This window comes from Sediminibacterium sp. GW821-FHT12F12 (assembly GCF_058806635.1).
In genome coordinates this window covers 1-57,671 of sequence record NZ_JBXAPW010000003.1, presented here as the reverse complement: position 1 = coordinate 57,671, position 57,671 = coordinate 1, and the positions used below count along the sequence as shown (strand labels likewise).

Here is a 57,671-nt window from a genome sequence, read left to right as displayed (position 1 = left end):
GAAGCAGTGCTGGATAGCTATATCAAAACCAAAGGCATCGAAAAAACCATCACCCAGATCATCTTTCCCTTTCTGGAAAGAATCGGTATCCTTTGGCTCACTAATCATATCAACCCTGCCCAGGAGCACCTGGTCACTAATATTATCCGCCAGAAACTGATTGTAGGGATTGACTCTATAAGGCCAACTTTACAAACCGGAAAAACAGTATTACTGTTTCTGCCCGAAGGAGAACACCATGAGCTGGGGTTATTGTTTGTGAATTATCTCCTGAAAACCCGTGGAGTACAGGTATTGTACCTGGGTGCCAATGTACCGCTGAAAGATGTGGAGTATGTAGCCACATTGAAGAACCCAGATTTCCTGTATGCACACCTTACCTCGGTGGCCAATAATTTCAATTTTGAGAAATTTCTGGTAGGGGCGCATAACCGTATGCCAGACCGTAAAATCATTGTTTCCGGTGTACTTACCCAGACCTATAAAAAGCGGGTACCACCTAATTTCAGTTTCAAGAAAACCCTGACAGAAGTGCTGGAGTATATCTCCTCTATATAAGCGCTTACCCGCAATCGGAACCCCGGTTGAGGCCACTTTGTAAAAAATCATTGATAATCAATTAATTAACCAGTAGGTAAAGATAAATTTGTAAGCCAACTTATTTTGTTTAACTTTACTATATCAAAAATTAAACAGTTTATATGTCTACTGTCGACTTTAACAAGATGCTGTTATCCAATGCGGAGTTTTTAAAACCATTTGCGGTAACACTTACACACGATACCGAAGCGGCGAAGGATCTGTTTCAGGAGACATTATACCGTGCCCTGGCCAACCAGGACAAATACAATGTAGGAACCAATATCAAAGCATGGTTGTACACCATCATGCGTAATATTTTTATCAATAATTATCGCCGTAAGGCCAAGCAGTCAACTATTTTCGACAGCACCCCCAACGAGTACCTGCTGAACCTGAACCAGGGAGCGGTGGCCAACGAAGCCATTGCGGGCATTAATCTGAAAGAAGTGCAGGCTGCCATTCATAACCTGCCGGAGATTTTCCGCAATCCCTTCCTTTTATATTTCGATGGGTTTAAATACCATGAGATCGCCGATATGCTGGGAGAGCCTTTGGGAACCATCAAAAGCCGGATTCACTTTGCGCGCAAGCTGTTAAAAGCGCAGATTCAGCGCTATTAAATTTAATTGCACTAATTTTCTTCTTACACCACTTACTTGAGCAGGAGCGTTATCATTATCGGGAGCGGTTTCGCGGGCCTTTCGGCTGCCTCTTTCATGGCCAAAGCTGGCTGGAAAGTGACTGTATTGGAGAAACACGCCATTCCCGGTGGCCGTGCCCGTTACCTGAAAGCGGAAGGTTTTACATTCGATATGGGCCCCAGCTGGTACTGGATGCCCGATGTGTTTGAACGTTATTTTGCCTGCTTCGGGAAAAAAATTTCCGACTATTATCAGTTAACGAGACTGGATCCTTCTTACCGTGTATATTATCCGGATGGTCCGATGGATATACCGGCTGATCTCACCAGACTGAAACAACTTTTCGAATCCATCGAACCCGGTGCCGGCGAACAGTTGGATAAATTTCTTACCGAAGCGGCGTATAAATATGAAGTAGGGATCAGAAAACTGGTGTTTAAACCGGGACAGTCGCTGACAGAATTTCTGGACCTTGACCTGGCCAAAGGTTTACTGAAGCTGGATGTGTTCCGCTCCATGAAAGTGCATGTGGCCAAATATTTCAGACATCCCAAATTGGTGGAGCTGATGGAGTTCCCGGTTTTGTTCCTCGGTGCATTGCCCGAGAAAACACCGGCCTTATACAGCCTGATGAACTATGCTGATATCAAGGGCGGTACCTGGTTTCCGAAGGGTGGGATGTACCGGATTGTGCAGGGAATGTATGACCTGGCTGTTGAACTGGGGGTACAATTCCGCTTTGAACAGGAAGTAATGGAAATCGTGATCGAAAACGGGGCAGCCCGCACCATCAAAGCCGCCAACCCGCAGGGAGCTATTGCGGAATATAAGGCAGATGTAGTGATTGGTGGTGCAGACTACCACCATATCGAAACCCGGCTATTGCCCAAAGCGTATCGTTCTTATGCTGATCAATACTGGGATAGCCGCGTAATGGCACCGGGGTGTATCCTGTATTATGTGGGACTGAATAAAAAAATCAAAGGGATCCAGCATCACACCCTCTTTTTTGATACTTCTTTTGCGGTGCATGGCGATGAAATTTATAATACCAAAGTATGGCCCACGAATCCTTTGTTTTATGTGAGTGCCACATCGGTTACTGATCCGTCGGCTGCCCCGGAAGGTTGTGAAAACCTGTTCCTGTTGATACCGGTAGCTGCCGGATTGGAAAATGATACGGAAGCGTTAAGAGATAAATATTTCGATCAGATCGTTTCCCGGATGGAAAAACATTTCGGACAGTCCATCAAAGAGGCCATTATCTATAAAAAATCCTTTGCACACAGCGATTTTATCAGCGAATACCATGCTTTTAAAGGAAATGCCTACGGTTTAGCGAACACTTTGCTGCAAACAGCTGTTTTAAAACCGTCGTGCCGGAGTAAGAAAGTAAAAAATCTGTTCTTTACCGGACAGCTAACGGTTCCGGGCCCCGGTGTACCCCCCAGCCTGATCAGCGGCGAAGTGGTGGCGGGAGAAGTGGTAAAAGCGTTTAGGGAGAATTGACGGATTAGCGGATGACGGATTAACGAATTCAATCCGTCATCAGTCATTCGCAAATCCGCTAATTCTAGAACAGAAAGCTGACGTGTGCGACGCAACAAAAGCTGAATAGCGAATAAAAGTTGATTCAATAAAAAATATCTCAAATAACAACACCATGATGAACCTGTTTCATGAAGTGAGCCAGGACTGCAGCAGGATAACTACCGAGAAATACAGTACCAGTTTTTCTTCGGCTATCAAGCTATTGCATAAGGATCTGCGTGTGCCGATCTTTAATGTGTATGGTTTTGTGCGCTTTGCGGATGAGATTGTAGATACTTTTCACGAACATGATAAAACCCTGTTGCTGCAGGAGTTTAAGCAGGCGACCTACGAAGCCATTGACCGTGGCGTAAGCATGAATCCGATACTGCATAGTTTTCAGTTAACGGTGAACCAGTTCGGGATCGACCGGCAATTGGTTGATGCGTTTCTTTACAGTATGGAGCTGGATCTCGAGAAAAGGCAGTACGACAGAGCCGGTTATGAACAGTATATTTACGGCAGCGCCGAAGTGGTGGGGTTGATGTGCCTGTATATTTTCTGCAATGGCAACAAGGAGTCATACGAAACACTGATGCCGTATGCCCGCAGTCTGGGTGCCGCTTTCCAGAAAGTAAATTTTCTGCGCGATCTGAAAGCGGATGTAGAAGGGTTGGACCGTATGTATTTTCCGGGTTGCGATTTTTCGAATTTCACCGCCAGGGATAAATCTATGATTGAAGCGGATATACAGCGCGATTTTGATCATGCGTATGAAGGCATTCTGCAACTGCCGGTAAAAGCCAGGTTTGGGGTGTATGTGGCGTATAAGTATTATGTATCGCTGTTCAGGAAGATCAAAAAAATGCATCCGCAAAGTATCCTGGAGAACAGGATCCGTATACCTGACTATGGCAAAATGATGATCCTGGCAAAAGCAGGTATCAGAAGTCAGTTAAACCTGTTGTAAATTATATCTTCGTTTTATTTGCATTACATGGAACAAGTGATCTTAGTAGATGAACATGATGTGTTAACCGGAACCATGGAAAAAATGGCGGCACATGAAAAAGCTGTTTTACACAGGGCTTTCAGTGTTTTTATTTTTAATGCCCGGGGCGAAATGTTGTTGCAGCAGCGTGCCAAAGAAAAATACCATAGCGGCGGTTTGTGGACGAACAGCTGCTGTAGTCACCCACGTCCCGGCGAAGAAACCCGGTCAGCCGCCATCCGCCGCCTGCGGGAAGAACTGGGTTTTGAAGCACCCCTGGAAAAGATCTTCGATTTTGTGTACAAGGCAGATTTTGATAATGGGCTTACCGAATATGAATTTGACCATGTATTTGTAGGATACTACGATGGCGAGATCAATCCCGATAAAAAAGAAGTAGGCGATTATGTGTATCTGTCGATGCAGCAGATAGCAGATGCCCTGCAAACCGAACCGGCTACATACACAGCCTGGTTTCATATCGCCTTCCCCAAAGTAATGAACTGGTGGAAACAGCTGCAGCCTGCCTCGTGAAAAAGTTTTACCTTCTCTCTATTGTATGAACACAGGTAACAAAGCTATTGTGATAGGAGCCGGTGTAGCCGGTCTGGCCAGCGCTATAAGACTGGCAGTACAGGGAATGGAGGTAACCGTGTATGAAAAAAACAGTTATCCGGGTGGTAAGCTGAGTCATTTTACTATCGGCGATTATCAGTTTGATGCGGGTCCCAGTTTATTTACCCAGCCACAGAACATAGAGGAATTATTTGCTTTGGCCGGTGAACCAATAGCAGATTATTTCAGTTACCATAAGATGCCGGTGTCCTGTCATTATTTTTATGAAGATGGCACCATGGTGAAAGCCTATGCCGATCGTGATCTGTTTGACAGGGAACTGGTAGAAAAATTAGGCGAAACGCCCGGAACACTGGCTGCTTATCTTAACCGGTCAGAAAGGATCTATCGCGACATCGGATCTGTTTTTCTGCAGTATTCGCTGCATAAAACCGCTACACTTTTTAAAGCCAGTATTCTGCGGGCCCTGAAAGCTACCCGCTGGCCCTACCTGTTCCGAACCATGCACCAGCTGAACAGCGGCTATTTCAGAAATGCCAAAACGGTGCAGCTGTTTAACCGTTATGCCACATATAATGGAAGCAACCCATACCAGGCACCGGGTATGCTGAGCCTGATCTCCCATCTGGAACATAATGAAGGAAGTTTTTATCCCAAAGGAGGCATGATCAGCATTACCAACGCGCTGTACCGACTGGCACTGAAAAAAGGTGTTCATTTTTGTTTTAACATGCCTGTTCAGCGCATCATACATACCGAAGGGAAAGTGTGTGGGGTGGTAGTGAACGATGAGAACCAGCTGGCAGATACGGTAGTGAGTAATATGGATGTGTACTTTACGTACCGCCATTTAATGAACGACAATAGTAAGGCCCAACAGGTATTGCAACAGGAGCGTAGCAGCAGTGCCCTGATTTTTTACTGGGGCGTCCGCAAAGAATTTCCGCAGCTGGATCTGCACAATATTTTTTTTACACTGGATTACCAGGCTGAGTTCGATCATTTGTTCCGGGTAAAGAAAATGTATCACGATCCCACTGTTTATATCAATATCACCAGTAAATGTGAGCCGGGTGTGCAAGCACCACAGGGTTGCGAGAACTGGTTTGTGATGGTGAATGCACCCGCCAATATCGGTCAGGATTGGGAGAATTACCGGGCTTTATACCGGGATGCTATTATCAAAAAACTGAGCCGACTGTTGCAGACAGACATAACGCCTTTGATAGAAGCAGAAGAAGTGCTGGATCCGGTACTCATAGAATCCAGAACGGCTTCCTACATGGGATCATTATATGGAAGCAGTTCCAATTCAAAAATGGCTGCTTTTTTACGGCACCCCAATTTTACCAAGGCGGTGAAGGGGTTATATTTTGTAGGAGGCAGTGTGCATCCCGGCGGAGGCATACCTTTGTGTTTGCTGAGCGCGAAGATTATGAGTGAGATAGCAGCTACAGACAGGAAATGAGATTTGAAAAACAACATATCGCCACTTTTCTCGCTATCCTCTTTCACCTTAGTGGATTGATCGGTATTCTTTTTACGCCTTACAAAGACTGGTTCATTCAAAATACCCCGCTGAATCTCGGGTTGATGGCTTTGCTGCTGATCTGGACCCAGGAAGAAAAAAATATTTCCTTTTTCCTTTTTTTTGCCCTGGCTTTTTTGGTGGGAATGGGATCAGAGATGATCGGCGTGCATACGGGTCATTTGTTCGGTAATTATCGATACGGAAAGGTACTGGGTCCCAAATTCAATGAAGTGCCCTGGTTAATCGGGCTGAACTGGTTTGTCGTGATCTTCTGCAGCAGCGCGGTGATGCAACAGGTGCACGATTGGTTCCGGAACAAGATGGAGAAAGACGGGTTTGATCTTTCTCCGCGGGTAGCAGCGTTATCGTTGGTGATAGATGGAGCTCTGCTGGCAACATTCTTCGACTGGCTGATGGAGCCAGTTGCTATTCAACTGGGTTTCTGGCAATGGGCGGGGTCGGAAATTCCCCTGTTTAATTACACTTGCTGGTTTTTGATCAGCCTGGCTTTGTTAATCGCCTTACGCTGGTTCCGCTTCCCCAAAGCCAACCATTTCGCTGTACATTTGTTAATTATACAGACATTATTTTTCCTGGCACTCAGAACGCTATTATGAATATACTGCTGTACATCCTCATAACATTGGCCACTTTCTGTATCATGGAAGGTATTACCTGGTTAACCCATCGGTATGTGATGCATGGATTTCTGTGGTACCTGCATGAAGACCATCACCAGAAAGGGCCCGGTTTCTTTGAGAAAAACGATGCTTTTTTTGTCATTTTTGCCATACCCAGCTGGTTATGTATTATGCTGGGTAGTATGAACCAGGTATACTGGGTGGTAAGTATCGGTGCCGGCATAGCGCTATATGGTTTTGCTTATTTTCTCGTGCATGAGATCATTATTCACCAACGCTTTAAGCTATTCACCCGCAGTAATAACCGCTATATCAAAGCTATCCGCTGGGCGCACAAAATGCATCACAAACACCTGGATAAAGAAGAAGGAGAAAGCTTCGGGATGCTGATTGTTGCGAGAAAATACTGGCAGAAAGTGAAGCAGGATGAAGCTTTGCAGGGGAGGGGGTGAGTAGATAGAGTATATGAAGTACATAAAGTATATAGGGTATATAAAGTATATAGGGAAGCCCTGTAAAAGATGATGGCATATACATTCACTATTCACAATTGACAATTCACTACCACTATATCATCACAGGTGCAGGTTGCGCAGGATCCAGTCTGCTGATGCGGATGATGAAGGAGTCTTTTTTTCAGGATAAAAAAATCCTGGTGATTGATCAGTCACCCAAAACAGCCAACGACCGTACATGGTGTTTCTGGGAAAAAGAAGCAGGGTTATTTGAGCCGATCGTTCATCATCGCTGGCAAATCCTTCAGTTTTATTCCGGTAATTTTTCCAAAGAATTTTCTATCAGTCCCTATCAGTACAAAATGATCCGGGGTATTGATTTGTATGCCTTGGTTGAAAAAACGGCTGCAGCTCATGTCAATATTGAGTGGCGCCAGGAAAAAGTAACGGCATTAACAACCGAAAAAGAACTCGCACTGGTTACAACTGATAAGGGATCGTATACAGCAGAGTATGTATTCAACAGCATTCATTTCGGCGATATCATGCAACATCCTTTGGGTGCACAAAAGGGTAGCAGGGATGTGTACCTGCTGCAGCATTTTAAAGGCTGGGTGATTGAAACAACGGAACCAGTGTTCGATGCTGCAAAAGCCACCTTCATGGATTTTCGGGTGAGCCAGGAACAGGGCACTACTTTTTTTTATGTGCTTCCCACATCTCCAACTACGGCACTGGTAGAGTATACCTTATTCACAGAAAAGCTCCTGCCTCCCGAAGCGTATGACGAGGCATTGAAAGGTTATATCGAATCTTATTTGCAGCTGAAAAACTATACTATTCAGCATGAAGAGTTTGGCGTGATCCCCATGACTAACCATCGCTTCCCTTCACAGCAGGGCAGGGTGGTGTATACGGGTATTGCTGGTGGCCAGGCCAAGGGTAGTAGTGGATACGCTTTCCGCTTTATTCAGAAAAGGGCAGACGCCATCGTTCGGTCACTGGCAGCAAGCGGACAGATTGACCTGCACCACAGTTTGACGAACAGCAAATTTGCTTTGTACGATAGTGTATTACTGCAGGTGCTTGCCAAGCGTAAAATGCCCGGTTCCGAGATCTTTGCAGCTATTTTCCGGCACAACCCGCCACAACGGGTGCTTCGGTTCCTTGATAATGAGAGCAGCCTTCTGGAAGACCTGCAGATCATGCGCAGCGTACCCACAGCTGTTTTTTTGCCTGCCGCTTTGCAGGAGTTGACTGGTAAGGGTAGTACTTTTACGGGATGAAAAAGATACTTACGCTAACACTAAACCCGGCGCTCGATAAAAACCTAACGGTATCCAAACTGGTTCCGGAAAAGAAACTGCAGTGTACAAGTGTTACCGTAGAACCCGGTGGTGGCGGTATTAATGTATCCCGGGCCATTTATAAACTTGGCGGAATGTCAGAAGCGGTTTACCTGGCAGGCGGATTTACCGGCAGTGAATTTTCTGCGCTGCTCTCCAAAGAAAAGATCCAGTCTGTGGCATTACCCATACAGGGAGCTACCCGCGAAAACTTTATGGTGGTAGATGATGCTACGCATCTTCAATATCGGTTTGGTATGCCGGGGCCTGCGGTTGATGAAGCCGAATGGCAGCAGGCGCTGAACTATATTCAACAGCAAACCGCACTTGATTTTATTGTGGCCAGCGGCAGCCTGCCGCCAGGGGTGCCGGAAAACTTTTTCGCCAGACTGGCTATCATAGCCAAACAAGTAAATGCCAAACTAGTGGTAGACACTTCGGGTAAAGCATTACAGGAAGCAGTAAAAGTGGGTGTTTTTCTGATCAAACCCAACCTGGGCGAATTGAGTAATTTATATGGAAAGGAGACATTGACACAGGAAGAACTGCCTGTTGCTGCCAGATCAGTTATTAACCAGGGCGGCTGCGAAATGATGGTTATCTCTATGGGTGCCGCTGGCGCCATGCTGGTAACCAAAGAAGCACAGTATATCATAAAACCACCCCCTGTTACGGTAAAAAGTACGGTGGGTGCCGGTGATAGCATGGTTGGTGCTATGGTATTGGCTTTGTCGGAAGGCTTTCTGCTGGAGGATGTTTTACGATATGGTGTGGCTGCCGGAACAGCTGCTACCATGAATTATGGCACGGAACTCTGTAAAAAAGAAGATACAGAACGATTATTTTTAAAAATGAAGCAGGAATAGTCCGGTTCTGTTATTTTTGCAGCCTTGGAATAGAAATTGGCCTTGTAGTACAATGGATAGTATGCGAGTTTCCGAAGCTCTTGATCCAGGTTCGATTCCTGGCGAGGCCACTGATGATCAATCCCTCTTTCTGTAAGAGGGATTTTTTTTAATATAATACAGGATTTAACGGAGTGTTGATCAGTTTGCCAATTTCCGCACCCGGACACCAGGCTTCCCAATCAGCCACCTGATTATCGTTTTTGGGTTCCATCAGTGTCATTTCTTTGTCCATATAAATGATGGTCATCACTTTACGCATCTGGTCGGTTGTATTGGGTCCGGCACGGTGAAATACCCAGCCCATGTGATAGCTGATCTCTCCCAGATCAAAAGGCTCTACTATTTTTTCAAAATCCCTGATGGTCAGTTTCTGTTGTATCACCATCTCACTATCGTCACTGATTTTTAAGGTTCTGCCTTCTTCCAGGCACTGACTCTTAGCGCTGAACTCTAGTGGACCCATGTTGAGCCCGATTTTCTGCAGGGGAATCCAAACAGTTACGGTCTTATCTGTACTAAGTGGCCAATAATATTGGTCTGCATGCCAGGGCGTAAAACCGCCACCGGGTTCTTTAAACAGGGCTTGGTCGTGGTACATGCGTACACCTGCTACCTGCATCAGGTCGGCGGCAATGCCGGCCAGGCGTTTACTGAATACGATCTCTTTTACTGCTGCAGACTTTGTCCAGAGATTCATCACCTGCAGAAAAGCTTTGCCATAGGTGTCCCGCGCTTCCAGGGCGATACGTTCTGTATGTTGCCGGGCTACTTCGGATGTGATGACTTCGTTGATATATTGGAGCAGCGCAGGCGAAAGCACCTGCTTCAGTTTGATAAATCCATTGAGCTGAAAAAAATCAACCTGCTCTTTTGTAAGGGAGAATGGCTCGTGTAATTCCTGTAATAGTTCGGTGGTCATGGCTGGTATCAATTGCGGCTTACTGATAAGAATACAGCATAGCCATACTTTCATTGGCCATTTTACGGTTGTATTCGAAAGTGAGTTTTTTATGGTTCACAATGTCTACGATGGTGCCAATGAGACAGAGTCCGCCGGTAAAAAGATATAAAAGGCCCATCCCATTCTGTCCTACCATAAAACGCTGGATCCCGCCCACACAAACAAAACCAAGTACGCAACCCAACAGGATCTGATCGGTGGTACGGCGTTTGCCATTGTATACGGCAATAAAATTAACGAGTTGGTCTTCTGTAAGTTCTTTGGTCAGGGCCTGCAGGTACACCAGTTCCTCTCCTTCAATGGAAGAGATCATGTTCATTAGGTTGGGTCTCATGGTTGGCTTTTTTGAGGTGGATGAGTTGCCGGGTCCGCATAAATATAACCAATACAGCGAAAATTCCTATAGGGTGCTGCTGAAAAGATTGTACGGGATGCAGGTGTAAAGCATAATAGATTGCATGCCCCAGGCCACAACCGGGGCATGGCCCCCCACCCAGCAGGCTGAACAGGCAAAGCGAACTTTCGGTTTTTTCTACAGGCAAAAAGAACAATACAATCAGGGCCGTTACCCAAAACAATAGTTCCAGGTGTTGATATAACTTTTGGAATAGGATACGGATAAAACGGATCATGTTTTGACACTTATTTGTATACTATTGAAATGCTCAGATTGATTGCAGGATAACAAAATCTATTTTCCGAAGGCGCCGATATTACTGCTGAATATTTTAACGGCAATCGCTAACAGAATTACCCCGAAAAATTTTCTGACAGCCAATAAACCCGCAGGCCCCAATAACCGCTCAATTACTTTCAGCGATTTTAATACGATATATACAATAACAAGGTTGATCAGGATACCCGACAGAATATACGTTTCTTCAAAATTCGCTTTCAGCGACATGATAGTGGTTAACGTACCACTTCCAGCAATAATCGGAAAAGCGATGGGTACCACGGTGCCGGATTGTGCATTGGTATCGCCTTTGAAGATCTCATGACCTAAAACCATTTCCAGTCCCAATAAAAAGATCACAACTGAACCACCCACCGCAAAGGAACGCACATCCAGTCCAAGGATACTCAGAAAGGGTTTGCCGGCAAAAAGGAACAATATCATCAATGCGCCCGATACCAATGTTGCCTGGATAGACCGGATAGCCCCCATTTTATCTTTGAGCGAGATCAGTAACGGAATAGACCCCACAATATCAATCACCGCAAACAGGGTAAACGTTACTGTGAGCAGCTGGTCTAAGTGAAAAGTCATGAGCAGGGGGTTTTGATAAAGATAAGAATTTGTTTCGGGAGGAGGAATCGTGAGACGTGAATCGTCAATCGTGAGTAGTGAGTAGTCAGTAGTCAGTATGTTTTCCTCCTTGGCTCTCCCCACTCACTACTCACTACTCACGTCTCACGCTTCACGCTTCACGCGTAGGTCTATGCCATTCCTTTCCCGCCAGCGAAACATTGTAAAGGAATTCGTGTTGGAGCTGGTCGTCCACTTTTGCAATTTTTACTACGCAGCCGTAATGACAACTGAAAACATCAAACGATTCTTTGATAGGGGTATTGGTAATATGCGCCAGGATACTTCTTAATACACCACCATGTGCCACAATAACAGCAGGTTGCTCCTGCTCACTGATCTCTTTGAACCGGTTAATCACCCGCTCATGCATGATGGCATAACTTTCTCCCTCGGGTACCACCACATTCACGAAATCATCCAGCCAGGGTTGCATTTCTGTTTTCGGAATGCCATTCCAGGATTGCATCTCCCATCGACCGCAGTTCAGCTCCATCAGGTCGTTGTGGAGGTTTAGGTCATGTTGGGGGAAAAGCGATTCGGCCAGCTTGCGGCAGCGTTGCAGCGGACTGCTATACACTTTGCCGATAGTAGCCGGAAGCCAGGGTTTGATATTATTCACTTCCTCTTCAAAAGTTTCGGTCACATCCAGGTCGGTTTGTCCGTAACAGATGCCTTTTTCAACGGCAGGGGTGGTATGCCTGATCAGGTATATCTCCATGCTGCGAATTACAGTAATTATTATGAAACGGAGAAGAAAAGCCACAGATTCACAGGTAACGGGTAAAAATCTGTGAATCTGTGGCTGGTAATCAGAACCGGAAAATGTGATTCCGGTATAACCGGTATTGAAACTGCAGGGTTTGCAGGCATTGGGCACATAGGCAGTCCTGGTATTTATCTTCTATAAATACCCTTTCTTCATAGGTTAATGTTACCTGGCTGCACTGGCAGGCGTTGATATTGCCCACTTTGCATTCAAACTGCCGGTTACAGCGCGGACATGGTTTGGATTCATGTTGTGCCATAACAGTTACCAGTTAAAAGTGACACCCGTGTTAAACATAGTGGGTATGCTGTTAAATCCTCTTACATCAAAGAATTTCCTGCCGGTCAGGTTCTGCAGGTCGGCAAAAAAACGGACATGTTCGTTCAGGGTATAATCTGCATATGCACCAAGAATGAAATAGCTGTCCAGACTTACATCTGTTTTTTTATAACCGCCAATATCATATCGTTTACTCACGTATTTCCCGGTTACAGATAGGTTCAATCCTTTGGCTGCTTCTACGCCAAGCGTAAGGTTAACGGTGTGTTTGGGTCTGCGCAGCAGATAATTGTACGTAACGGTATCTTTTACCGTTACACGGTTTTGCGTGGTTTCTTCGCTGCTCAGTAAAGTATAATTCCCTGAGAGCGTGATTTTGTCAGTAGGTCTGGCAGTAAACTCCCATTCCAGCCCATTCACAGTTTGTTTGATATAGTTGAAGTATTTAAAACTAATATAATTGTAGTCGATACCGTTATTGATTCTCCGGTGAAAATATACCAGTCTTGTACTGAAGGATTTTTTATCGAGACTGATTCCTCCCTCATAGTTCACAGATTTTTCTGCATCTAATTTGTCATTGATGCTGAGCTGGTACAGCGATGGTGCTTTGAATCCGCTGGAAGCACTGGCAAATAACCGCAGCTGCGGGTTGATGCTGTACGATGGGTTAAATGTATACGTACTGTTATTACCATAACGGGAATGATCGTTATACCGGCCGCCCAGTTCTATATGCAGTTTCTTATCCGGACTGCTATAGATCATAGATGCATATAGTGCTTTCTGGTTAAAAGAAGTATCGCGGAACTGGCTGCTGTATGGGCCAAACATACTCACAGAAAAATACTGCTGGTTATAGGAATTGAAACGGTAATCGGCACCCCCTAGTAAAGTAATGCCTTTTGCCAGTTGCAAACCCGCATATAATTCAACAAACTGCGATTTGCCGGAATAAGTATTGTTCTCAAAAATGGTACTGGTTTTATCCAGGCTGTCGTTGCGGTAAGTACGGGTCAGTTCGCTGAACTGGTAGTTGCCTGTCAGGGTCAGCCTTCCTTTTTTGTATTGGAACCCGGCACCACTGGTGAAAGAAGTGTTGTGGATGTTATAGTCCTTATCGTCTGTAAAAATGCCGGCATCAATACCCGCTTTGTACTGACTGAACATAGCAAAGGTTTTGAGCGATAAAACAGGCGATAACTGGTAAGCCAGTTGTGCATTGGATACCGTTCCGTCATACCTGTCATTGTCAAAATTCTTTTTACCGGTGCTGTCATAGGCTGAAGAAAAGCCGTTGGTAGCCAGTCTCGCATATCTCGCTGAATAAGTAAGCTTGTTTTTTTTACCATATACCTGCAGGTTATTCCGCGTAGTGGCAAAACTTCCCTGGCTCAGCGTGGCTTTGATGTTGAAAGCTTTCTGTACATCTTTCTTCAGGGTAATGAGATTGATTACTCCCGCAATGGCATCGCTGCCATACAGGGTAGATTGGGCACCCTTGCATACCTCGATCCTTTCCAGGTCGTTGATGGAAAAAAGGTTCAGGTCAAAATCTGTGGTAATGGTAGATGGGTCATTCATCGGAATGCCATCCAGCAGAATCAGTGTCCGGCCCGCAGAGGCACCCCGCATATACACGGTCTGAACGGCACCCGCATTGTTCAATGCACCATTGATAGTGATACCGGCCTGCTCGTTCAGTAATTGTGCCACCGTTTTTCCGCTGCTTTTTTCGATCTGTGCTTTGGTAATTACGGTGATCACTTTGCCCGTGGTACTTTGTTTCTGTTCCAGTTTGTTAGCGGTTACTACTACTTCGTCAAGCACTTTGGTGTTAACGGTGTCTTTTTGCGCAAAGGCAGTGCTGCCTGCAAGCAGGACAGTGAGGAGCGTGCATGTTTTGCTCATTGTTGGTTTGTTTTTAAGATAACAATGAGCTTTCAGGAAAATAAAAAAACGGAGAAACATAAACGGCCGCTGCAGCAGGCCTTTTACATTCCATGCTTTTCACCCGAAAGCCGTGAATGGTTAATGATACCTGGCAGGTCTTCTGGCTTATTGGCTTGATGAGAACCTTCCCATTCCGTGTTTCCGGAAAAGTGGTTTGCAGATTCATCAGCCGTGAGTAGTGAGTGGTGAGTCGTGAGTTTTTGTTCTCACGATGAACGACTAACAATTCACGTTTACAATTTACAGCTACGGGGATAGCGCCGGAATTACACCGGACTTCCCTTTTAATCCCGCATACGCGGGAACCAAATACGGAGCAAATGTAATGGCAGGATCCATCAATAAAAATTTATGCCTGTTTAAGTTTTACACCGCCCGTTGAAAACTTATGAGAGATAGTGTGGACGCTGTTATAGGAATGAACTGAAACAGCAGCGGCTTGGCATGGCCCATTCACTATTGACTATTCACCATTCACTCCTCACCGTTTCCCCGAAGTTCCTTACATTTAAAGCCACATAAAATATATATGCAGGGAAAACAGAAACTCAATCTCTTCAGTTTCACCATGATCGTTGTTGGACTGGTGATTGGTATGGGTATCTTCAGAACAGCCGCTACCAGCGCCAAACATGCCATTGAACCTTCGGTCTATTTCACTGCCTGGCTGCTGGGCGGTTTTTTTGCCTTATGTGGTGCGCTCACGTATGCAGAAATCGGGAGCCGTTATCCCGTAACCGGCGGGTACTATAAAATATTTTCCTACGCGTACCATCCCAGTATCGCCTTTGCCATCAATTGTATTATCCTGATCAGTAATGCCGCCAGCTTAAGCGGCGTGGCACTGATCGGTAGCGGGTATATCGCCAAACTCTTCCCTTCTTTTATCCAGACAGATATTGATAAGGCATTACTTAGCTGTGGTGCCATACTGGTATTTTACCTGATCAATCTCCGTGGCCTGCGCATGAGCTCGCGTGCGCAGAATATCCTGATGCTGATCAAGATCGGTATGATCCTGGTGCTGATACTGGCCCTGTTTTTCCCGCATGAGCAGGCGGTAACGGCTGTGGTGGCTGCAACGCCCACTCCGGCATTACCGGAAATGAGCTGGATACAGAGCCTGGGCGTAAGCCTGATTGCTGTATCGTTTACGTATGGTGGCTATCAGCAAACTATCAATTTTGGAAATGAAGTTGATAAGCCGGCGAAGAATATTCCCAGGGGGATTTTTATCGGGATCGCTATCATCATCGGTTTATACCTGCTCGCCAACCTCAGTTATTATACGATTGTCGGGTTCGACAATATGAAAGCAGAACGGGAGATCGCCTATGTGCTGATGGAAAAAGTATTTGGCAAAACCGGCGCAGACATTTTCGCTTTTTTCCTCTTTTTTGGGGTGTTGGCTTATGTGAATGCCCTGCTGATGAGTAATCCGCGGGTCATGTTTGCAATGAGTAACGAAGGGGTATTACCCAAAATGTTCTCCAAACAGAATCCAAAGAACGAAGTGCTGACGGTTTCCTTAACCGTGTTTGCGGCTATGTGTATCGTCATTCTCTTTTTTGCGCAAACCTTTGATAAGATCCTCAACTTCACCATCTTCCTCGATTGTTTTGGTATGGTAGCTTCCAGCGCCACCATTTTTGTATTACGCAAACGAACCAAACATCTTGATCATACCGGCATTTTTAAAATGAAATTTTATCCCTGGATGCCTTTGATCTTCATGGCAGCTTATCTGTTTGTGGGTACGAGCATCGCCATACAAACGCCGGATACCGCCCTGGTGGGTGCCATTGTACTGGCGGCATTTATGGTGATTTATTTTGTGTCTAAAAAATTCAATCCTAGTATCGGAACCGACCAGTCGGCAAAAGAAATCTAATATGGACGAACTTTCTTTTATCCTCAATGAAATGGGCGAACACCGCGATGAATATTTCCGCGCCGTGGCGCCACCCATTGTACAGACCAGCAATTTCGCTTTCTCCAGAGTGGCCGATCTGCGTAAGTCTTTTGAAGATGAATATTCCACTTGGCTATATAGCCGTGGATTAAACCCCACGGTAGAGATCCTCCGTAAAAAACTGGCAGCACTGGATGAGGCAGAAGACTGTCTCGTTTTTAACAGTGGTGCCGCGGCCATTTTTGCAGCGGTGCTGGCCAATGTGAAAAGCGGGGATCATATTGTAAGTGTAAAGAATCCCTATACCTGGGCCATGAAGATGTTTGAAGTAATCCTTCCCCGCTTCCAGGTAAGCGTTACCTATGTGGATGGAACCGATACCGATCAATTTGCCCGGGCCATCCAACCCAATACTACCCTGATCTATCTCGAATCGCCCAATAGCTGGTTCTACGACCTGCAGGATCTGCGGGCCGTAGCGGCACTGGCAAAAAAACATGGGATTGTTACCATCATCGACAATAGCTATTGTACCCCCTTATACCAGAAACCCATTGCCATGGGGATTGATCTGGCACTGCAATCGGCCACCAAATATATCTCCGGACACAGCGATACGGTGGCCGGGGTACTGAGCGGCAGCAGGGCCATGATCGAAAGGATTTTTAACAGCGAATACATGAATATCGGTTCCGGTATCCAGCCCTTTAATGCCTGGTTACTGATCCGTGGTTTGCGCACTTTGCCGGCCCGGTTGGAACGTATTACCCGCACCACAGCCGAAGTAATCCGGTTCCTGCAAAATCATCCAAGGGTAGACCAGGTCATCTTTCCGCTGGATCCATCTTTTCCGCAATACGAACTGGCCCAATCCCAGATGAAGGGGGCCTGCGGACTGGTCACTTTTTATATCAAGGCACAAAACTGTGCTACCATCGAAACCTTCTGTGACTCCCTGCAGCATATCCTGATGGCGGTAAGCTGGGGCGGCTACGAATCGCTGATCCTGCCCAAATGCGCGGGTATGCCACCTGAATCCTTCGATCCGGCCAATCCTGCCCACCGGTCGCTGCGGTTATATATCGGTCTGGAAGACACGGATTACCTGTTAACCGACTTGTCAAGGGGTTTTGAGGCCATTAATGACCTTTCATAACATATTTTTAACGGTTTAAGCCTATTCCTTTCCGTCTGTCTAAAATTTAGGCAAGTGGTTGGGAAACCGTTATTTTTGTTATATATGAGAAAGTTTCTGACCCTGCTATGTTGCACAATTGTTTCCCAAAGTTTTGCCCAGAGGGCATCGGACAACTGGGACCTGCGGCACTGTATTGAACATGCTCTTCAATTTAATATTTCTATCAAGCAGGCCGATATACAGGCGCGAATAGCCGCCCTACAGGCAAAACAGGCCAAATACAATATTTATCCAAGTGTAAATGCCAGTACGGGAACCGGTGTCCGCTTCGGCCGTTCCATCGACCCTACCACCAATACTTTTTCTACCTCCCAGTTTCTGTATCAGAACTTTGGGGTGAATGCCGGGTTCCAGCTGTACAATTTCGGCCGACTGAAAAATTCGGAAATGGTGGCCCAGTTTAATGCACAGGCGGCACTGGCAGATGTGGCAAAAGCTTCCAATGATGTTTCATTTAATGTGGCCACTTATTACCTGCAGGTACTGGCGGCCAAGGAGCAGTTAAAGATTTCTGAGATCCAGATCGCACAAACACAGAACCAGTTGGAGATTACGAGTAAAAGGGTGGATGCCGGTGTTTTACCTGAACTCAACCTCGCCGAAGTACAATCACAACTGGCTACCGATAGCAGCAACTACTATACCGCCAAAGGCAATTACGAGCAGAACCTATTAAACCTGCGTGGTTTATTGAATCTGGATGTAGATGTGCTGTTTGGGATTGAAACGCCGTCTGTTGACCAGATTCCGATCGAATCTTTTGCCGAGTTGCAGCCTAACCTGGTATATGAATCCGGTATGCAGTTACAGCCACAGCAGAAGGCCAACGAATTCAGGATCAAAGCTGCGCAGAAAAGCCTGCTGGTTACCAAAGCACAGATGTACCCAACCCTGTCGCTGGGTGGTAACCTTTCTACCAACTTTTCCAATTCATTCAAAACAACCACCGGCGCCACATTCCAGGGATATAACCCTATTACCGGTGCAGAGCCCATTGTGGCCATCAGCAACGTAAATTATTATGTGCAGAGCCCGGTGTTTAAGGTAACCCAGAAAACAAGAACGTTCAGTGATCTGTGGAATGGCTGGGGCACCCAGATGAATAACAACTTTGGTCAGAATATTGGCTTAAGTCTGAGTATTCCCATCTTCAATAACTCTTCTGCCAGAATCAATTATCAGACAGCACAGCTAAATGTGAAATCTGCCCAGCTGCAGAAAGAACAGAGCGATCTTACCCTGCGTCAGAATATTTACACAGCATATACCAATGCGGTTACGGCCCTGCAGAAATTCAATGCCGGTAAAAAACAGGTTGAGAGCGCACAAAAAGCCTATGACTTTGCTTTGAAGCGCTATGAAGTGGGTCTGCTGAGTTCGCTTGACCTTCTGACCAACCAGAATAACCTGCTCCGTGCCAAAATTACCCAACTAACCAACCAATACGATTATGTATTCAAGATGAAGTTGCTCGAGTTTTACAAAGGGAAAGGGTTGAAATTATAAAAAACTATTGTTACGTATCAAATTCACTAACTGGCTGCTAAAAGAAAATAAGTTGTATGAATAAGAAATTGCTCTGGATCATTATTGGATTGGTTGTTCTGATCGTAGTACTGATCGGGCTGAAAAAAAGTGGGGTTATCGGAAAGGAAGAAGGCATCAAAGTAACTTCTGAGAAAGCCACACACAGAACCATTATTGAAACAGTAAACGCCAGTGGAAAAGTATATCCCGAGATCGAAGTAAAAGTGAGTCCTGATATCAGCGGTGAAATTGTTGAGCTGAATGTGAATGAAGGAGACAGTGTTACAAAAGGACAGGTGCTGGCCCGGATTTATGCGGATATCTATCTTACCCAGCGCGATCAGGTGGTAGCAGGTGTGAACCAGAGTAAGGCACAGCTTTCTAACTCAACCGCCAGTCTGGTTGGTTTAAAAGCCACACTGGATAACCTGAAAAATGTATATGAGCGCCAGAAAAAACTGTTTAATGAAAAAGTGGTTTCCCGCGCTGAATTTGAACAATCAGAGCAGGCTTATCTTACCGCCCAGGCCAATTATAATGCAGCCAGAGAAGGTCTGAAAAGCAGCGAAGCCTCCATCCAGAGTGCTCAGGCGCAATTGCAGAAAGCCGATAAAGATTTATCGCGTACTGTCATCACTTCACCTATGAATGGTATGATCAGTCTGATGAATGTTAAAAAAGGCGAGCGTGTGGCGGGTAACAGCTTTAACGTAGGTACAGAAATGATGCGTGTAGCCGATATGCGAAGCATTGAAGTACGGGTAGATGTAGGTGAGAACGATATCCCCAAAGTAAAACTGGGCGATACGGCCATTGTAGAAGTGGATGCTTATACCAACCGTAAATTCAAAGGGCTGGTATACAAGATTGCCAATCCAAATACCGGATCAGCTGTTTCAACTACGTCCAGTGCAGAAGTAACCAATTATAAAGTACATATCCGTTTATTGCCGGTTAGTTATAAAGACCTGGTAGGTCCTGGAAAAGGGTTTCCTTTCCGTCCGGGAATGAGTGCCAGCGCAGATATCCAGACCCGCACCAAACAAAATGTGCTTTCTGTAGCACTGAACGCGGTTACTACCCGTGATAAAAATGGAGATGCTTCAGCCGCAGGAGATAAAACGGATGATAAGAAACCGGAGGCGAAAGAAACCAAGTCAACTTCGGGTGATGATGGTATTGAAGAAGTGGTATTTGTATTGCAGAAAGACAATAAAGTAAAAAAAGTAAAAGTAAAAACTGCTATCCAGGATCTGAATTACATTGAAATACTGGAAGGATTGAAAGAAGGAGACGAAGTGATTACCGGACCTTATTCGATCGTGAGCAAAACACTGAAAGATGGCAACCTGGTAACAGTAGTAACCAAAGACAAGCTGTTTGAAGAAAAGAAAGCGAATTAATCCATACACCATAATGTATACACAACAACGACAGGTTCTGCCTGTCGTTTGTTTTTAGAGATAACCTGTTCCGTATCTTTGCATTCATTATCAAACGGTTTGCCATGCAGTTCGGAATTATTGGAAGCGGAAGTTGGGCCACAGCACTGGCTAAGATTCTGACAGATAACGGGAATACGATTCATTGGTGGGTACGTAATGCAGACAGTATCGCCTACCTCGAAAAAAGAAGACATAACCCCCATTACCTGCATGGCGCCTATTTTGATCCCCAACAGCTGACACTCAGCAACGATATTCAACAGGTGGTTAGCCGTTCAGAAGTGCTTGTGATAGCTGTGCCTTCGGCATTTGTAGAATCAGCCCTGGAACAGATTCCGGCCGATTTACTGAAAGGGAAAAAAGTAATCTCGGCCGTAAAAGGGATCCTTCCATCCGAAAATCAGTTGCTCAATTATTACCTTGCCAAACACGCCGGCTTTCCGCTGGAAGATTATTTTACTGTGCTGGGCCCCTGCCATGCAGAAGAAGTGGCAGCGGAAAAATTATCCTATCTCACTTTCTCAGGAACCGATGAGGGCACAACAAAAAAAATCGCTTCTTATTTTGCTACTGAATACCTGAATACCGTTGTAAATACGGATGTACTGGGCGTACAATATGCTGCTGTACTGAAAAATATTTATGCGTTGGGTGCCGGCATTGCGCATGGACTGGAATACGGAGATAACTTTCTCAGTGTATATATTGCCAATAGCGCCAATGAAATGGTGGGTTTCCTGAAAAAATGCACAGAAAACACGAACGGCACCACCGATACGCATAATTATTCGGCGTCCGTTTATCTCGGCGATCTGTTGGTAACCTGTTACTCGCTCTACAGCCGTAACCGAACTTTCGGAAACATGATCGGCAAAGGATATTCTGTAAAAGCCGCACAGCTGGAGCTGAATATGGTGGCCGAAGGGTACAATGCCAGTAAATGCATTCACCTGATGAACAATACCGTACAGGCTTCCATGCCCATTGCTGCGGCTATCTATGAAATTCTATGGGAACAGCTTCCTGCGGCAGAAGGATTTAAGAAAATTGAAACATTTCTGGTGTAGAATTGTCGTAACTTTAGGTATGCCATTCTCTTTCACCATACTGAGCCCTGAAGCCCTGCTGATACTGGTGATGGGCATCCTGGTGATCAACCTCGGTAAAAAGCTATTCGGGCACGCCGATAACAGGTAGTACTACTGAAACAGATCTGCGGCAATACCGTCGGCAAAAAATTTACCCCCTTCTTCCAGTTGTAGTGCATCCCCCTTTAAACGTATCGTACCCTGTGCCATATATTTTGCTGCGGCTTTTTGCAGGGCAACTGTCTTTTCTTCCCCCCATACCGCTCTAACTTTTTCAAGTGAAATACCTTCTATGGTCCGTAAGCCCGTCATGATATATTCATTCAGTTGCTGCGTCTTCGTCAGGATCTCTTCTTCATACGGGATCTCTCCTTTGTCAATGGCCGCGAGGTACAAACTGTTATTGGCGATATTCCATTGCCGGCTGACACCATTGAACGAATGAGCGGAGGGGCCGAGACCGAGATAAGTTTTCCCCTGCCAGTAACTGCTGTTATGCCTGCTTCTGAAACCCGGTTGGGCAAAATTGGAGATTTCATACTGTTCCATCCCCGCCAGTGCTGTTTTTTCTGTGAGCAGGGCAAACTGCCTGGCTTGTTGTTCTGGATCTACATCCTGCATAGTCTGTTTACGGATCATCTCCGCGAGCGCCGTTTTGGGCTCAACCGTTAACGCATAACAGGAGAGATGCGGGATCTGCAGGGCCAGTGCCGTTTCGATATTTTTTTTCCATGCCTCATCAGTGAGGCCGGGCGTTCCATAAATCAGGTCGATAGTGATGTTCGAAAACCCCGCTTCTTTTGCCTGTTGAATACTGCGGAGAGATTGCGCTGCTGTATGGGCCCGGTTCATCCATTGCAGGTCCTGTTCCTCGAACGACTGGATGCCGATACTCAACCGGTTGATACCGGCTGCACGCCAGGCAGCAAGTTTTTCAGGACTAATATCATCCGGATTGGTTTCGAGCGTGATCTCTGTCTGCGGGCTGATGGAATAATGCGTCTGCAGCAGTTGCAGGAGCTGTTGTATATCCTCTATCTCCAGTAGAGAAGGTGTGCCGCCGCCCCAATAAATAGTTTCTACCGTTTCGTTCAGGTATGGCTTACGCAGCAAAGCTTCTTTGCCAATGGCCTGTAACATATCAGGTACGCGGTGATGCGTGGTGGAAAAATGAAAATTACAGTAATGACAGGCTTTTCTGCAAAAAGGAATATGTAGATAAATGCCTGCCATACAGGGAGAAAGGTGTTTGCTGCAAACATACTCCATTCTGTTGGCTCAATTCTGTTATGCCTTTAACTGCAAACATCAAACCAAATCAATATTTTTGCGGCATGTGTGGTTTGAAGCGATTTCTCTTCCTGCTGTTATTGGTGAATAGCTGTGTGTGTGGTTTTGCCCAGACAGATAACAGTAACCGTGCTGAAACCAGCCGCAATCGCCAGCTTAGCCCGGCACCGCAGAAGATCCTACAGCGTGCTTCTGTTGCAAAAGACTCCTTTGCTAATGAGGCTGTAGATTCTTTGCAGGGAGCCGATTCATTACAACTGGCACAAGCCCGCCGCGATAGTCTGCTGGCTGATTCCATTCGCAGAGCATCTCTGCCCAAGCTGAATGTAGTATTCAAAGACACGTCTACCTACCGTAAGTACCAGACCCATCCGTACCTGCCGCTGCATAGTCCGGCATTGTACATGCTGATCAACTATCACCAGCCCCAAACCAAAGACGAACTTTTTTATTTGATGGCCGGTGTTATTTTTATCATGGCGTTTATCCGGCTCACTTTCTCCAAATATTTCCGGAACCTGTTCCTGCTGTTCTTCCAGACTTCGATCCGGCAGAAACAGACCCGCGACCAGCTCCTGCAGGATAACCTGGCATCGCTGCTCATGAATTTTCTTTTTGTTATCAGCGGCGGACTGTATATTACTTTACTGGTTCGCTATAAAAACTGGACCGATATTTCTTTCTGGTGGCTGGCGGCCGGTGCGGCTGCGGTATTACTGCTGTTATATCTTGGCAAATACCTGTTTCTGCTTTTTACCGGATGGGTCTTTAATACCAAAGAAGCTGCTGGTTCTTATGTGTTTGTCGTATTTCTCGTAAACAAAGTGCTGGGGGTATTATTGATTCCTTTTCTGCTTATCCTTGCTTTTGCCGATCCGGTTCTTGTAAACATTGGTATTACCCTTTCGGCAGGTATGATCTGTTTATTGCTGGGATACCGTTACTGGGTTTCCTTCCTGGCTATCCGGAATAAATTGAAAGTAAATGCCTTACATTTTTTACTGTACCTTTGCGCCGTCGAATTACTTCCGCTGGCATTGATATGTAAGGTATTAATGAATTATTTTAACGGAAGTCTTTAATTTTGCTCAATCTCAGACAAGACGCATGCTAAAGAACGGGTCAAAAAATTCAGGTAAAGTAAAGGTTACCAAAAAAATTCTGATTTCTCAACCCCGACCGGAGAGTGATAAATCCCCTTACTTTGATCTGGAGCGAAAATACAATGTTGAGTTGTGCTTCCATCCATTCATTAAATTGGAGGGGATACCTGCCAGGGAGTTCCGCAAACAGAAGATCGATATCATGTACTATACGGCTGTAATGTTCACCAGCCGTAATGCCATCGATCATTTTTTCAGGATGTGCGAAGAAATGAAAGTGACCATCGGACAGGATACCAAGTATTTCTGTATCACCGAGGCAGTGGCACTTTACCTCCAGAAATTTATCCTCTACCGCAAGCGTAAAGTGTTCTATGGCGCCGATGGTACCAATAAGAGCATGTTCGATGTGATCAATAAACACAAAGAGAATGAGAAATTTCTCTACGTGTGCAGCGAGAACCAGCAGGATAATGAGATCGTGAACTGGCTCAAAACCAATAAATGCGAATACCAGCTCGGATTCATGTACCGGACCATCAGCAGCGATATCAAAGACGTACTCAGTGCCTGCGATTATGATGTGATCTGCTTTTTTACTCCCAGCGGCGTAAAAAGTCTCTTCGATAATTTCCCCGGTTTCAAACAGAATAATACGGTGATAGGGGCTTTTGGAAACAATACTTCCAAAGCCGTGGAAGATGCCGGCCTGAAACTGGAGATCAAAGTGCCATCTCCCCAGAAACCCAGTATGGTAGCTGCACTTGACCAGTACCTGCAAAGCACTGCTACACCGGTAAAAAAATAACTAACTTCTATCAAATACAGCAGCCTCCTCAACCGGGAGGCTGTTTATTTTGTAATATAGTCCCGCGAAGGGAGCGGACGAATATCGAATAACGAACAAAGAATATCGAAGGCCGAATCCCTCTATGGTAGGAAATACCGAAACAAAAACCTGAAACATGGATCAAGGAACCTGAAACATAGAACCCAGAACATAGATGCCATTGATTAACCAACCAATAAACAAACACAACCATTACAACAATGTCTCATACCAACCAACTGATCAACGAAACCAGTCCTTACCTGCTGCAGCATGCCCATAACCCGGTGAACTGGTATCCCTGGGGAGAGGAAGCTTTGGCCAGAGCAAGGGCAGAAGACAAACCCATCCTGGTCAGCATCGGTTATGCCGCCTGCCATTGGTGTCATGTGATGGAAAGGGAAAGTTTTGAGGATGTTGCCACGGCTGCCATCATGAACGATCACTTCATCAATATCAAAATAGATCGCGAAGAGCGTCCCGACCTGGACCATATTTACATGGATGCGGTACAGGCCATGACGGGTAGCGGTGGCTGGCCCCTCAATGTGTTTCTTACACCAGATACCAAACCTTTTTACGGGGGTACTTATTTTCCGCCACAACGGGCCTATAACCGGGCCAGCTGGAAAGAGATCCTGGAAGCGGTACACAAGGGGTATCGGGAAAGAAGGGAAGAGATCTTATCGCAGGCAGAAAACCTGACCGCGCACCTGCTTTCGGCCAATGGTTTCGGGGTACAACAACCGGGGGCGGCGGATGCCCTGTTTACCAAAGAACAATTACAGACCATTGCCGGTAACCTGCTGGCCAATGCAGATACAGAATGGGGTGGCTTTGGGAAAGCGCCCAAGTTCCCGCAGACTTTTTCGATACAATACCTGTTGCGGCACTATCATTTCACCAAAGACGAAACATCGCTGAATCAGGCTTTGCTGAGCCTTGATAAAATGATCGATGGTGGTATTTATGACCAGCTGGGGGGCGGTTTTGCCCGCTATAGTACGGATAATGAATGGCTGGCTCCCCATTTTGAGAAAATGTTATACGATAATGCCCTGCTGATCAATGTGTTATCTGAAGCCTGGCAGATAACCCACCTGCCACAATATGCCCGTGCCATACAGGAAACCCTGGCTTTCATAGAAAGGGAAATGCTGGATAAAGAGGGCGGTTTTTATAGTGCACTGGATGCGGATAGTGAAGGCGTAGAGGGTAAATTTTATGTATGGTCGCTGGAAGAAATTAACGGGGTGCTGGGAGAAGATGCGGCTTTGTTTGCTGCCTGTTACGATGTTTCGGAAAAAGGCAATTGGGAACATACCAATATTCTCCGGATCACAAGACCCTTTGCGGCTATTGCGGAAGAAAAAGGGATGACAATAGAGGCGCTGGAAACAAAACTGGCCCAATGCCGTACCCTTTTGCTGCAGGAACGCAGTACACGGATCCGTCCGCAGCTCGATGACAAGGTCTTACTGGGCTGGAATGCGTTGATGATCACTGCTTATGCCAAAGCCTATGCAGCATTGGGAGAAGAAGCCTACCGCGATAGAGCCCGCACCAGTATGGCATTCCTCGAAACCCGGCTGGCGGGTAAAGAGGGCAACTGGTTTCATACATACAAAAATGGGCAGGCACGTATCCCGGCTTTTCTGGATGATTATGCTTACCTGATACAGGCCTATCTCCATTTGCAGGAAATGACCGGCCTGGGCGAGTACCTGCTGAAGGCACGAGATCTTACCGAATGGGTGATTACCCATTTTGAAGAACCCGATACCGGTTTTTTCTTTTATACCCACCAGCAACAGCAGGATGTGATTGTAAGGAAGAAAGAAGTATACGATGGGGCCGTTCCCAGCGGTAATGCCGTGATGGCGCAGAACCTGTTTTATCTTTCTATCGTATTTAACCGGCCCGCCTGGGCAGAGAGGAGTGAGGGATTGGCCGTATCGCTGGGTAATGCCATCGCCAAACACCCCGGATCTTTTGGGGTATGGGCCATGTTGGTACAGCTAATGACCGAAGGAATGCTCGAAATTGCCATTACCGGGCAGCAGGCAAATACCTTTCTGCGTCCTGTCTTGGAGAGGTTTATACCCAATAAAATACTTCAGACCGAAGAAACTAATTCCGACATTTTTCCGTTATTAGCCGGGAAGGGTTGGGGTAAGGATGCTGAAACGGCTTTTTATCTGTGTAAGAATTATGCCTGCCAGGCACCTTTTTTAACATTAGAGGCCCTTTTAGCAAAAGTGTAACAAAGTTTGAAGTAATTTGCCTTTCATGACAGTGGTTTCACGCCCTATGCATCGTTCGAAACCCACGCTTGTAGTAATCATACTTTTAATTTTGTAGTATCTGACCAATTTTACCCAGCGAAGTAAATTTTATTGGTAACAAAATTGCAAAATCGGCACAACTGCCGATGGAAAACTTATATTTGTCACTGTCATAAAAATCAGTTTGATACGATGAAAGGGTATTTAAGTAAGATTGTATTAGTCGCTTTCTGTCTGAGCCTCGGATCCTGCTTTCTGAAGAAGAATGCAAAATCAAAGGGTTTACCCGATGATGGTCAGTTGCATGGCGTGGCACCTACGGCTAATAAGAGCATGAATCCTCCCCGCAACATGGTCTATATCCCACCGGGAACTTTTCACATGGGCCCCAGCGATGAGGATATCAGTTTCAACTATACTTCCCGTAACCGGCAGGTATCTATTCCGGGTTTCTGGATGGATGCTACAGAGATCACCAATGATGAGTACCGTCAGTTTGTAAACTGGACCAGAGACTCACTGGCTTTCAAAATCCTGTTCGGACAGGGAATCAATAAAGAAGATGATACCACTGCCGTAGACTGGAAAAAGGTAGCCACCATTAAATGGGACAGGAACACCATCGAAAAGATGAATGAACTGAACCTGGCTCCTGATAACCGTATTTATGGCAAACCCGAGATCGATCCTGATAAGATCGTTTACCGGATCGAATATTTTGATCTTGCAGCCGCTGCCAAAAGAGATAATGCCGGTTTACCCCGCAGTAATTTTATCCGCAAAGGCAACCAGAAAATTTATCCCGATACACTGGTTTGGATGAGAGACTTCTCTTATTCCTATAACGAGCCCATGACCAAACGTTATTTTTCCCATCCCTCTTATGGAAATTATCCGGTGGTGGGTATCAACTGGAAACAGGCCGTGGCTTTCTGTCATTGGAGAACCCATTATCAGAATACCTTCCTCGAGAAAAAGAAATTCGCCATCGATGGCGATTACCGCCTACCCAGTGAAGCTGAGTGGGAATATGCAGCTAGAGGTGGACTTACCAATTCCATGTTCCCATGGGGTAACCCTTACCTGCGTAACAAAAAAGGCTGTTTACTCGCCAACTTTAAACCAGGCCGTGGTAATTATGCGGAAGATGGTGGTTTTTACACCGTTCCTGCTAAAATGTACTGGCCCAATCAGTATGGCTTGTATAATATGTCGGGCAACGTATCCGAATGGACAGGTTCTTACTTCTACGAAGGAGCTTATAACTTTATGTCTGACATGAGTCCGGATATCCGTTACGAAGCCAAGGATTCTGACCGTCCGAGGGAGAAAAGAAAAGTGGTTCGCGGCGGAAGCTGGAAAGACATTTCTTATTTCCTGCAGGTGAGTACCCGTAATTATGAATACCAGGATACGGCGAAATCGTATATCGGTTTCCGTTGTGTGATAGACCTGGCGCCTAAAATGAAAAAATAACCAACATAGTCTGGTAATAATTCAATCCTTTTCTTATCGATAACCTTTCATTGAACCGGCGCTGTAACAGTGGCCGGTTGAGTGGTAAAATTCAAAAAATCTAAAACGAAGAACAATGGCAGCTGCTATTCCTCCTAAGATCTCCAAGTGGTTTGATGTATTTGTATCTATTGCTGCGGCGGTAGTTATTTATGGTGCCCTGCAGAAATTGCTGCACTCGCCAATCGCCGACTTTATGCTGAAAGTAGGTTTAACAGTAGAAGCCATCATCTTCCTGGGGTATGGTGTGTTATATCTGATATACCCGGCCATCGACGATCATGAAGTACACCTTCCCGGTGGAGCCAAAGCGGTGAAAGGTAATTCAGCGCTGGATAGCCTGGATAAAATGCTGGAAGATGCCAATATTAACCAGGATACACTCGGTAAACTGAGCGCCGGTTTCCAGAAATTGAATACTACCGTAGCCCAGTTGGCTGATGTATCAGAAATAGCCAAATCTGCAGGCGATTTTACAGCCAAAACCAAAGAGGCAACCATTGCCATTGGCGGTATCAAAGATGCAGCAGTACATGCTACTCAATCGCTGGCTGGATTTCATGGTGCATCAGACAGTTCTAAACAATTTCACGAGCAGATGATGGCCATGAATAAAAACCTGGCTTCGCTGAACACTATTTATGAGCTGGAACTACAGGAAGGAAATAACCACCTGAAAGCACTGAACCAGTTCTACGGTAAACTCACACAGGCGTCTACCGCAATGGCCAGCAGTGCAGATGATGCACTGAAAGCCAAAGAGCAGATTGCTGCACTGGCCAATAACCTGGGTAAACTGAACCAGCTGTATGGAAATATGCTTACTGCGATGCAGGGAAGATAATCCCATCGTCATCAGTAACAGAAATAAATCCAATTTGTAAAAAACCTGTTGTTTTAAAAATATAAGCGAGAATGTCACTACCCAAGGAGCCGCGGCAAAAGATGATCAACATCATGTACCTGGTGCTAACTGCACTGCTGGCACTGAATGTATCTGCCGAAATATTAAACGCCTTCAAAACAGTTGACCAGAGCCTTACCAATGCCAGCAGAATTGCTGAGCAAAAGAATAGCGACATATTCAAATCCTTTCAGCGTAAGATAGAAGATCCCAAAACCAAAGAAAAAGCAGAGATCTGGTTACCCAAAGCCATGAAGGCAAAAGAACTGTCAGACGCCATGTATAATTACATCGAGGCATTAAAGGCAGAACTGAAAAAAGAATCTGATCTGCGAACAGTTGACGGAAAAGAAGTGTACAAAGAAGATGACCTGGAATCTTCTACCCGTTTATTCATCTCCAATCCACCGGAGGGAAAAGGGAAAGGAAAAGAAATGTTCGAGAAACTGAAACAATTCAAAGAGCAGTTAATGGCTATCGATCCGGCTATCAAAACGGATCTGTCTGCTAACCTGCCGCTGGATCTTTCTATCCCCAAAAGCAATAACAAAGCGAGTGAGAACGACTGGGCCTATGGTTATTTTCATATGACACCGGCTGTGGCCAGTATCACCATCCTGAGTAAGTTCCAGAACGATATCCGTAACAGCGAAGCGCAGGTGGTTGAATACTGTCATAAAGAAATTGGTGAAGTAGAAATTGTGTACGACGAATTCCAGGCTTTTGCCGGAACCAACTCTACCTACCTGATGCCAGGCGAAGAGCTGATTATTACAGCGGGTGTAGGTGCTTTCAGTAAAGCGGCCAAACCTTCTATTTCCATTGATGGTGCCAGTGTTGCTTTGAAACCGGATGGATCTGCGGAGTATAAAACCACAGTGAGTAACTCAGGGTCCAATACCAAAAGAGTGAGGATCTCCTTCCTGAAACCGGATGGAACTACGTCCACCGTAGAAAAAGAAGTGAAATACACTGTGGGTGTTCCTTCCGGATTGGTGGTCTCTACCGATAAAACCCGTGTGTTTTACCAAGACTTACCTAATGAGTTAAGTGTTACTGGTGGAAGTGGCGATGAAAAAGTAAATGTAACAGTAGAAGGACCGGGCGTTAGCGTTAGCAAATCAGGACCGGGCTTATATATTGTATCCTGTAAAAACCTTGGTACGGCTGTGGTTACAGCATCTGATGGAAAGAAAACTCAAAAAATAACCATACCTATCAAACGTGTACCTAACCCGGTAGCTACCGTGGGTGGCAAAACCGGTGGGGGGGATGCTGCTCCTATGGCTGCGAATGTAATGCGTGTGCAAAGAGGTGTGGCGGCAGAATTAAGAGACTTTGTGTTTGAAGGCGTTAAATATGAAGTTGTTTCCTTTACAATCTATTGTACTGGAAAGGGCTTTGAAGAAAACCCCGGTATTGCCGAAGTATCCGGTGCTTATTTCAATAACGAAGCCCAGGCTATTTTAAAAAGATGCCAGTCAGGAACTACTGTAGTAATTGATGAGATCAAAGTAAAAGGCCCGGGTGGAACCCGTATGTTGGATCAGAATATGTCATTTGTTCTTCAATAAATCTGTGTTGTATGAAAAAGAGTATTGTAAAAGGAATTCTGTTTTTATCGGTTACGCTGGGTGCGGGTCAGCTATTTGCCCAGGGAGGAAAATACAGTAAGCCGGCTGCCAAACCTGCTGCAGCTGCGAAACAGGATACTACCAAGCCTGTACTCAATAATAATGCAAAAGGAATTGTTCAGCAACCTGCTGCTACACCAACTACTATCACTTCAGCTCCCGGTAATGTGTCGGTTAGATTTGATACCACCAACCCCGGCGGGTTTGATGCCAAACCGGAAGTGCCTTTGCGCAATAACTCGGCCGTAGACAGAAGCGCTATCCGCGACCGTAAACCACTGGAATACGAACACCTGCGGGATGATGACAATGTGTGGAGTGAGTTTCTCTGGAGAGAGATTGATGCCCGCGAAAAGATCAACCAGTCGTTCATGTACCCCGGAAAAGATGATAATGGCGATGACCGCCGTTTTTTCTCTATCCTGCTGAATGCGATCAAAAATGATAGTGTTACCGCTTTTTCTGCGGACAATGACCGTTTCACGATTCCGTTAACCACTGACCAGATCTTAAACCAGACAGCCGGTGCTTATGATACAGTAGATGTGCCAGACCCTGTTTCAGGTGCCGTAGAGCGTGTCATCACCAAAAAGCCCAAATTCAGTTCTGATTCTGTATACACTTTCCGGATCAAGGAGCAGATGATCTTTGATAAGGAAGCCAGCCGTATGTTTACCCGGATCATCGGTATTGCACCGATTGCCAAGCAGGTAATCGGGGGCAAATCACAGCCAAGGATCCTTTTCTGGATCTATTACCCCGATCTGCGTAAAACACTGGCCAAAGTGGATGTGTATAACCCCAAGAACAATTCGAGCCGTATGACCTGGGAAGAATTGTTCGAAAGCCGGTTTTTTAACAGTTACCTGATCAAATCAAGCGCCAATAACCCCGGCGACCGCTACCTGAATGCCATTATTAAAGATCCATTGTTCCGCTTGTTAGAAGGGGAGAACATCAAAACACGGATCTTTAACTACGAACAGGATCTCTGGCAGTATTAAAAAAATATTTAAAGTGAAACGAAAAAGAGGCTCCCCGGAGCCTCTTTTTTAGTGATTATACTACAAGCTTAAAATTAATTGCCACAATATTTGTTAATATCATTACAATCCTTATCTTCGTCATGGTTTTTCATAGGATATTGGATTTTAAAACGGGGCTGGATTTTTATCCGGGCCCCTTTTTATTTCTGGGGCTCCCTGTCGAAGTGTTTCCGCAGTATTCCTGCCTTTGATTTACCCACTACCGCTGCTAATTCTTCCTCCCCGGTTTCTTTGATCCGCTTAACAGATGCGAAGGCTTTTAACAATTGCTGGATAGTTTGTTCGCCAATACCGCTGATCTCTTCCAACTCGTTTCTGAAAGTTCCTTTCGAGCGTTTATTACGATGAAAAGTGATACCGTAGCGATGTACTTCATCACGGATCCTTCTCACCAGTTTTAAGCTATCGCTGTCCCAGGGCAACTTGAATGATTCACTGTCACCCGGAAAAAAAAGTTCCTCTTCATTTTTCGCCAATCCCACAACAGTTATCTTACCCGACAAACCCAGTTCACTGATACTGTCCATGGCGGCACTCAATTGCCCTTTGCCCCCGTCAATGATAATCAGTTTGGGCAGTGGCTGTTCTTCGGCCAATAAGCGTTTATAACGGCGATACACCACTTCGGTCATGGTGGCAAAATCATTGATGCCTGTTACCGTTTTCACATTAAAATGCCGGTAATCGTTTTTACTCGGCATACCGTCTTTAAAACAAACCATCGCAGATACCGGATAACTTCCCTGGAAATTGGAGTTATCAAAACATTCGATATGGTCGGGTACCTCCTCCAGGTGCAGGTATTGCTGCAGTTCGTAGAGTACTTTCTTTTTCTCCATATCACTCTTCCCCTCCAGGTGCAGGATCCTTTTTTTCTTCAGTTCTTCCCTGAAATAGTTCACGTTTTTGATAGACAGGTCCAGTAGTTTCTTCTTGTCGCCGGCTTTGGGAATGGTGAAACTGAGGCTGGTATCAGGATAATCCACCTCGAATGGAACAATGACTTCCCTTGAAAGACTGTTGAATGAGGCCCGAATATTAGCAATCGCAAAACCCAGCACTTCTTCCTCCGTTTCCTCCAGTTTTGTTTCCAGCGGCACCGTATGGGTTTGTATAATGGTGCCATTCTGCACCATCAGGTAATTTACATATGCCAGGTTATCTTCTTTTACGATCGAGAAAACGTCGATATTAGACAAGTGGCTGCTCACGATTACCGAGCGAGCGCGATAGCCTTCCAGGTGTTCAATTTTTTTGCGGGTGGCTTCTGCTTTTTCAAATTCCATGGCAGCGGCCTGTTGCTGCATCAGGGCTTTAAAGTGGTTGATGACAGAACCCAGGTTGCCTTTCAGGATATTCCGTACCTGCTGCAGTCCTTCGTTATAATCCTGCTGGTCCTGCAATCCTTCGCAGGGGCCTTTGCAATTGCCGAGGTGATATTCCAGGCAGACCTTGAATTTTCCTTTGCGGATATTCTGTTCAGAGAGGTTCAGTTTGCAGGTGCGCAGCGGAACATACTGTTTGATAAAATCGATCAGGTCGCGCACTTTACCCGCTGATGTAAAGGGGCCAAGGTATTCGGATCCGTCGTTGATCTTTTTGCGGGTAAGAAAAATGCGTGGATAAGGTTCTTTTTTGATAACGATATAAGGATAGGTCTTATCGTCTTTGAGGTTGATATTATACCTTGGCTGGTACTCTTTGATCAGCGAGTTTTCGAGCAGAAAAGCATCCTGTTCTGAATCCACAATGGTGAACTCGATCCGGTTTATCCGCTGTACCAGTTCATGTGTTTTGTAAGTAGTGAAGGTTTTGGAGAAATAAGAGCTTACCCTTTTCCGCAGTTCTTTGGCCTTGCCCACATACAATAACTGTCCCTCGGTATCGTAATACTTGTAAATACCCGGTAAGAGGGGAATGGTATGCGAGATCTGCTGAAATTCTGCTGCTGTCATAAGGCTGCCTCTCAGGGCGTATCGTTCCAGTTGATATAATTTAATTCCTCTTTTTGGTAACCGCCCGGGGTACGGTAGGTCCGGTTTACCTGAAAACTTTTATTGGCTTTCCAGTTGCATTGTTCCTCAATAGTGGTATCTCCGCTGGTATGCCGGCAGCGGATGAATACCCGTTTTACCAGGTTGGTGCTTTCATCCAGCAGGATATCTATGTTCTTTACCGCCGCATCCGGTTGGGTAGTGGTATAGTTAATAGTAACACTGGCGGTGCCAAGGTCCTGAAAAACTGATTCCTGGTACAGCACTTTTACGGCCGGTTCAGCAATATCGTGTTGCAGAAATATCCCCGCCAGCTGTATAAACTGATCTTTGGTGAGTGAGGTGGAATCTTTCACACCATCCGTGGTTTTGAGCTGATAGATAGGGAAATTGCGCAGATCTACATATTGGATCTGTTCTTTGAAAAAATTACGCAACGGGTAAAATTTAGCAGTATCTGCCAGCTGGGCCTGCTGGTTCTTCCCTGCCGGCTTTTTGGAAGTGCAGGCTGTGCCCAATAGCAGTAAAAAGAAAAGCAGGACCGGAAAAGATTTCATGCGCTAAAATTATTCAAACCACCGCAATAAAAAACGGATAAGGCCATATTAGCCTGTTAAAGCGGTACTAAGAAGCAGAATTACTTGATCTGTCTGGTAAAACCAATACGCACCCCATAATCCATCAGGTATTCTTTAATGGGGTATTGGTTAGAATAAGTAGGCAGGTGCTGGTACCTGATCTGTGGACCGATCTGCCAGGAATAAGCACCGCGGGTATAAGACAGGTTAAATCCAACACTGGTATTGATATTCCATTTGCGGATAAAATTGCCGCCACCGGTATAATGTTTGTAATCGGTCGAAAGCAGGTAGGTATTGTTATTCAGGGTAAGCGTAGGCTGTACTGAGGCTTCGGTGCTGAGCCCGAAATGTTTGCCACGGATCAGATCCCACTGAATACCCAATGGAATTGAGATCTGATACACTTTGTTATCGAGCTGTGCTTTTTTGTAACCGGTATTGTTGTTCCAGGGCGAATAGAAATTAATGGTTTCAATTCCTCCATAGTTGATCAGCGATAAAGAAGTAAGGTCATTGGTGAGCGACTGGAAGGTTTCGATATAGTACTGTCTCACATTCAGCTGGGCACCTGTTTTGAATTTCAAACGGTCGCTCATATTATACAGCACGGCAAAACCGATTTCAAAACCCATGGCTGGTTTATGCCTTACTACATGGTTCACATCGGCTGCCAGGTTAGGACTCAGTGGCACGTTCTGTGAAGGAGAGGCAGAAGCAGCTGCCGCCGCTGGCTGAATAATATCTTTTACTTTCTGGTCGGAGAGTTTACGGTAACTGGTAGAAGGGGTTACATAAAACTGGAACCCGAATTTGGAATTTTTTTGACGGGGTTGGTTGTTCACATACACAAAATCACGTACAAATTCATCCGCATTGGAATGGGTATCGCTGTCGGTTTGTACAGCAGTTGTTGCAGGTGTGGCTTTGTTCTCTGCGGGTTCTGTTGTTTCTGTAATAGGCTCAGCGGTAAAGCTGCTTTCAATCAGTGCCGGATCAACAGCAGCCATATCAGCCGGCAGTTTGTTTACCGCTTTGGCTGTATAAGCTACACGTGATGCAGCAGATTTAACGGGGGTAGCTGATTGATCGATAGCAGTATTTCTGGTAACTACGATAGTTTCTTCTGCCAGGTTATTATTCATACCGGCAAAGGTTTCTGCCGTGATCTGCTCAGGAGCAATCTGCTGGAAATAATCTTTTTCCACGGCAACATTACCCGCTTGGTTCTGCGAATTGCCGGCGTCAGCATGGTTAAGTGGTGCAGCAGTATGGCTACGCAGGTACACCTGTCTGTCCGGATGGTTATTAAGTAAGGTAGATACCGTTAATGCGGTGATGATAAAAAGGGAAATGAACGTAAGTGCGGGCCATGCTTTATACCCGTGCAGTTCTGTTCGGATATTCTTCCAGATATGGTCGGAAGGATACATCCGGTGCTGTTTTACCTCGTCCTGTAAAAACTGCTCGAACTCGTCCTGGTACATTTTGTTATCCATGTGCAATCGCAATCAACGCTACTTATTTTTAAAAGCTGCCAGCCAGTTAAACTCCTCTTTCGGTTTCTCGATGATCTTTTTACGGATCAGGATCATTTCCAGCATAGCTTTTGACCGGGTATACTGGCTTCGGCTGGTGCTTTCTTCGATATCGAGCATGGCGCCGATCTCTTTGTGGCTGTAACCTTCCAGTGCGTACAGGTTTAATACTGTACGATACCCGATGGGTAATAAACGGATACATTCAATGATCTGTCTTGCCTGCATGATAGAAGGAACTGTTTCCTCTTTTACATGCAATGAATTGGCATAAGCCAGGTCAACGCTCTCGTTGAATTTCTTGTGCTTTTTCAGGAAGTTGATGCAGGTGTGTACAATGATCCGCCTGATCCAGCCCTCAAAAGCGCCTTTGTTCTGAAAGGTATGTATCTGGGTAAATACTTTAATGAACCCCTCCTGTAACATGTCTTCTGCATCTTCACGGCTTTGCCCGAAACGGTAACAAACGCTTAGCATTTTGGGGCTATAGCGGTTGTACAGCTCGCGCTGTGCTGCAGGGTCGTTGTGTAAACAGCCTGTAATAATGGCTTGTTCCGTCATGGAGGGAAAATGTTTACCCTAAATATAGGACATTATTCCGTTTTGAATGCTGCATTATCGGGGCAAAAAAAACAGGTTCCCGGATGAGCTGGAATGGGAAATCGGGGTAAATTGATTTTTTCAGGCCGTCAGGCAACAGATGGTCGTTGCCCCGCATCCTATTAACACCCCTTTAACAGCATTTTATGGACAGAAGATCCTTTTTAACATCCACTATCCCCTCTTCTGGTTCAGGCAGGGTAAAAACAGCGCCTTTACCTCCTCCTAATGGTGGACTGGCGCCTTTTACCGGTGCCTGGACAGAGAATGAGGTGATCCATTTGTTGAAAAGAACCCTTTTTGGTGTCACCAGGGCCGATATCAATTATTTTAGGACACTGGGTTTACAGCAATCGGTAGATGAACTCCTGAACCCTACTGCACCACTCCCGGATCTCCCTGTAAAAGAATATACTGTTCCTGCCGGTGCCACCAATCCGGATACCAATATTGCCCAGGGTTCTACCTGGGTACTGGATGTAAATAACGATGGAACGGTGAACAGCCTGCGGATGAATTCCTTTAAAAAATGGTGGATGGGGGTAATGGTTAATCAGGACAGAAGTATCCGCGAGAAAATGACGCTTTTCTGGCATAACCATTTTGCCACTGAAACGGGTACTATTGGTAATGCACAATATGTATTCAAACATCATTTGCTGCTGCGAACCTATGCATTGGGCAATTTTAAAGCATTAACCCGCGCAGTTACCATCGATCCCGGCATGCTGGTATACCTGAATGGAGAACGCAATACCAAGAGTGCACCGGATGAGAACTACGGAAGGGAACTGCAGGAATTATTCTGCTGCGGAAAAGGCCCGGGCTCGCAGTACACCGAAGATGATGTAAAAGCGGCCGCCCAGGTATTAACCGGCTGGCGCAACGATGCAGCTGCCATTTCATCTTATTTTGATAGTAAGCGGCATGATACAGGTAATAAAACTTTCTCTGCTTTTTATGGCAATACCGTTATACAAGGCAAAAACAGCGCCACCGCCGGCGATGAAGAACTGGATGCTTTACTTGATATGATTTTTGCAACACAGGAAGTAGCGAAATATATCAGTCGCAGGTTGTACCGCTGGTTTGTGTATTATGATATTGACAGCACTGTAGAGGCTAATATCATCACGCCCATGGCCGATCTGCTGAGGGCGAATAATTATGAGATCAAACCGGTGTTAAGTGCCTTGCTTAAGAGCGAGCATTTCTTTGACGTACTGGCCAAAGGCTGCCAGATCAAAAGTCCGGTAGACCTGGTAGTGGGTACCTGTCGTGAATGGCAGGTGGCATTTCAACCTTCGGCTGATTATCTCACCAACTACGGTTTCTGGAGTTATCTCGTAAACTGGGCCAATAATATGCAACAGAGTATTGGCGATCCGCCGGATGTGAGTGGTTGGAAAGCGTATTACCAGGAGCCCCAGTTTTATGAAGTGTGGATCACGAGTGATACACTGCCCAAGCGTAACCAGTTTACCGATACGATGGTGCAGAACGGCTATACCTTCAATGGGAAAAAATTGTTTATTGATGTAACGGAATTTGCCAAAACATTACCGAAGCCGGAAGACCCCAATGTACTGATCGACGATATCCTGCAACTGATTTACCGCATCGATCTTTCGGCGGCTTCGAAAAACCAGCTGAAAACAGATATCCTGCTGGGTGGGCAGGCTTCAGATTATTATTGGACGGATGCCTGGAATGTATTCATCAACAATCCAGGGAATACTTCCAATACCACTACCATCCGGAACCGTTTGCGCGACCTGATAAAATATTTTATGAACCTGGCCGAATACCAATTGGCTTAAAAAAGAGCGGATGAAAAGAAGAGATTTTTTACGCAAATCTTTGCCTGCCGGTGTTTTGCTCCCTTCTTTGGTGAGTGGGTTTTCGTTCAGGGCATTTGGTGCCGATGCAGATATCATGCAATCACTGATGTTGCCTGTTACCGAAACGGATCATGTGTTTGTGATCATACAACTGAACGGCGGTAATGATGGATTGAATATGGTGGTGCCAATCGAGAATTTCAACAGTTATGTAAATGCACGCCAGAATATTTATATCCCCGAAAAAAGCCTGCTGGCTTTAAATGGAAAAGCAGGTCTGCACCCGGCTATGACCGGTTTAAAAGCCATGTATGATAAAGGGCACCTGAAAGTGGTGCATTCTGTTGGCTACCCGCAACCCAGTTTCTCCCATTTCCGCGCCACCGATATCTGGATGAGCGGAAGCGACAGCAATGAACTGGTGAATACTGGTTGGGCAGGTCGTTATCTTAATTATGAATATCCCAATTTCCCGAATGGCTATCCCAATGCCAGCATGACGGATCCTTTGGCCATTCAGATTGGTTCATCTACCTCGCTTACGCTGCAGGGGCCGGCGGTAAGTATGGGCATGAGCATCAGCAATACCAGCAATTTTTATAACCTCGTAAACGGTATACAGGATCCGGCACCGAATACACCGGCGGGAAAAGAGCTGACTTTTATCCGCCAGATCTCACAGCAAACACAACAATATGCTACCGTGATCAAAGCGGCAGCTACCAATACGGTGCAGCAGGTAAGTTACCCCATCAAAAATTCACTGGGCGATCAGTTGAAAATTGTGGCAAGACTGATCAAAGGCGGATTGAAGACAAGGATCTACATGGTAAATTACGGCGGCTTTGATACACACTCTGCCCAGGTAGATAGTGTAGATAATACCAAAGGTGCACATGCTAACCTGCTCATGAATGTGAGTGATGCCATCAAAGCTTTTACAGACGACCTGAAATTTCTGGGAGTGGATGACCGCGTAGTGGGCATGACATTCTCAGAGTTCGGACGACGCATCAAGAGTAATGGAAGCGATGGTACCGACCATGGTTCTGCCGCCCCGCTCTTTGTATTCGGTAAAAATGTGTTGGGAGGTGTGCTGGGCGATACACCGATCATACCGGCCAATACCACGGTTAGTTCCAACCTGCCCTTCCAGTATGATTTCAGGAGTATATATGCCACGATCCTGTCGAACTGGTTATGTGTGAATGATGATGACCTGCAGCAGATCATGTTAAAAAACTATCAGGTGCTTCCGTTGGTGAATGCGGGTGGTTGCAAAAAAGCCGTGAACCTGTCGGGCGATATGCTGATCAGTAATTATCCCAATCCTTTTGTAACATCTACGGTGATCACTTTTACCACCGCGGGCGGTCATACCCTGATCCAGATCATTGATACCACCGGAAGGGTAGTGGCTAACCTCATCGATAAAGAATATGCAGCGGGTGTCTATACGGTGGTATTCAATGGCGAATCTCTGCCAACCGGGGTATATTATGCCCGTTTGCAGAACCTGGCCACCCAGCAGGTCAGGGCCATGCTGAAAGTGCGATAACCGGTTCCTAAAAAATCCACAAAAAATCCGGGAGAGTAAGGATGTGATGCAAAAGCCCCTACATTTGCAACAACGTAACAAAATTACCCCTGGCTAAGAAAATTACGATACGGCATGTGTTGGCAGTCATCTTCCTGGTGCTGTTTGCCTATGGTATTACGCCAAAGATCACGCTGCATAACCTGGTGGCTTCGCACCGGGATGGCAGGGGAAAAACTTCGCTTCCTGATGCAAATTCTACCCAGCTAAGCAAAGCCGGTTTTAATTGCCAATGTGATAACCTGATCATCGAATCGCCGTTTGTAGCAGCAACAGAACCGCTGGTTATCACGCCGCAATATTCTTATCCTGTTTTCTGTGGTGCATTTGTGGCTGATGTCTATTCTTCAACTGTTTTCAGTTATTCTCTCCGGGGGCCTCCTGCCTGTTGATCGTTTCTGCTCCTTCACGGAGTTGTTTGGTTTTTCTTTACTGTAGTTGATTCACGATCATTCAGAACCCTTATTCTATTTATTATGAAACGCTTGAAGGCAAATAAATCTTTGTTCCTTTTATTTTTTTCAATACTGACAATCTCTTCTTTTGCAGCTGATGGTGCCAATGTGGTGCTCAGCGGCCGCGTAACCGATGCAAAAACAGGGAAACCCTTGGTGGGGGCGGTTATTTACCTGCACGAAGCCAAAACGGGTACGCTAACGGATAACAACGGTAACTATAGTACTCCAACGATCCCTTCAGGTAAATACCTGGTGGAAGTATCTTTTATAGGATATACTTCCTTGCTCGAAACCATCGAGATCGGTGCTAACCAGGTACACAATTTTGCCTTAAAAGTAACTTATATCGAAAACGAGGCGGTTACCGTAACAGGAGTAGCTTCTGTTACCAAAGTGCGGCAGTCGGCACAACCCGTCTCCATTATCAAACGCAGCGAATTACTGCAAACCAGTTCTACCAATGTGATTGATGCCTTAAGCCGCATTGTTCCGGGTGTATCTGGCCTGTCATCAGGTCCGGCCGTTTCCAAACCTGTTATCCGTGGTTTGGGCTATAACCGGGTAGTAACCGTACACGATGGGGTACGCCAGGAAGGACAACAGTGGGGCGATGAACATGGGATCGAGATTGATGAATACAGTATCCAGAAAGTGGAAGTATTAAAAGGGCCGGCATCTTTGTTGTATGGAAGCGATGCCATGGCCGGTGTGATACATCTTATCACCAATGCGCCGGTAGAACAGGGAACCATTAAAGGAAACCTGCTGGCTACTTATACAGATAATAATCGCTATTGGGGCGGGAGCGGTAACCTGGCCGGACATTTGAAAAATGGGTTTAACTGGAATGTATATGCCACTTCCAAATCTGCTGCGGATTACAGCAATGCATATGACGGCAAAGTATTCAACAGCCGCTTTTTTGAAAAGAATTTTGGTGGATATGTTGGTATCAATAAATCATGGGGCTATAGCCATTTACTCGTAAGCAGTTTTAACCAGAAGCTGGGCATGGTTGAAGGCGCCCGCGATACGGTTAGCGGAAAATTCCTGATTTATCCCGAAACAGCTTACAGCCGCGAAGCCAATAGTGACGAACTGAATAGCCGAAACCTCTTTACACCTTATCAGCATATCAATCATTTTAAGATAGCATTGGATAACAATTTCGCCATTGGTAAAGACAGGCTTGCGGTGAATGTGGGTTACCAGCGCAACAAACGCTACGAGTTTGGTGATCCTGATGCGCGGTATACACCCGGACTATTCTTTGATCTCAAAACTATTACCTACAGTCTGCAATACAATTTTTCGGAAAAAAACGGCTGGAAGAGTTCGGTAGGTGCCAGTGGTATGTACCAGCAGAACCGCAACCGTGCAGCAGAAGTTTTGATACCGGAGTATAACCAGTTTGATATCGGAGCTTTTGTGTATACGCGTAAAACATTCAACAATAACCTCACGCTGAGTGGTGGTTTCAGAGGCGATACCCGCAGTGTAACCGGTAAGAGTTACCTCGAGAATGGCGCGGTTAAATTTGCTGGCTTCAACAAATCTTTCAGCAATCTAAGCGGGAGTGTTGGGTTAAGTTATAACATGAATGAATCTGTAACCCTGAAACTGAACGTGGCCCGCGGTTACCGGGCCCCAAGTGTAAGTGAATTGGCGAGTAATGGCGCACATGAAGGAACGAACCGGTATGAGTATGGCGATAATAACCTGAAAACAGAAACTTCCCTGCAACTGGATGGTGGCATTGAAGTAAATACCCAGCATTTCAATTTTACACTGAATGGATTCTATAATACGATCCAGAACTATATTTTCTACAGTAAGTTAGAAGCGGTGGGTGGTGGAGACTCGCTGGTGAATGTAGATGGAGAAGACCTGACCGGGTTCACTTTCCGCCAGGCGGCAGCCACCCTGGTAGGATTTGAAGTAAAGTTTGATCTGCATCCTCACCCGCTTGACTGGTTACACTTTGAAAATAGTTTTTCGATGGTGGCCGGACATTTTAATGAGAAGTTTGAAGGTGCCAACCGCTTACCATTTATTCCTGCACCCCGGTTAGAGAGTGAATTAAGAGCCGATCTCATAAAAGCCGGCAAATCATTACGCAACCTATACTGCAAACTGGAGATGGATAATGTGAGTACACAGAACCGCATTTTTACGGCGTATAATACAGAGACCGTTACCCAAGGATACACGTTGTTTAACCTGGGAGCCGGTACGGAATTTATGCGCAAAGGAAAAACCCTGTTCAGTCTGAATCTTTCTGTGAATAATGTATTTGATGTGTCTTATCAGAATCACCTTAACCGGTTAAAGTATACTGATCTGAATGTGGTAACCGGCCGTACGGGTGTGTTCAATATGGGACGTAATATCAGTCTCAAAATCAATGTGCCACTGGAGTTTAAAGCCGGTTAACATTACCAGTTAACAATCAGTTTTACAGCCAGGTTTCTGCCCATATTATAGATGCCGGAACGGCCATTGGGAGCCGATTGGAAATACTCGAAATATTTCAAACGGTTCTGGTGCGATTGGTAAGCGGTGTTGAAGAGGTTATTGACATTGATGAATACCTGACAATTGCTTTTTTGGGTATCCTTACCAATGCTGAATCCTATGCCCATATTTACCAGCGTATAACCTGGTGTGGCCGTTTCGGTATTGTCTACTGCATAAAAGCGGTTCTGTGTTGCAGCCGTTTCTACTTCTGATTGCAGGTAAGCATCGGATAAAAAACGGGTTACCTGCGGCAGTAAAAAACGTACCCGGCTCACAGTTCTGAAAGGCGGAATCAGCGGGAGATGCTGCGCCGCATCCCCCAATAGTTTCAGGGTAGGCTGATCTGTGTTGATTCCCCTGATGGCAGACAGGTTATGCTGGAACTGCAGCCAGGCCAATTGTTTGGGATGATAACTGATATTGGCCTCTGCACCGTATAACAAAGCACTGCCCTGTTTATACTGATACGTAAAATTACCGGGCACCAGTTCCAGCGGCTGACCATTGGCATCAAACAGTTTCTGAAAAAAGATATAATTGTTGATGCGGTTATGAAATAATTCCAGGTTGGCGTCCCAGTCTGCATCACTGAAAAACAATCCCAGGTCTGCCTGCCAATTATATTCCGGTGTAAAGTTGCGGTTGCCGATATAATAAATATGGGCACCCGGATCCAGTCCGTCTGAACCGATCTCGGGAATCGAGGGACTCCGGTAACCACTGGCTATATTGGCTTTGAGCGTAACTGTGTGCGATATATTATGCACTATGCCAATGCTGCCTGATACGCCACTGAAATGACGACGGTAAGAGGGGAAGTTCAAAAGAGCACCTGCCGTATCAGGGAAATGTACCTGTTGGAAAAATCCGTTGCTGTTTTTTCTGGTGTAAAAATCATCCCAGCTAACAGAACGGTTATCCAGCCGGATGCCTCCTGTGAGTACTGTTTTATCGAAATCTTTTTTGATCACTAAAAAACTGCCGATATCGAATAAATGATAATCCGGGATCGGGAAATCGGTAGCGGACTTATTACGGTTGGATTGATACATGCCATTGGTACCAAAAGTAATATCGAGCCCGGCCCATTTCGGAAAACGATACCTCGCTTCATAGTTTACCGTATTCAATACCACAAACAAGCCCGGTTGTGACAAATGGGTTGGGTGATTGTATTCCCTGCGGCGGTTTTGCTGAAATCCCAGTAGGGTGGATAGTTCTCCTTTCCCAATGGTATAGGCTCCTTTGTGATAGGCACGATAATGCTGGATATGCTGGTGAAGATCGGCTATGCGATAACTGCGTAATTGGTCTGCGGGTACAGTTGGTCTTGTTTTAATATCATCCAGATCTGCTTCTGCTATTTGCCGGGTAAATGACCGGGTAACTGAATCGCGGCTGCCATCCGGGATTTCCTGGCGATTATCGTAGATGTTCAGTTGCAGGTAATTTTTGGCTTTTTTGTTTTCCCAGCCCATCATGACTGAGAGGTTCTTTTCTGTAAAACCGGTATTATAGACCCGATGATCAACCGGATTCTGGTAATCCATGGCAGTTTTGGCGGAGCCGCGGATGCTCCAGAGAAAATCGTTTTTCTTATAGTGCATACCAATAGTGGTGCCGATCAAACCATTGTTGTTGTGGTATTCGGTAACAGCATCTCCCTTAAGTTTTCCATTTGTATTGACCGGCATACCCGGAATTAAATTCACAACGCCGGCAATCGCATCGGAGCCATATAACAGGCTGGCTGGCCCTTTTACAATTTCGGCTCTTGCAATACCGTACGGATCAATCTCAATCCCATGTTCATCGCCCCACTGCTGTCCTTCCTGGCGAATACCATCGTATAATGTCAGCACACGGTTATAACCCAGTCCGCGGATAAAAGGTTTGCTGATATTAGGTCCGGTGGTAATAGCTGTAATACCCGGAACCGATCGTAATAAAGCATCAATCACATTACTGCTGGTGCTCCGGTTCATTTCTTTCTGCGACACGATGGCGATGGCAATCGGAGTACGCCTGATCCGCGTGGCACCCGCTACGGCGGTTACCACTACCTGGTCAAGCGAAAAACTGTCTTTTTCGTTCCAGGCTTTTGCCGCACTACCGGGTAACTGACCCATTACGGCTTGGTCATACCCTGCAAGACATAGTAACAGCAACCCTATCCAACTAGTTTTTTTCATCAGTTCGAAACATAAATTTAGGCAAATCTAAATTTATGTTTCGATAAGTGTAAAATAATTTTTAAACCTATTGTATTTCAGATAGTTAGACACAGTGTGGAGGCCGATAGGGCGGGGGAGACGAATATTTTGTATTTTGCCTGTATGGATATATCGATCAATACGCCGGCCTTGCTGTTTCCCGCCATCAGTCTGATTATGCTGGCCTATACCAACCGTTTCCTGGCGTTATCAAACCGGGTAAGAAGCCTGCATGAGAAGTACCAGACTCCTGAGCAGAATCACACCATTCACGGCCAGATCAGGAACCTGCGGTACCGGTTAAAGCTGATCAAGAATATGCAGGCGCTGGGAGTGCTAACTTTTCTGAGTTGTATTCTTTGTATGTACCTGATCTATATTGAAGCTATGCCATTTGCACATATGGTATTTGCCTTTAGCCTGATCACGTTCTCCGCTTCACTGGCTTTATCACTGCTGGAAATCCAGCTCAGCACAAAAGCACTGGAACTGGAGCTCAGCGATATGGAAGGATTGGAAGATCCTTCGGTAATAGAATATATCAAAAAGAAGTTTGATAAAGATTAGCGGGGAACATTGAATATCGAATATCGAACAAGGAATGTCGAACGCCGAAATGATATTACGATGGGAGCTACCAAACTTCTTTTTAAATATGTTTTTATCAGTTAGCTGCTGCAAAATCCATGACTTTTCTTTCGCCGATCTGCTGGCGCCACATGGCATAGTATAGTCCTTTTTCGGTCAGTAATTGCTGGTGAGTGCCGGTTTCTACGATCTGACCTTTTTCAAGCACATAGATCCTGTCTGCATGCATGATGGTGCTTAACCTGTGGGCGATCATTACCGTGATCTGTTCTTTTTCGTTCGAGATCCGGCGGATGGTATTAGTGATCTCTTCTTCCGTAATACTATCCAGCGCAGAAGTGGCTTCATCAAAAATCAGCAGGTGCGGATGCCGCAACAGCGCACGGGCAATGGATAAACGTTGTTTCTCTCCACCACTCAGTTTCAGTCCGCCTTCACCGATCATCGTGTCTAAACCATATTCGGCTCTTGCCAGCAGGTTGTCACAGCTCGCTTTGTGCAACGCTTCCAGCACATCGGCTTCTGTGGCATCCGGGTAAACGAATGTCAGGTTTTCGCGGATGGTGCCGGCAAACAGCTGGGTATCCTGCGTTACAAAACCGATCTGGTTCCGCAGTTCATCAAACAATATTTTTTTACTGTCGATGCCGTTGTACAGGATGCTGCCTTCCTGTGTATGATACAATCCTACCAGCAATTTCATCAAAGTACTCTTACCTGCCCCACTGGGTCCTACAAAAGCGATGCTTTGTCCTCTCTCCACATCAAAACTGATATCATCCAGTGCCTTGTACTGGGCCGTCTGGTGTTTGAAAGAGATATTCTGGAAAGACAAATGCCTGATATCTCCCAGGTGTTCCGGATATACCGGCCGGGGCTCTGAGGGTTTCTGCATCAGGTTATGGAAATTATTGAGTGAAGCTTCTGCTTCGCGATAGGAAAGAATGATATTGCCGATCTCCTGCAAAGGTCCGAATATGAAGAAGGAATAAAAAGTAAGGGTCATTACTTCTCCCGCCGTTAACTCGCCTTTAAATACCAGCCACAGGAGAGTAAACATGATCACCTGCCGTAAAAAATTCACAAAAGTTCCCTGTATAAAACTCAGGGTACGGATGCTTTTTACTTTTCTGAGTTCCAGTCCTAGGATCTTGTAGGTATTTTTATTCAAACGATTGATCTCCTGGTCGGTAAGCCCCAGGCTTTTTACCAGTTCAATATTGCGTAAACTTTCTGTAGTGCTACCTGCCAGCATCGTGGTTTCCTTCACAATGGTTTTCTGGATCACTTTGATCTTTTTACTGAGGAAACTCGTGAGCAGTGACAGGAAAACAATGCCTACCACATAAATGGGCATGATGGACCAATGCAGCCTGAATGAATACACAGAAATGAAAACGATCCCGACGAGAATACTGAACAGCACATTGATAAAAGAGATGATGAATTTCTCCGTATCGGTTCTCACTTTGGTAAGGATGGATAAGGTTTCGCCGCTGCGCTGGTCTTCAAATTCCTGGTAAGGTAACTGCATGGAATGTTTCAATCCATCGGTAAAGATTTTGGCGCCGAATTTCTGCACAATCACATTGCTGAAATAATCCTGGAAAGCTTTGGCAATCCGCGATACCATGGCCACACTGATCAGGATTCCCAGAAATCCGACCACCCCCCAGATAAACTGCGTTTCGGTACGGGTAGCTGTTACAATGAACTTTTTCTGCTCATTAAAATAACCCACTTCAAACGGGTGAGTGGCATACTGGTCAATCAGCTTACCAAAAAAGTAAGGGTCAAGCATGGAGAACGACTGGTTAATGGCGGCCAGTAATAAAGCCAGCCCGATCAGCCATTTATAGGGTCGGAGATAGAACAAGAGTATTTTCATGTAAGTCGGTTGTTTTGGGAAAGCGAATACCTGTCAATTTCCGTACATTTTTCCGAAAACTGACAAAGTTTCCAGTATCCTTTACATAAGCGCTCGATTTCCGTGACCGGAAGCTTATTTTTGCCGGTAATCTGACGTTTCATGAAGAAAGTCCTGGTAGATATGCACCGTTTAAAGTACAATCCGTTCAACGGTTTGTACAGCGTGTGTATTAACCTCGGAAAGGCCCTGGCCAGAATTCCCGTAACCGATCTGGAGCTGGAATACTACCTGCCCAAAAAGGATTTTGGCATTTTTGGACCTGATGCAAAATACACGGAACATCGTTCTATTGATAAGTTCTATCGTTTCGGCACCGGTAAATATGATCTCTGGCATGTAACCACCCAATTGTCCTGGTACCGGCCGTTTAACCGCCGTACCAAAGTCCTATACACATTGTATGATTTCAGTTATCTCATCGAAGATGCCGGTAATGTAAAACGAAATAAACGCTTACTCGCACAAACCCAGGAGCGGATAGACAGGGCCGATTATATCACGGGTATTTCCCAGTTTGCCATAGATGAAGCCTATAAACACCTGAACCTTGGTAACAAACCCACCCGTGCCATTCATCTGGGTTGTACGGTGGCTACTTTTCCGGGGTTTGATGCTCCGAAATACCGGCCCGCAAAACCGTTTCTGTTTACCATTGGACTGGTGCAGCCCCGCAAGAATTTTCATGTATTGCCTGCTTTACTGGAAGGGAATGACTATGAACTGGTGATTGCCGGACTGAATGAATTCGACTACGGCAAAGAAGTAGAAGCGGCTGCGAAAAAATTTGGCGTAGCCGATCGGGTAAAACTGATTGGCCCTGCTACTGAGGAAGAGAAATACTGGTACTATAAAAATTGTGAAGCGTTCCTGTTCCCTTCTTATGCAGAAGGTTTTGGCTTGCCGATCATTGAAGCTATGTATCATGGCAAACCGGTGTTTAGTTCCGACAGGACCAGTTTGCCGGAAGTGGGTGGAGATGCGGCTTATTATTTTCACGAGTTTGATCCGGAGCATATGCGCCAGGTGTTTGCGGAGGGGATGGCGCATTATGCTACGCATCAACCTATCGAAAAGATCAAACAACAGGCGGCCCGATTCAGCTGGGACCGTTGTGCGGAAGAATATATTGATGTGTATAAACAGATGCTTTTATAGAACCCCTGATCTCCATCGTACTCTGCACCTATAACGGTGAACGTTTTATACAGGCGCAGCTGGATTCGTTGCTGCAACAGACCTGGTCCAACCTGGAGATCGTAGTTTCTGATGATGGCTCTACCGACGGCACCAGAGAAATACTGGCGAAATACGATACTGATCCACGTTTTTATATTACCTATCAATCCAGTAACCTGGGTACAGTTGGCAATTTTGAATATGCTGCCAAACAGGCAAAAGGGGCTTTTGTGGCATTCTGCGACCAGGATGATATCTGGTTACCGGAGAAACTGGAAAAACTATACAATGCCATCGGTGATCACTGGCTGGTGTACAGCGATAGTATATTGATTGATGAAGAAGGACAGAGCCTGCAGAAAAATCTATCGCAATTGCGAAAGATGTACAGCGGGGCCGATACGCGTGGTTTTGTGTTCAGTAATGTAGTCTGGGGGCATGCCATGCTGGTGAACAGCCAATTGCTGCCGCATGTATTACCCATACCTGCCGGGATCCCGCATGATATCTGGTTTGCGATGAAAGCGACCATTTATACAGGTATTCAGTATGTGGATGAACCACTGACACTTTACCGGCAACATGCGGCAACCTTCACCACTACGCTGGCGCAGAAAGCGATAACCCGCAAACACGAACAACGCTACCGGGATTTTGAAGATATGCTGAACTGGATCGGACAGATCCGCGATGCGGAACATGGCAACCGGAAAGGCTTTTATGCGAAGTTGTATGAATTGTTTTCACAGAAAGCGAAGGGCAGTTTTGTGTGGCCGCTATTCCGCTTTTTATGGCAATACCAGGAAGAGCTTTTCCACTTTACCAATAAATCAACCCTCAGCCGTTTGATCGAGATCCGCAAACTGAGCAGGGGAGAACACAAATAAGCGATTATTTTTTGCGTAGGCAGATCACAGCCGTATCGCCATTTCCTTTCTCATTTTCTACCCTCATAATTGCCCGGAAACGTTTGATATCTTCTTTGGAAAACATACTGCTGCCATCTTTATTGAACATATGGCTCTTAGGATCGTGTAAGGGCATGCCCACTTTGTATTGCTCACTGCTCCAGATCAGGTAATCGCTGCTGTCGTAGTAGAATTTTTCAACCGTAAAACCGGCGTCTTCGGCCAGCTTCCGCATTTGTTTGGCTGATGGGATGAAGATATGCCGGGGTGCATCAATGCCACACCAGTATACACCATAGGTTTGCCAGCCATAATTACCCATGATGGGAATGCGTACCATTACTGCTCCGCCCGGTTTGGTGATCTGCATGGCCTGAGCCAATACTTTCTGCGGTTCAAACATATGCTCCAGCGAATGGTGCATCATCACAATATCATATTGTTCCGTTACCTCGTAAATATCTTTTTTCAGGATGCGGATAGAACCATGATCCTGACTTTCATTAATAAACGGATCTATGCCGGTGAGATTGGTGAACCCTATCTGAAACAAACGGGAGAGCAGGCTGCCGTTACCGGTGCCGATATCCAGAATGGCATCATCATATTTTGCGCCAAGGTCTTTCATCCACTGAAACTGTTCGGGTAGTTTGTATCCGATAGATAGCAAACGTCCCAGCATCTGGTTCTTCCCGAACAATAAATAATCAGCTTTGATTTTCCGGAGGGTATCTGCTTTTTTGCGGATGTTCAGGTCGAGTTTGAAAGAGTAATAATCCTCATTGGGATAGTATTTCCCCAGGTTATTGGGTACATCCTGTAACTGCATACTGCCACAGCTACCGCATAACTGGTAGTTGAAATATTCATCCAGGCCCAGTTGCAATTCTTTTACCTTGTACAACTGGTTATTGTCTGTGTTACCGCAAAGCAGGCAGGCTGTTGTCATGTGTGTTGTATTACCGTAACAAAATATAGTTTTTGTAATCAAAGGGCCTGATACCCGTCCACTTTTCCATCCAATTCTTGAAATGATCTTTGAGACTGAGGTTGTTATAAGACAGATCGTAGCTGAATTGCCAGTTCATCCGGCTGATCCTTTCTTTCATTACTTCGGGATGGGTGCCTGTGAATTTCTCCAGTGCATCAATCTGCGAATAATCAAACTCGCCGGAATAGGTCTTCAGAAAAGTTTCATCCACCCTGTCGCCGCCCCAGTAATTGCCGAAATTCCGCTTTTTATCCATCATGGTCTGCGGTGGTCTTACCCAGCCATAGTGATAGATATAAGCATTCACTGCTTTCACCCGTAATTTCTGGTCATTCCCTTTCCTGAAACCCTGCGCATCACGGTACGAGTAAATGTCGGGGTTATGCCGCACAATCCGGATCTCGTTCCGGTACCAGTCTGATGAGCTGGCGATATAATCAAAAGATCCGTAAAAATGTTTGTATTTGAACAGCAGTCCATCTACTTCTGCATGGTCTTTCCATTGCAGCATAGCCTGTTTTACAGTATCGAGGTATTGTTCATGCAGCACTTCGTCACCCTGGATATATAAACACCAGTCGGGCTTGCCACCGATGGCGCGTAAGGCCTTGTTGGTCTCATCCGCCAGTACGGCACCGCCTTCGCGCAGGGTGGGGTCCCAAAAGGTATCTATAATCCGGATCTTATCCGACGGGATGGAACTGATGAGATCCCGTGTACCATCACTGCTATCGCCAACAGCCACTACCATTTCATCACAAAGCGGCAATACCGAAAGGATCGATTCCACCACCGGGTAGTCGAACTGTATTGCATTCTTGATGAAGGTAAAACCTGCCACTTTCATGGGGCGAAGATAAGGAGAGTACTAAAAGTTAATAGTTAATAGTTAATAGTTAGTAGTTAATAGTTGGGAGGGGATGAATAGGGATGATAAAGCTACTTCCCCCTCACTTTTCACTTTTAACTATTAACTTCTAACTCCATCCTCCCGCGTTTTCCACCGCTGTTAATAATAAGTTCATCAACAGAAGCGGGAATGCCGCCCATAAATCGGTAAATTACGTAAACCTCATACAGTATGCATTGGAGAAAATTCAACGGAGAGCAGATCCAGCTTCCTATCAAAGATGCGGTAAAGGAAGCTATTGAAAGGGAACGTGCCTGCGGAACAAAACTCAAAGTATGTATTGGTACCGATAGCCAGGTAAAAGGCGCGGATACCGAGTTTGCCACCGTAATCGTATTCCTTCGCGAACACAATGGTGGATTCATGTACATCCACAATGAAAAGACAAAACAGAAATACCACATCAAGGAAAGGATGCTGGTAGAAGTGGCCAAAAGCATTGAGATCGCTTATGAGCTCTGTAATCTTTTTATTGAGCACCATGTAGACATGGAAGTGCATGCCGATATCAACACCAACCCCCAGTTCAAAAGCAACGATGCCCTGCGCGAAGCCATGGGGTATATCCTGGGGATGGGTTTCGCTTTTAAAGCCAAACCCGAAGCTTTTGCCAGCAGTTGCTGTGCGGATAAGGCAGTGAACTAGGTTTTTGGTTTACTCGTTTATTGGTTTATTGGGGAAGTTTTGCCCATGGCAAAAAGAATCTGCCTTTTTAACGAGTGCAGGTTGTTAAAAAGGTGTCTTTACTGATCACCCAGATCAACTCGCTCCCCACTCACCACTGACAACTCACGATGCTTGATTTATGCTTGATTAACAACCGGGAAGAATCGCTGCCTCTTTTATTTGGACGTTTTGTTGTCTGAGATCTCTTTGTTACATCCTTCAATAAACTGCAGGATTTCTTCGCGTCCCAGTTTTTTTTCGGCACTGGTTACAAAATGGCGGGGAAGGAACTGCCAGGTCTCGCGTAGTTTGTCAAGAAAGGCTTTTACATTTCTTTCTACAACAGCCGGTTTCTCTTTATCGGCCTTGGTAAACACCAGGCTAAAATTCACTTCCCAGTGATCCAGCTGGTTCACAAATTCGAGATCGTTTTTCTGTGGGGTATGACGGGCATCAATGAGTACGAATACCTGTACCAGGTTCTCCCTTTTGCGCAGATAACCATTGATCATCTCCTCCCACTTGCTTCTTTCTGTTTGCGAACGTTTGGCATAACCATAACCGGGCAGATCTACCAGGAACCATTTGGTTTTAGGGCCTTTTTCGCCGGCAGAACTTTCAATTTCAAAATGATTGATCAACTGTGTTTTACCGGGCGTGGCCGATGTTTTGGCCAGACTTTTCTGATTGGTAACCATATTGATCAGCGATGATTTGCCCACATTACTTCGCCCGATAAATGCATATTCCGGTCGGTCAGGCTTTGGACACTGTGTTACCAGAGCGGAAGAAATAAGGTATTTGGCTGATTTGATCTGCATGAAGTCTTGTAGTTAAAAGTGGGTAGTTAAAAGTGAATAGTTGAGAGTGTAGTAGAAACAAACCCACTATTCACTTTTAACTATTCACTCTTAACTAACAGTGTTATTTCTTTTTCTTAATCACCAGACTATCCGCCGGGTACCTGGCTTTGATACTGTCTCTTACGATCTCACACCAGGTAAACAGAATCTGTTTTTCATCGTCGGAGAGTTTGGCGTCTTTGTGAATGATGGTGTAAGAAGTCAGTGGCATTTCGCCATCTTTTACTTCTTCGATACACTCTTCCAGTTTTTTATACTGACGGGCAATGCGGTAGCCGTCGAATTCATTAAAGTTGAGGTGTTTTTTCCCGTCTTTTACATGGTCATTGATCCACCAGGCTACGGGTTGTATCTCAGCATACCAGGGATAACGGGTATTGTTGCTGTGGCAATCGTTACAGGCTTTGGCCAGGATGGTTTTTACATTCTCCGGTACCACATAACTGTTGGAAATATCCTTACTGGTATCGTTTGAGTTGTTTTTTTCAGGTCGGAAAGCCTGCGCTACTACAAAAACAACGAGTAGCACGATCAGCAGTTTTTTGAAGATTTTCATATTTGCGGGTTTAGGAAGTTAAATTAAGATATTTCCTGTCATTTCTTTCGGTACAGGTAACCCCATCACCTGCAAAATAGAGGGTGCCAGATCGCCCAGTTTACCGGTTTTCAGTTCTCCTTTCCATTCTTTATCGATCACAAAAAAAGGAACCGGGTTCAGGGTATGGGCCGTATTAGGGCTTCCATCTTCATTTACGAGATAATCTGCATTGCCATGATCGGCAGTGAGGAAAATGGTATAGCCATGTTCCAGTCCGGCAGTAACCACCCTTTTCACACAGGCATCCACGGTTTCGGCTGCAATAATAGCGGCACTGAATACGCCGGTATGCCCCACCATATCTGTATTGGCATAGTTCAGGCAGATGAAGTCGGCAGATTCCTTTTCAATTTCCGGTATCAGTTTGTCTGTAATTTCTACGGCGCTCATTTCCGGTTGCAGGTCATAAGTGGCCACTTTGGGAGATGGCACCATGATGCGGCTCTCACCTGCAAAAGGTTCTTCCCTGCCTCCGCTGAAAAAGAACGTAACGTGTGGGTATTTCTCCGTTTCGGCAATACGGATCTGTTTTTTGTTATGCGCCGCCAGTACTTCACCAAGTGTATTGGTAAGGTTATCGTTTTCGAAAATCACATGTACGTTTTTGAATTTGTGATCGTACATGGTCATGGTGGTATAATGCAGCAAGAGCTTCTGCATGCCAAATTCCGGATTGTCGCTTTGTGTTAATACTTCTGTGATCTCGCGGCAGCGGTCTGTGCGGAAATTAAAGCAGATAACCACATCCCCGTCTCTGATCAAAGCCAATGGTTGCTGCGCTTCATCCACGATCACGGTGGGTTTGATGAATTCGTCGGTAATCTCTGCCGCATAAGACTGTTCAATGGCGGCCAGTGCATCCGTCGCTTTCGGGCCTTCGCCTTTTACCAGACAATCATACGCCAGTTTCACACGCTCCCAGCGTTTGTCCCGGTCCATGGCATAATAACGGCCACTTACCGAGGCAATTTTGCCAACTGATATATTCAAATGCTGCTGCAGTTCGGTTACAAAACCTAATCCGCTTTTAGGGTCAGTATCCCTGCCGTCTGTGAAAGCATGGATATATACTTCGTTCAGTCCTTCTTTTTTACAAACATCACACAGTGCTTTGATATGGTTCAGGTGCGAGTGTACACCGCCATCGCTTACCAGTCCCAGCAGGTGCAAAGGTTTCTGGTTCTCTTTGGCAAAACGGATAGCAGCCAGTAACTGGCTGTTCTCAGCAAATTCGCCCGTACGGATGGCTACATTAATACGCTGTAATTCCTGGTAAACGATCCTGCCGGCGCCGAGGTTCAGGTGACCTACTTCACTGTTACCCATCTGTCCTTCTGGCAATCCTACGTCCTCACCGCAGGTAACCAGGGTGGTATTGGGATATTTCGCATACAGCGAACTCACGAACGGCACATTCGCGTTCTGGATAGCATCGGCTGATTTTACCTTACCAAGGCCCCAGCCGTCCATAATAACTAATATAACTTTCTTACTCATAGGATAAAATTACTGCATTTACAATTGATGAATAGATGTTAACTTTATCCCAATACCCTGCAGGCCATAGTTTGGCATGTTTTTAGCAAATGAGAGGGTGTGTAACAAATAGTTTATTATGAAAAAAATACTCTTATTCTCCGGTTTGGTACTGGGTTTGATGTCTTTTACCGCTCAGGGCGATGTAGATGCTATTGTAAATGCTTTTAAAGCGGCAGATGCGGGGCAGGTGGGAAGTCATTTCGATGATTATGTGGATATGAAACTCCTTGATAAAGATGAGGTAAAAAACATAGGCCGTAACCAGGCCACCCTTACACTGAAGGCTTTTTTTGCAGAAAACGGCATCAAAGGATTTGAAAAAACCTCCGAAAGGGAGATTGGTGCCACTATGTATCTTGCAGGAAAACTGATCGATAACGGCAAAGGGCACAATATTACTATCATGCTCAAGCTGAAAGACGGGAAACGCCAGATCATTACCTTACGGATCAGTTAAAGGCTTCAGGCAACTTTTTTAATCCCGTTCCGGAAATCCGGGCGGGATTTTTCTTTATCCCCCTACATTTACAGCATGAAATCTTTCGACGAACAACTCGCACACCTCATAAAAGAAGCTTTGCAGGAAGATGTGGGCGATGGGGATCATTCTACCCTCAGCAGCATTCCTGCCGGTAAAAAAGGGAAGGCAGTACTGAAAATCAAACAGGATACGATCCTGGCTGGTATGGCCGTGGCGGAAAAGATCTTTCGGCTGAAGGAACCGGAAATGGTATTTACCCCCTTTAAAAAAGATGGTGAGGCTGTTTTGAATGGCGAAAAAGCCTTTGAGGTAGCTGCCAGTGTACATACCATTCTTACCTGCGAACGCCTGGTGCTGAACTGTATGCAGCGCATGAGTGGCATTGCCTCTTTAACCCATCGGTATACCGAAAAATTGAAAGGGTATCATACCCGTTTGCTCGATACCCGCAAAACCACCCCCAATTTTCGTTTACTCGAAAAAGAAGCGGTACGGATCGGCGGAGGCGTCAACCATCGTTTTGGTCTGTATGATATGATCATGCTGAAGGATAATCATATTGATTACTGCGGCGGCATAGCGCCAGCTATTGAAGCAGCGTATACTTATTCGCAGCATATGGAACACCCGCTGCGTATAGAAGTGGAAACACGGACCCTGGAAGACGTAAAAACCGTTTGCGCCATGGGAAAAGGAAAAGTGTTCCGTATCATGCTCGATAATTTTACGCCCCAACTGATCACCGAAGCTTTACAACTGATCAACGGTGCGTTTGAAACAGAAGCCAGCGGCGGCATTAACCTGGATACGATTGAATCCTATGCCGCTACAGGGGTTGATTATGTAAGTGTAGGTGGATTGATACACCAGGCGCAAAGTGTAGACCTGAGTCTGAAAGCGGTATTGCTATAAAACTGCGCCTTCGCGTGAATATTTGCCCGCAAAGGCGCAGTAGAAAATTATTTGATGAATGAAGTAATGAATCTGTATGAGTAAGAAAAATAAACCCGATGCAAGAGGTTTTGTATTCAGTACCGATCCTTCTTTCCGTTTTGAGGAAGCGGAACAGCCGGCGCAGGATACCTTAGCCCCCAACCAGCAGAAACTGAGGATCCGTCTCGATACCAAACAAAGAGCTGGTAAAGCCGTTACCCTTGTTACCGGTTTTATCGGCAAAGAAGAAGACCTGGAAGAGCTCGGTAAAAAGCTCAAGAACTTCTGCGGTACCGGCGGCAGCGTAAAAGACGGCGAAGCCATTGTACAGGGTGACCAGCGGGAGAAAGTATTGCAGTGGTTGTTGAAGAATGGATATTCTGGGACGAAGAAGGTATAGTGAGTTGTGAGTCGTGAGTTGTGAGTTGTGAGTCGTGAGTCGTGAGTCGTGAGTCGTGAGTCGTGAGTCGTGAGTCGTGAGTCGTGAGTCGTGAGTCGTGAGTC

General features: G+C 45.6%; 51 protein-coding genes, 1 tRNA gene, 1 pseudogene and 1 riboswitch (1 of these 54 running past the window's edge). Of the genes and pseudogenes, 34 read left to right on the top strand and 19 right to left on the bottom strand.

What is annotated here, in order from left to right:
* From AC1RNB_RS05375 to AC1RNB_RS05325, 11 genes and pseudogenes are all read left to right on the top strand, one after another.
* Positions 1 to 558: the 3' portion of a MerR family transcriptional regulator gene (locus AC1RNB_RS05375; RefSeq protein ID WP_493081367.1), read on the top strand. It extends 321 nt beyond the left edge of the window; only the last 558 of its 879 coding nucleotides appear in the window; its start codon lies off the left edge, out of view; it ends in the stop codon at positions 556 to 558.
* A gap of 143 nt (positions 559 to 701) precedes the next feature.
* Positions 702 to 1,202 carry an RNA polymerase sigma factor gene (locus AC1RNB_RS05370; protein ID WP_493081366.1) on the top strand — a complete coding sequence of 167 codons (501 nt, stop codon included), beginning with the start codon at positions 702 to 704 and terminating at the stop codon, positions 1,200 to 1,202.
* 30 nt (positions 1,203 to 1,232) lie between these two features.
* Positions 1,233 to 2,732: pseudogene (crtID, locus tag AC1RNB_RS05365) on the top strand (bifunctional phytoene desaturase/3,4-desaturase); the annotation flags it as partial.
* A 154-nt stretch (positions 2,733 to 2,886) separates the two neighbouring features.
* Positions 2,887 to 3,723 (top strand): phytoene/squalene synthase family protein, encoded by an 837-nt coding sequence (locus AC1RNB_RS05360; protein WP_493081364.1) that lies wholly within the window; start codon positions 2,887 to 2,889, stop codon positions 3,721 to 3,723.
* Between the two features lie 27 nt (positions 3,724 to 3,750).
* Positions 3,751 to 4,278: an isopentenyl-diphosphate Delta-isomerase gene (gene idi, locus AC1RNB_RS05355; protein ID WP_493081362.1), complete on the top strand. Its 528-nt coding sequence runs from the start codon at positions 3,751 to 3,753 to the stop codon at positions 4,276 to 4,278.
* Positions 4,279 to 4,303: 25 nt separating this feature from the next.
* Positions 4,304 to 5,788 carry a 1-hydroxycarotenoid 3,4-desaturase CrtD gene (crtD, locus tag AC1RNB_RS05350; protein WP_493081360.1) on the top strand — a complete coding sequence of 495 codons (1,485 nt, stop codon included), beginning with the start codon at positions 4,304 to 4,306 and terminating at the stop codon, positions 5,786 to 5,788.
* Positions 5,785 to 6,468 carry a carotenoid biosynthesis protein gene (locus AC1RNB_RS05345; protein ID WP_493081359.1) on the top strand — a complete coding sequence of 228 codons (684 nt, stop codon included), beginning with the start codon at positions 5,785 to 5,787 and terminating at the stop codon, positions 6,466 to 6,468. The genes crtD and AC1RNB_RS05345 overlap by 4 nt, the downstream gene beginning before the upstream one ends.
* Positions 6,465 to 6,944, top strand: coding sequence for a sterol desaturase family protein (locus AC1RNB_RS05340; RefSeq protein ID WP_493081358.1), 480 nt, complete (start codon positions 6,465 to 6,467; stop codon positions 6,942 to 6,944). The genes AC1RNB_RS05345 and AC1RNB_RS05340 overlap by 4 nt, the downstream gene beginning before the upstream one ends.
* A gap of 98 nt (positions 6,945 to 7,042) precedes the next feature.
* Complete coding sequence (locus tag AC1RNB_RS05335) at positions 7,043 to 8,233, top strand: lycopene cyclase family protein (RefSeq protein WP_493081356.1); 1,191 nt, start codon at positions 7,043 to 7,045, stop codon at positions 8,231 to 8,233.
* Positions 8,230 to 9,159 (top strand): 1-phosphofructokinase family hexose kinase, encoded by a 930-nt coding sequence (locus AC1RNB_RS05330; protein ID WP_493081354.1) that lies wholly within the window; start codon positions 8,230 to 8,232, stop codon positions 9,157 to 9,159. Before AC1RNB_RS05335 ends, AC1RNB_RS05330 begins: the two co-directional genes overlap by 4 nt.
* A 38-nt stretch (positions 9,160 to 9,197) precedes the next feature.
* Positions 9,198 to 9,269 (top strand) — tRNA-Arg (locus AC1RNB_RS05325).
* Positions 9,270 to 9,307: 38 nt separating this feature from the next.
* Here the strand turns inward: AC1RNB_RS05325 and AC1RNB_RS05320 are convergent.
* From AC1RNB_RS05320 to AC1RNB_RS05290, 7 genes are all read right to left on the bottom strand, one after another.
* On the bottom strand, positions 9,308 to 10,174 hold the full coding sequence (locus AC1RNB_RS05320) for a phytanoyl-CoA dioxygenase family protein (protein WP_493081352.1): 867 nt from the start codon (positions 10,172 to 10,174) through the stop codon (positions 9,308 to 9,310).
* Positions 10,140 to 10,496 (bottom strand): TM2 domain-containing protein, encoded by a 357-nt coding sequence (locus tag AC1RNB_RS05315; RefSeq protein ID WP_493081350.1) that lies wholly within the window; start codon positions 10,494 to 10,496, stop codon positions 10,140 to 10,142. Before AC1RNB_RS05315 ends, AC1RNB_RS05320 begins: the two co-directional genes overlap by 35 nt.
* The gene (locus tag AC1RNB_RS05310) at positions 10,459 to 10,794 is read right to left on the bottom strand and encodes a DUF2752 domain-containing protein (protein ID WP_493081349.1); all 336 of its coding nucleotides are present in this window, start codon (positions 10,792 to 10,794) and stop codon (positions 10,459 to 10,461) included. Before AC1RNB_RS05310 ends, AC1RNB_RS05315 begins: the two co-directional genes overlap by 38 nt.
* 59 nt (positions 10,795 to 10,853) lie before the next feature.
* Complete coding sequence (locus AC1RNB_RS05305) at positions 10,854 to 11,432, bottom strand: MarC family protein (RefSeq protein ID WP_493081348.1); 579 nt, start codon at positions 11,430 to 11,432, stop codon at positions 10,854 to 10,856.
* A gap of 151 nt (positions 11,433 to 11,583) precedes the next feature.
* Entirely contained in the window at positions 11,584 to 12,192 is a 609-nt protein-coding gene (gene cobC, locus AC1RNB_RS05300; RefSeq protein WP_493081346.1) for an alpha-ribazole phosphatase, read from the bottom strand.
* 91 nt (positions 12,193 to 12,283) lie between these two features.
* Entirely contained in the window at positions 12,284 to 12,499 is a 216-nt protein-coding gene (locus AC1RNB_RS05295; protein ID WP_493081344.1) for a cysteine-rich CWC family protein, read from the bottom strand.
* Positions 12,500 to 12,504: 5 nt separating this feature from the next.
* Entirely contained in the window at positions 12,505 to 14,430 is a 1,926-nt protein-coding gene (locus tag AC1RNB_RS05290; RefSeq protein WP_493081342.1) for a TonB-dependent receptor plug domain-containing protein, read from the bottom strand.
* Positions 14,431 to 14,545: 115 nt separating this feature from the next.
* Positions 14,546 to 14,797: riboswitch (cobalamin riboswitch) on the bottom strand.
* Between the two features lie 204 nt (positions 14,798 to 15,001).
* Here AC1RNB_RS05290 and AC1RNB_RS05285 point away from each other — a divergent pair.
* The 5 genes from AC1RNB_RS05285 to AC1RNB_RS05265 all read left to right on the top strand — a co-directional run bounded on the left by AC1RNB_RS05285 (position 15,002) and on the right by AC1RNB_RS05265 (position 21,621).
* Positions 15,002 to 16,363 carry an APC family permease gene (locus AC1RNB_RS05285; RefSeq protein ID WP_493081340.1) on the top strand — a complete coding sequence of 454 codons (1,362 nt, stop codon included), beginning with the start codon at positions 15,002 to 15,004 and terminating at the stop codon, positions 16,361 to 16,363.
* A gap of 1 nt (position 16,364) precedes the next feature.
* Positions 16,365 to 17,540 (top strand): trans-sulfuration enzyme family protein, encoded by a 1,176-nt coding sequence (locus tag AC1RNB_RS05280; protein ID WP_493081339.1) that lies wholly within the window; start codon positions 16,365 to 16,367, stop codon positions 17,538 to 17,540.
* 84 nt (positions 17,541 to 17,624) lie between these two features.
* Positions 17,625 to 19,088, top strand: coding sequence for a TolC family protein (locus AC1RNB_RS05275; RefSeq protein WP_493081338.1), 1,464 nt, complete (start codon positions 17,625 to 17,627; stop codon positions 19,086 to 19,088).
* 56 nt (positions 19,089 to 19,144) lie between these two features.
* Positions 19,145 to 20,512, top strand: a complete 1,368-nt coding sequence (locus AC1RNB_RS05270; RefSeq protein WP_493081336.1) for an efflux RND transporter periplasmic adaptor subunit — start codon at positions 19,145 to 19,147, stop codon at positions 20,510 to 20,512.
* Positions 20,513 to 20,616: 104 nt separating this feature from the next.
* On the top strand, positions 20,617 to 21,621 hold the full coding sequence (locus AC1RNB_RS05265) for an NAD(P)H-dependent glycerol-3-phosphate dehydrogenase (protein WP_493081335.1): 1,005 nt from the start codon (positions 20,617 to 20,619) through the stop codon (positions 21,619 to 21,621).
* Positions 21,622 to 21,753: 132 nt separating this feature from the next.
* On the opposite strand, the gene hemW is transcribed toward AC1RNB_RS05265, so the two are convergent.
* Entirely contained in the window at positions 21,754 to 22,875 is a 1,122-nt protein-coding gene (hemW, locus tag AC1RNB_RS05260; RefSeq protein WP_493081334.1) for a radical SAM family heme chaperone HemW, read from the bottom strand.
* Positions 22,876 to 22,976: 101 nt separating this feature from the next.
* Between hemW and AC1RNB_RS05255 the strand changes: the two genes are divergently transcribed.
* From AC1RNB_RS05255 to porN, 7 genes are all read left to right on the top strand, one after another.
* Positions 22,977 to 24,014: a DUF4271 domain-containing protein gene (locus AC1RNB_RS05255; RefSeq protein ID WP_493081333.1), complete on the top strand. Its 1,038-nt coding sequence runs from the start codon at positions 22,977 to 22,979 to the stop codon at positions 24,012 to 24,014.
* A gap of 25 nt (positions 24,015 to 24,039) precedes the next feature.
* Positions 24,040 to 24,843 (top strand): uroporphyrinogen-III synthase, encoded by an 804-nt coding sequence (locus AC1RNB_RS05250; protein WP_493081332.1) that lies wholly within the window; start codon positions 24,040 to 24,042, stop codon positions 24,841 to 24,843.
* Positions 24,844 to 25,085: 242 nt separating this feature from the next.
* Positions 25,086 to 27,128, top strand: coding sequence for a thioredoxin domain-containing protein (locus AC1RNB_RS05245; RefSeq protein WP_493081331.1), 2,043 nt, complete (start codon positions 25,086 to 25,088; stop codon positions 27,126 to 27,128).
* Positions 27,129 to 27,341: 213 nt separating this feature from the next.
* Positions 27,342 to 28,625: a T9SS ring complex lipoprotein PorK/GldK gene (gene porK, locus AC1RNB_RS05240; protein WP_493081329.1), complete on the top strand. Its 1,284-nt coding sequence runs from the start codon at positions 27,342 to 27,344 to the stop codon at positions 28,623 to 28,625.
* A gap of 115 nt (positions 28,626 to 28,740) precedes the next feature.
* Positions 28,741 to 29,508, top strand: coding sequence for a type IX secretion system motor protein PorL/GldL (porL, locus tag AC1RNB_RS05235; protein ID WP_493081327.1), 768 nt, complete (start codon positions 28,741 to 28,743; stop codon positions 29,506 to 29,508).
* Between the two features lie 71 nt (positions 29,509 to 29,579).
* Positions 29,580 to 31,142 (top strand): type IX secretion system motor protein PorM/GldM, encoded by a 1,563-nt coding sequence (porM, locus tag AC1RNB_RS05230; RefSeq protein ID WP_493081325.1) that lies wholly within the window; start codon positions 29,580 to 29,582, stop codon positions 31,140 to 31,142.
* 11 nt (positions 31,143 to 31,153) lie between these two features.
* On the top strand, positions 31,154 to 32,206 hold the full coding sequence (gene porN, locus AC1RNB_RS05225) for a type IX secretion system ring subunit PorN/GldN (protein WP_493081323.1): 1,053 nt from the start codon (positions 31,154 to 31,156) through the stop codon (positions 32,204 to 32,206).
* Between the two features lie 182 nt (positions 32,207 to 32,388).
* Here porN and uvrC read toward each other — a convergent pair whose 3' ends face one another.
* The 4 genes from uvrC to AC1RNB_RS05205 all read right to left on the bottom strand — a co-directional run bounded on the left by uvrC (position 32,389) and on the right by AC1RNB_RS05205 (position 36,919).
* Positions 32,389 to 34,203 carry an excinuclease ABC subunit UvrC gene (uvrC, locus tag AC1RNB_RS05220; RefSeq protein ID WP_493081321.1) on the bottom strand — a complete coding sequence of 605 codons (1,815 nt, stop codon included), beginning with the start codon at positions 34,201 to 34,203 and terminating at the stop codon, positions 32,389 to 32,391.
* Positions 34,204 to 34,214: 11 nt separating this feature from the next.
* Positions 34,215 to 34,799: a hypothetical protein gene (locus AC1RNB_RS05215; protein ID WP_493081319.1), complete on the bottom strand. Its 585-nt coding sequence runs from the start codon at positions 34,797 to 34,799 to the stop codon at positions 34,215 to 34,217.
* A gap of 80 nt (positions 34,800 to 34,879) precedes the next feature.
* A complete protein-coding gene (locus tag AC1RNB_RS05210) occupies positions 34,880 to 36,319 on the bottom strand; it encodes a porin family protein (RefSeq protein WP_493081317.1) in 1,440 nt (479 codons plus the stop codon).
* An 18-nt stretch (positions 36,320 to 36,337) separates the two neighbouring features.
* Positions 36,338 to 36,919, bottom strand: coding sequence for an RNA polymerase sigma factor (locus AC1RNB_RS05205; protein ID WP_493081315.1), 582 nt, complete (start codon positions 36,917 to 36,919; stop codon positions 36,338 to 36,340).
* 185 nt (positions 36,920 to 37,104) lie between these two features.
* Between AC1RNB_RS05205 and AC1RNB_RS05200 the strand changes: the two genes are divergently transcribed.
* From AC1RNB_RS05200 to AC1RNB_RS05185, 4 genes are all read left to right on the top strand, one after another.
* Positions 37,105 to 38,778 carry a DUF1800 domain-containing protein gene (locus AC1RNB_RS05200; protein ID WP_493081313.1) on the top strand — a complete coding sequence of 558 codons (1,674 nt, stop codon included), beginning with the start codon at positions 37,105 to 37,107 and terminating at the stop codon, positions 38,776 to 38,778.
* A gap of 10 nt (positions 38,779 to 38,788) precedes the next feature.
* Positions 38,789 to 40,357, top strand: coding sequence for a DUF1501 domain-containing protein (locus AC1RNB_RS05195; protein ID WP_493081311.1), 1,569 nt, complete (start codon positions 38,789 to 38,791; stop codon positions 40,355 to 40,357).
* Positions 40,358 to 40,476: 119 nt separating this feature from the next.
* Positions 40,477 to 40,788, top strand: coding sequence for a hypothetical protein (locus AC1RNB_RS05190; RefSeq protein WP_493081309.1), 312 nt, complete (start codon positions 40,477 to 40,479; stop codon positions 40,786 to 40,788).
* 84 nt (positions 40,789 to 40,872) lie between these two features.
* A complete protein-coding gene (locus AC1RNB_RS05185) occupies positions 40,873 to 43,287 on the top strand; it encodes a TonB-dependent receptor (RefSeq protein WP_493081307.1) in 2,415 nt (804 codons plus the stop codon).
* A 2-nt stretch (positions 43,288 to 43,289) separates the two neighbouring features.
* Here AC1RNB_RS05185 and AC1RNB_RS05180 read toward each other — a convergent pair whose 3' ends face one another.
* Positions 43,290 to 45,563 (bottom strand): TonB-dependent receptor plug domain-containing protein, encoded by a 2,274-nt coding sequence (locus tag AC1RNB_RS05180; protein WP_493081305.1) that lies wholly within the window; start codon positions 45,561 to 45,563, stop codon positions 43,290 to 43,292.
* Positions 45,564 to 45,707: 144 nt separating this feature from the next.
* Between AC1RNB_RS05180 and AC1RNB_RS05175 the strand changes: the two genes are divergently transcribed.
* Complete coding sequence (locus AC1RNB_RS05175; RefSeq protein WP_493081303.1) at positions 45,708 to 46,151, top strand: DUF2721 domain-containing protein; 444 nt, start codon at positions 45,708 to 45,710, stop codon at positions 46,149 to 46,151.
* 97 nt (positions 46,152 to 46,248) lie between these two features.
* Here the strand turns inward: AC1RNB_RS05175 and AC1RNB_RS05170 are convergent, their stop codons facing one another.
* Positions 46,249 to 48,060, bottom strand: a complete 1,812-nt coding sequence (locus tag AC1RNB_RS05170; protein WP_493081301.1) for an ABC transporter ATP-binding protein — start codon at positions 48,058 to 48,060, stop codon at positions 46,249 to 46,251.
* A 141-nt stretch (positions 48,061 to 48,201) separates the two neighbouring features.
* Between AC1RNB_RS05170 and AC1RNB_RS05165 the strand changes: the two genes are divergently transcribed.
* Entirely contained in the window at positions 48,202 to 49,257 is a 1,056-nt protein-coding gene (locus AC1RNB_RS05165; RefSeq protein WP_493081300.1) for a glycosyltransferase family 4 protein, read from the top strand.
* On the top strand, positions 49,254 to 50,165 hold the full coding sequence (locus tag AC1RNB_RS05160; protein WP_493082064.1) for a glycosyltransferase family 2 protein: 912 nt from the start codon (positions 49,254 to 49,256) through the stop codon (positions 50,163 to 50,165). Before AC1RNB_RS05165 ends, AC1RNB_RS05160 begins: the two co-directional genes overlap by 4 nt.
* A 4-nt stretch (positions 50,166 to 50,169) precedes the next feature.
* Here the strand turns inward: AC1RNB_RS05160 and AC1RNB_RS05155 are convergent, their stop codons facing one another.
* Together AC1RNB_RS05155 and AC1RNB_RS05150 are read right to left on the bottom strand one after the other, a co-directional pair.
* Positions 50,170 to 51,135 carry a class I SAM-dependent methyltransferase gene (locus AC1RNB_RS05155; RefSeq protein ID WP_493081298.1) on the bottom strand — a complete coding sequence of 322 codons (966 nt, stop codon included), beginning with the start codon at positions 51,133 to 51,135 and terminating at the stop codon, positions 50,170 to 50,172.
* A 10-nt stretch (positions 51,136 to 51,145) separates the two neighbouring features.
* Positions 51,146 to 52,024, bottom strand: a complete 879-nt coding sequence (locus AC1RNB_RS05150) for a glycosyltransferase family protein (RefSeq protein ID WP_493081297.1) — start codon at positions 52,022 to 52,024, stop codon at positions 51,146 to 51,148.
* A gap of 234 nt (positions 52,025 to 52,258) precedes the next feature.
* Between AC1RNB_RS05150 and AC1RNB_RS05145 the strand changes: the two genes are divergently transcribed.
* Positions 52,259 to 52,732, top strand: a complete 474-nt coding sequence (locus tag AC1RNB_RS05145) for a ribonuclease H-like YkuK family protein (RefSeq protein ID WP_493081295.1) — start codon at positions 52,259 to 52,261, stop codon at positions 52,730 to 52,732.
* Positions 52,733 to 52,929: 197 nt separating this feature from the next.
* On the opposite strand, the gene yihA is transcribed toward AC1RNB_RS05145, so the two are convergent.
* The 3 genes from yihA to gpmI all read right to left on the bottom strand — a co-directional run bounded on the left by yihA (position 52,930) and on the right by gpmI (position 55,711).
* Positions 52,930 to 53,574, bottom strand: a complete 645-nt coding sequence (gene yihA, locus AC1RNB_RS05140) for a ribosome biogenesis GTP-binding protein YihA/YsxC (protein WP_493081294.1) — start codon at positions 53,572 to 53,574, stop codon at positions 52,930 to 52,932.
* A 103-nt stretch (positions 53,575 to 53,677) separates the two neighbouring features.
* Positions 53,678 to 54,172 carry a heme-binding domain-containing protein gene (locus AC1RNB_RS05135; protein WP_493081293.1) on the bottom strand — a complete coding sequence of 165 codons (495 nt, stop codon included), beginning with the start codon at positions 54,170 to 54,172 and terminating at the stop codon, positions 53,678 to 53,680.
* Positions 54,173 to 54,190: 18 nt separating this feature from the next.
* On the bottom strand, positions 54,191 to 55,711 hold the full coding sequence (gene gpmI / locus AC1RNB_RS05130; protein WP_493081292.1) for a 2,3-bisphosphoglycerate-independent phosphoglycerate mutase: 1,521 nt from the start codon (positions 55,709 to 55,711) through the stop codon (positions 54,191 to 54,193).
* Positions 55,712 to 55,829: 118 nt separating this feature from the next.
* Between gpmI and AC1RNB_RS05125 the strand changes: the two genes are divergently transcribed.
* From AC1RNB_RS05125 to AC1RNB_RS05115, 3 genes are all read left to right on the top strand, one after another.
* Positions 55,830 to 56,210: a DUF4783 domain-containing protein gene (locus AC1RNB_RS05125; RefSeq protein WP_493081290.1), complete on the top strand. Its 381-nt coding sequence runs from the start codon at positions 55,830 to 55,832 to the stop codon at positions 56,208 to 56,210.
* A gap of 75 nt (positions 56,211 to 56,285) precedes the next feature.
* The gene (gene nadC / locus AC1RNB_RS05120) at positions 56,286 to 57,146 is read left to right on the top strand and encodes a carboxylating nicotinate-nucleotide diphosphorylase (protein ID WP_493081289.1); all 861 of its coding nucleotides are present in this window, start codon (positions 56,286 to 56,288) and stop codon (positions 57,144 to 57,146) included.
* A gap of 76 nt (positions 57,147 to 57,222) precedes the next feature.
* The gene (locus AC1RNB_RS05115) at positions 57,223 to 57,567 is read left to right on the top strand and encodes a translation initiation factor (RefSeq protein ID WP_493081288.1); all 345 of its coding nucleotides are present in this window, start codon (positions 57,223 to 57,225) and stop codon (positions 57,565 to 57,567) included.
* Positions 57,568 to 57,671 lie beyond the last annotated feature (104 nt).

Bases quoted from the DNA above. Each gene is read 5' to 3' on its own strand.
- AC1RNB_RS05370 (WP_493081366.1), top strand. From the start codon at position 702: ATGTCTACTGTCGACTTTAACAAGATGCTGTTATCCAATGCGGAGTTT.
- AC1RNB_RS05360 (WP_493081364.1), top strand. From the start codon at position 2,887: ATGATGAACCTGTTTCATGAAGTGAGCCAGGACTGCAGCAGGATAACT.
- idi (WP_493081362.1), top strand. From the start codon at position 3,751: ATGGAACAAGTGATCTTAGTAGATGAACATGATGTGTTAACCGGAACC.
- crtD (WP_493081360.1), top strand. From the start codon at position 4,304: ATGAACACAGGTAACAAAGCTATTGTGATAGGAGCCGGTGTAGCCGGT.
- AC1RNB_RS05345 (WP_493081359.1), top strand. From the start codon at position 5,785: ATGAGATTTGAAAAACAACATATCGCCACTTTTCTCGCTATCCTCTTT.
- AC1RNB_RS05340 (WP_493081358.1), top strand. From the start codon at position 6,465: ATGAATATACTGCTGTACATCCTCATAACATTGGCCACTTTCTGTATC.
- AC1RNB_RS05330 (WP_493081354.1), top strand. From the start codon at position 8,230: ATGAAAAAGATACTTACGCTAACACTAAACCCGGCGCTCGATAAAAAC.
- AC1RNB_RS05320 (WP_493081352.1), bottom strand. From the start codon at position 10,174: ATGAAAGTATGGCTATGCTGTATTCTTATCAGTAAGCCGCAATTGATA.
- AC1RNB_RS05315 (WP_493081350.1), bottom strand. From the start codon at position 10,496: ATGAGACCCAACCTAATGAACATGATCTCTTCCATTGAAGGAGAGGAA.
- AC1RNB_RS05310 (WP_493081349.1), bottom strand. From the start codon at position 10,794: ATGATCCGTTTTATCCGTATCCTATTCCAAAAGTTATATCAACACCTG.
- AC1RNB_RS05305 (WP_493081348.1), bottom strand. From the start codon at position 11,432: ATGACTTTTCACTTAGACCAGCTGCTCACAGTAACGTTTACCCTGTTT.
- cobC (WP_493081346.1), bottom strand. From the start codon at position 12,192: ATGGAGATATACCTGATCAGGCATACCACCCCTGCCGTTGAAAAAGGC.
- AC1RNB_RS05295 (WP_493081344.1), bottom strand. From the start codon at position 12,499: ATGGCACAACATGAATCCAAACCATGTCCGCGCTGTAACCGGCAGTTT.
- AC1RNB_RS05290 (WP_493081342.1), bottom strand. From the start codon at position 14,430: ATGAGCAAAACATGCACGCTCCTCACTGTCCTGCTTGCAGGCAGCACT.
- AC1RNB_RS05285 (WP_493081340.1), top strand. From the start codon at position 15,002: ATGCAGGGAAAACAGAAACTCAATCTCTTCAGTTTCACCATGATCGTT.
- AC1RNB_RS05280 (WP_493081339.1), top strand. From the start codon at position 16,365: ATGGACGAACTTTCTTTTATCCTCAATGAAATGGGCGAACACCGCGAT.
- AC1RNB_RS05275 (WP_493081338.1), top strand. From the start codon at position 17,625: ATGAGAAAGTTTCTGACCCTGCTATGTTGCACAATTGTTTCCCAAAGT.
- AC1RNB_RS05270 (WP_493081336.1), top strand. From the start codon at position 19,145: ATGAATAAGAAATTGCTCTGGATCATTATTGGATTGGTTGTTCTGATC.
- AC1RNB_RS05265 (WP_493081335.1), top strand. From the start codon at position 20,617: ATGCAGTTCGGAATTATTGGAAGCGGAAGTTGGGCCACAGCACTGGCT.
- hemW (WP_493081334.1), bottom strand. From the start codon at position 22,875: ATGGCAGGCATTTATCTACATATTCCTTTTTGCAGAAAAGCCTGTCAT.
- AC1RNB_RS05255 (WP_493081333.1), top strand. From the start codon at position 22,977: ATGTGTGGTTTGAAGCGATTTCTCTTCCTGCTGTTATTGGTGAATAGC.
- AC1RNB_RS05250 (WP_493081332.1), top strand. From the start codon at position 24,040: ATGCTAAAGAACGGGTCAAAAAATTCAGGTAAAGTAAAGGTTACCAAA.
- AC1RNB_RS05245 (WP_493081331.1), top strand. From the start codon at position 25,086: ATGTCTCATACCAACCAACTGATCAACGAAACCAGTCCTTACCTGCTG.
- porK (WP_493081329.1), top strand. From the start codon at position 27,342: ATGAAAGGGTATTTAAGTAAGATTGTATTAGTCGCTTTCTGTCTGAGC.
- porL (WP_493081327.1), top strand. From the start codon at position 28,741: ATGGCAGCTGCTATTCCTCCTAAGATCTCCAAGTGGTTTGATGTATTT.
- porM (WP_493081325.1), top strand. From the start codon at position 29,580: ATGTCACTACCCAAGGAGCCGCGGCAAAAGATGATCAACATCATGTAC.
- porN (WP_493081323.1), top strand. From the start codon at position 31,154: ATGAAAAAGAGTATTGTAAAAGGAATTCTGTTTTTATCGGTTACGCTG.
- uvrC (WP_493081321.1), bottom strand. From the start codon at position 34,203: ATGACAGCAGCAGAATTTCAGCAGATCTCGCATACCATTCCCCTCTTA.
- AC1RNB_RS05215 (WP_493081319.1), bottom strand. From the start codon at position 34,799: ATGAAATCTTTTCCGGTCCTGCTTTTCTTTTTACTGCTATTGGGCACA.
- AC1RNB_RS05210 (WP_493081317.1), bottom strand. From the start codon at position 36,319: ATGGATAACAAAATGTACCAGGACGAGTTCGAGCAGTTTTTACAGGAC.
- AC1RNB_RS05205 (WP_493081315.1), bottom strand. From the start codon at position 36,919: ATGACGGAACAAGCCATTATTACAGGCTGTTTACACAACGACCCTGCA.
- AC1RNB_RS05200 (WP_493081313.1), top strand. From the start codon at position 37,105: ATGGACAGAAGATCCTTTTTAACATCCACTATCCCCTCTTCTGGTTCA.
- AC1RNB_RS05195 (WP_493081311.1), top strand. From the start codon at position 38,789: ATGAAAAGAAGAGATTTTTTACGCAAATCTTTGCCTGCCGGTGTTTTG.
- AC1RNB_RS05185 (WP_493081307.1), top strand. From the start codon at position 40,873: ATGAAACGCTTGAAGGCAAATAAATCTTTGTTCCTTTTATTTTTTTCA.
- AC1RNB_RS05180 (WP_493081305.1), bottom strand. From the start codon at position 45,563: ATGAAAAAAACTAGTTGGATAGGGTTGCTGTTACTATGTCTTGCAGGG.
- AC1RNB_RS05175 (WP_493081303.1), top strand. From the start codon at position 45,708: ATGGATATATCGATCAATACGCCGGCCTTGCTGTTTCCCGCCATCAGT.
- AC1RNB_RS05170 (WP_493081301.1), bottom strand. From the start codon at position 48,060: ATGAAAATACTCTTGTTCTATCTCCGACCCTATAAATGGCTGATCGGG.
- AC1RNB_RS05165 (WP_493081300.1), top strand. From the start codon at position 48,202: ATGAAGAAAGTCCTGGTAGATATGCACCGTTTAAAGTACAATCCGTTC.
- AC1RNB_RS05155 (WP_493081298.1), bottom strand. From the start codon at position 51,135: ATGACAACAGCCTGCCTGCTTTGCGGTAACACAGACAATAACCAGTTG.
- AC1RNB_RS05150 (WP_493081297.1), bottom strand. From the start codon at position 52,024: ATGAAAGTGGCAGGTTTTACCTTCATCAAGAATGCAATACAGTTCGAC.
- AC1RNB_RS05145 (WP_493081295.1), top strand. From the start codon at position 52,259: ATGCATTGGAGAAAATTCAACGGAGAGCAGATCCAGCTTCCTATCAAA.
- yihA (WP_493081294.1), bottom strand. From the start codon at position 53,574: ATGCAGATCAAATCAGCCAAATACCTTATTTCTTCCGCTCTGGTAACA.
- AC1RNB_RS05135 (WP_493081293.1), bottom strand. From the start codon at position 54,172: ATGAAAATCTTCAAAAAACTGCTGATCGTGCTACTCGTTGTTTTTGTA.
- gpmI (WP_493081292.1), bottom strand. From the start codon at position 55,711: ATGAGTAAGAAAGTTATATTAGTTATTATGGACGGCTGGGGCCTTGGT.
- AC1RNB_RS05125 (WP_493081290.1), top strand. From the start codon at position 55,830: ATGAAAAAAATACTCTTATTCTCCGGTTTGGTACTGGGTTTGATGTCT.
- nadC (WP_493081289.1), top strand. From the start codon at position 56,286: ATGAAATCTTTCGACGAACAACTCGCACACCTCATAAAAGAAGCTTTG.
- AC1RNB_RS05115 (WP_493081288.1), top strand. From the start codon at position 57,223: ATGAGTAAGAAAAATAAACCCGATGCAAGAGGTTTTGTATTCAGTACC.